At 63.3% G+C, this 57671-nt stretch carries 45 protein-coding genes and 1 tRNA gene (1 of these 46 only partly in view); 26 read left to right on the forward strand and 20 right to left on the reverse strand.

What is annotated here, in order from left to right; genetic code table 11:
* Nucleotides 1–46 precede the first annotated feature (46 nt).
* Together DT069_RS01730 and DT069_RS24485 are read left to right on the forward strand one after the other, a co-directional pair.
* The gene (locus tag DT069_RS01730) at nt 47–1105 is read left to right on the forward strand and encodes an aldo/keto reductase (RefSeq protein WP_119458527.1); all 1059 of its coding nucleotides are present in this window, start codon (nt 47–49) and stop codon (nt 1103–1105) included.
* Nucleotides 1106–1272: 167 nt separating this feature from the next.
* Nucleotides 1273–2157 (forward strand): choice-of-anchor E domain-containing protein, encoded by an 885-nt coding sequence (locus DT069_RS24485; RefSeq protein ID WP_162912914.1) that lies wholly within the window; start codon nt 1273–1275, stop codon nt 2155–2157.
* 181 nt (nt 2158–2338) lie between these two features.
* On the opposite strand, the gene DT069_RS01740 is transcribed toward DT069_RS24485, so the two are convergent.
* Nucleotides 2339–2533, reverse strand: coding sequence for a hypothetical protein (locus DT069_RS01740; RefSeq protein WP_119458528.1), 195 nt, complete (start codon nt 2531–2533; stop codon nt 2339–2341).
* Nucleotides 2534–2790: 257 nt separating this feature from the next.
* Entirely contained in the window at nt 2791–3042 is a 252-nt protein-coding gene (locus DT069_RS01745; protein WP_119458529.1) for a cold-shock protein, read from the reverse strand.
* 244 nt (nt 3043–3286) lie between these two features.
* Here DT069_RS01745 and DT069_RS01750 point away from each other — a divergent pair, with 244 nt between their 5' ends.
* From DT069_RS01750 to DT069_RS01805, 13 genes are all read left to right on the forward strand, one after another.
* Nucleotides 3287–3886, forward strand: coding sequence for a DUF6655 family protein (locus DT069_RS01750; RefSeq protein WP_162912915.1), 600 nt, complete (start codon nt 3287–3289; stop codon nt 3884–3886).
* Nucleotides 3887–4129: 243 nt separating this feature from the next.
* On the forward strand, nt 4130–4315 hold the full coding sequence (locus DT069_RS01755; protein ID WP_162912916.1) for a hypothetical protein: 186 nt from the start codon (nt 4130–4132) through the stop codon (nt 4313–4315).
* Between the two features lie 53 nt (nt 4316–4368).
* A complete protein-coding gene (locus DT069_RS01760; protein ID WP_162912917.1) occupies nt 4369–4767 on the forward strand; it encodes a hypothetical protein in 399 nt (132 codons plus the stop codon).
* 532 nt (nt 4768–5299) lie between these two features.
* Entirely contained in the window at nt 5300–6484 is a 1185-nt protein-coding gene (locus DT069_RS01765; protein ID WP_119458533.1) for a tyrosine-type recombinase/integrase, read from the forward strand.
* 105 nt (nt 6485–6589) lie between these two features.
* Nucleotides 6590–7237 (forward strand): hypothetical protein, encoded by a 648-nt coding sequence (locus DT069_RS01770; RefSeq protein WP_119458534.1) that lies wholly within the window; start codon nt 6590–6592, stop codon nt 7235–7237.
* A gap of 119 nt (nt 7238–7356) precedes the next feature.
* On the forward strand, nt 7357–7650 hold the full coding sequence (locus tag DT069_RS01775; protein ID WP_425449932.1) for a helix-turn-helix transcriptional regulator: 294 nt from the start codon (nt 7357–7359) through the stop codon (nt 7648–7650).
* A gap of 287 nt (nt 7651–7937) precedes the next feature.
* A complete protein-coding gene (locus DT069_RS01780; protein WP_119458535.1) occupies nt 7938–9023 on the forward strand; it encodes a CHC2 zinc finger domain-containing protein in 1086 nt (361 codons plus the stop codon).
* Entirely contained in the window at nt 9013–10545 is a 1533-nt protein-coding gene (locus DT069_RS01785; RefSeq protein ID WP_119458536.1) for a YfjI family protein, read from the forward strand. The genes DT069_RS01780 and DT069_RS01785 overlap by 11 nt, the downstream gene beginning before the upstream one ends.
* Before the next feature lie 239 nt (nt 10546–10784).
* Nucleotides 10785–11114 (forward strand): Rossmann-fold NAD(P)-binding domain-containing protein, encoded by a 330-nt coding sequence (locus DT069_RS01790; RefSeq protein WP_162912918.1) that lies wholly within the window; start codon nt 10785–10787, stop codon nt 11112–11114.
* A complete protein-coding gene (locus tag DT069_RS24490; protein WP_162912919.1) occupies nt 11111–11314 on the forward strand; it encodes a hypothetical protein in 204 nt (67 codons plus the stop codon). Before DT069_RS01790 ends, DT069_RS24490 begins: the two co-directional genes overlap by 4 nt.
* Before the next feature lie 361 nt (nt 11315–11675).
* On the forward strand, nt 11676–13733 hold the full coding sequence (locus tag DT069_RS01795; RefSeq protein ID WP_119458538.1) for an ATP-dependent nuclease: 2058 nt from the start codon (nt 11676–11678) through the stop codon (nt 13731–13733).
* The gene (locus DT069_RS01800; protein WP_119458539.1) at nt 13726–15465 is read left to right on the forward strand and encodes a UvrD-helicase domain-containing protein; all 1740 of its coding nucleotides are present in this window, start codon (nt 13726–13728) and stop codon (nt 15463–15465) included. Before DT069_RS01795 ends, DT069_RS01800 begins: the two co-directional genes overlap by 8 nt.
* 271 nt (nt 15466–15736) lie before the next feature.
* Complete coding sequence (locus DT069_RS01805) at nt 15737–16210, forward strand: hypothetical protein (protein ID WP_119458540.1); 474 nt, start codon at nt 15737–15739, stop codon at nt 16208–16210.
* 556 nt (nt 16211–16766) lie between these two features.
* Here DT069_RS01805 and DT069_RS01810 read toward each other — a convergent pair.
* Nucleotides 16767–20579: a hypothetical protein gene (locus DT069_RS01810; protein ID WP_119458541.1), complete on the reverse strand. Its 3813-nt coding sequence runs from the start codon at nt 20577–20579 to the stop codon at nt 16767–16769.
* A gap of 477 nt (nt 20580–21056) precedes the next feature.
* Nucleotides 21057–21710, reverse strand: a complete 654-nt coding sequence (locus DT069_RS01815) for a type VI secretion system-associated protein TagO (RefSeq protein WP_119458542.1) — start codon at nt 21708–21710, stop codon at nt 21057–21059.
* Nucleotides 21711–22891: 1181 nt separating this feature from the next.
* Here DT069_RS01815 and DT069_RS01820 point away from each other — a divergent pair.
* A complete protein-coding gene (locus tag DT069_RS01820) occupies nt 22892–26494 on the forward strand; it encodes a class I SAM-dependent DNA methyltransferase (protein WP_425449933.1) in 3603 nt (1200 codons plus the stop codon).
* Nucleotides 26495–27155: 661 nt separating this feature from the next.
* Here DT069_RS01820 and DT069_RS01825 read toward each other — a convergent pair.
* A tRNA-Asn gene (locus DT069_RS01825) sits at nt 27156–27231 on the reverse strand.
* A gap of 612 nt (nt 27232–27843) precedes the next feature.
* On the opposite strand from DT069_RS01825, the gene DT069_RS01830 reads away from it, so the two are divergent.
* Nucleotides 27844–28611 (forward strand): phosphocholine cytidylyltransferase family protein, encoded by a 768-nt coding sequence (locus tag DT069_RS01830; protein WP_119458544.1) that lies wholly within the window; start codon nt 27844–27846, stop codon nt 28609–28611.
* A 34-nt stretch (nt 28612–28645) separates the two neighbouring features.
* On the opposite strand, the gene DT069_RS01835 is transcribed toward DT069_RS01830, so the two are convergent.
* From DT069_RS01835 to DT069_RS01870, 8 genes are all read right to left on the reverse strand, one after another.
* Nucleotides 28646–29443 carry a nucleotidyltransferase family protein gene (locus tag DT069_RS01835; protein ID WP_119458545.1) on the reverse strand — a complete coding sequence of 266 codons (798 nt, stop codon included), beginning with the start codon at nt 29441–29443 and terminating at the stop codon, nt 28646–28648.
* On the reverse strand, nt 29440–30621 hold the full coding sequence (locus tag DT069_RS01840; protein WP_425449934.1) for a GNAT family N-acetyltransferase: 1182 nt from the start codon (nt 30619–30621) through the stop codon (nt 29440–29442). The genes DT069_RS01835 and DT069_RS01840 overlap by 4 nt, the downstream gene beginning before the upstream one ends.
* Nucleotides 30621–31388: a sterol desaturase family protein gene (locus tag DT069_RS01845; RefSeq protein ID WP_119458876.1), complete on the reverse strand. Its 768-nt coding sequence runs from the start codon at nt 31386–31388 to the stop codon at nt 30621–30623. Before DT069_RS01845 ends, DT069_RS01840 begins: the two co-directional genes overlap by 1 nt.
* 244 nt (nt 31389–31632) lie before the next feature.
* Nucleotides 31633–32916, reverse strand: a complete 1284-nt coding sequence (locus DT069_RS01850) for a CDP-alcohol phosphatidyltransferase family protein (RefSeq protein WP_119458546.1) — start codon at nt 32914–32916, stop codon at nt 31633–31635.
* 10 nt (nt 32917–32926) lie between these two features.
* Entirely contained in the window at nt 32927–34015 is a 1089-nt protein-coding gene (gene lptG, locus DT069_RS01855) for an LPS export ABC transporter permease LptG (RefSeq protein WP_119458547.1), read from the reverse strand.
* Entirely contained in the window at nt 34015–35205 is a 1191-nt protein-coding gene (locus DT069_RS01860; RefSeq protein ID WP_119458548.1) for an LptF/LptG family permease, read from the reverse strand. Before DT069_RS01860 ends, lptG begins: the two co-directional genes overlap by 1 nt.
* 36 nt (nt 35206–35241) lie before the next feature.
* Nucleotides 35242–35700 (reverse strand): HIT family protein, encoded by a 459-nt coding sequence (locus DT069_RS01865; RefSeq protein WP_119458549.1) that lies wholly within the window; start codon nt 35698–35700, stop codon nt 35242–35244.
* A gap of 86 nt (nt 35701–35786) precedes the next feature.
* Nucleotides 35787–36725 carry a metallophosphoesterase family protein gene (locus tag DT069_RS01870; RefSeq protein ID WP_119458550.1) on the reverse strand — a complete coding sequence of 313 codons (939 nt, stop codon included), beginning with the start codon at nt 36723–36725 and terminating at the stop codon, nt 35787–35789.
* Between the two features lie 157 nt (nt 36726–36882).
* Here DT069_RS01870 and DT069_RS01875 point away from each other — a divergent pair, with 157 nt between their 5' ends.
* The 3 genes from DT069_RS01875 to DT069_RS01885 are packed head-to-tail and all read left to right on the forward strand — an operon-like array spanning nt 36883 to nt 40055.
* On the forward strand, nt 36883–38127 hold the full coding sequence (locus DT069_RS01875; RefSeq protein ID WP_425449935.1) for a CDP-alcohol phosphatidyltransferase family protein: 1245 nt from the start codon (nt 36883–36885) through the stop codon (nt 38125–38127).
* Nucleotides 38124–39083 (forward strand): diacylglycerol/lipid kinase family protein, encoded by a 960-nt coding sequence (locus tag DT069_RS01880; protein WP_119458551.1) that lies wholly within the window; start codon nt 38124–38126, stop codon nt 39081–39083. The genes DT069_RS01875 and DT069_RS01880 overlap by 4 nt, the downstream gene beginning before the upstream one ends.
* A 6-nt stretch (nt 39084–39089) precedes the next feature.
* On the forward strand, nt 39090–40055 hold the full coding sequence (locus tag DT069_RS01885) for a hypothetical protein (protein ID WP_119458552.1): 966 nt from the start codon (nt 39090–39092) through the stop codon (nt 40053–40055).
* Between the two features lie 88 nt (nt 40056–40143).
* Here DT069_RS01885 and spt read toward each other — a convergent pair whose 3' ends face one another.
* The 5 genes from spt to DT069_RS01910 all read right to left on the reverse strand — a co-directional run bounded on the left by spt (nt 40144) and on the right by DT069_RS01910 (nt 46351).
* Entirely contained in the window at nt 40144–41361 is a 1218-nt protein-coding gene (spt, locus tag DT069_RS01890; protein WP_119458553.1) for a serine palmitoyltransferase, read from the reverse strand.
* A 4-nt stretch (nt 41362–41365) separates the two neighbouring features.
* Entirely contained in the window at nt 41366–41617 is a 252-nt protein-coding gene (locus DT069_RS01895; protein ID WP_119458554.1) for an acyl carrier protein, read from the reverse strand.
* A gap of 147 nt (nt 41618–41764) precedes the next feature.
* A complete protein-coding gene (locus DT069_RS01900) occupies nt 41765–42709 on the reverse strand; it encodes an NAD-dependent epimerase/dehydratase family protein (protein ID WP_119458555.1) in 945 nt (314 codons plus the stop codon).
* Nucleotides 42710–42711: 2 nt separating this feature from the next.
* Nucleotides 42712–44499 carry a fatty acyl-AMP ligase gene (locus DT069_RS01905; RefSeq protein ID WP_119458556.1) on the reverse strand — a complete coding sequence of 596 codons (1788 nt, stop codon included), beginning with the start codon at nt 44497–44499 and terminating at the stop codon, nt 42712–42714.
* 136 nt (nt 44500–44635) lie between these two features.
* Nucleotides 44636–46351 carry an ABC transporter ATP-binding protein gene (locus DT069_RS01910; RefSeq protein ID WP_425449936.1) on the reverse strand — a complete coding sequence of 572 codons (1716 nt, stop codon included), beginning with the start codon at nt 46349–46351 and terminating at the stop codon, nt 44636–44638.
* Nucleotides 46352–46738: 387 nt separating this feature from the next.
* Between DT069_RS01910 and DT069_RS01915 the strand changes: the two genes are divergently transcribed.
* The 5 genes from DT069_RS01915 (at nt 46739) to neuC (ending at nt 53776) form a co-directional block, all read left to right on the forward strand.
* A complete protein-coding gene (locus DT069_RS01915) occupies nt 46739–49519 on the forward strand; it encodes an AMP-binding protein (RefSeq protein WP_162912920.1) in 2781 nt (926 codons plus the stop codon).
* A 123-nt stretch (nt 49520–49642) separates the two neighbouring features.
* A complete protein-coding gene (locus DT069_RS01920) occupies nt 49643–50776 on the forward strand; it encodes a mitochondrial fission ELM1 family protein (RefSeq protein ID WP_119458558.1) in 1134 nt (377 codons plus the stop codon).
* Complete coding sequence (locus DT069_RS01925; protein WP_119458559.1) at nt 50758–51474, forward strand: acylneuraminate cytidylyltransferase family protein; 717 nt, start codon at nt 50758–50760, stop codon at nt 51472–51474. The genes DT069_RS01920 and DT069_RS01925 overlap by 19 nt, the downstream gene beginning before the upstream one ends.
* Nucleotides 51475–51578: 104 nt before the next feature.
* A complete protein-coding gene (locus DT069_RS01930; protein ID WP_119458560.1) occupies nt 51579–52622 on the forward strand; it encodes an N-acetylneuraminate synthase family protein in 1044 nt (347 codons plus the stop codon).
* The gene (gene neuC, locus DT069_RS01935) at nt 52622–53776 is read left to right on the forward strand and encodes a UDP-N-acetylglucosamine 2-epimerase (RefSeq protein WP_119458561.1); all 1155 of its coding nucleotides are present in this window, start codon (nt 52622–52624) and stop codon (nt 53774–53776) included. Before DT069_RS01930 ends, neuC begins: the two co-directional genes overlap by 1 nt.
* Here neuC and DT069_RS01940 read toward each other — a convergent pair.
* Nucleotides 53766–54974 (reverse strand): glycosyltransferase, encoded by a 1209-nt coding sequence (locus DT069_RS01940; protein ID WP_425449937.1) that lies wholly within the window; start codon nt 54972–54974, stop codon nt 53766–53768. The two genes, neuC and DT069_RS01940, sit on opposite strands and share 11 nt — an antisense overlap.
* 156 nt (nt 54975–55130) lie before the next feature.
* On the opposite strand from DT069_RS01940, the gene DT069_RS01945 reads away from it, so the two are divergent.
* A complete protein-coding gene (locus tag DT069_RS01945; RefSeq protein WP_119458563.1) occupies nt 55131–56504 on the forward strand; it encodes a surface carbohydrate biosynthesis protein in 1374 nt (457 codons plus the stop codon).
* Nucleotides 56505–56513: 9 nt separating this feature from the next.
* On the opposite strand, the gene DT069_RS01950 is transcribed toward DT069_RS01945, so the two are convergent.
* Nucleotides 56514–57671: the 3' portion of an aminotransferase gene (locus DT069_RS01950; RefSeq protein ID WP_119458879.1), read on the reverse strand. 243 nt of this gene lie beyond the right edge of the window; only the last 1158 of its 1401 coding nucleotides appear in the window; its start codon lies off the right edge, out of view — the gene reads right to left on this strand; its stop codon occupies nt 56514–56516.

The raw sequence follows: 57671 nt of genomic DNA on the forward strand, positions 1-57671 counted from the left end.
ACGGGCGGCAAGCCCATCGCCCAGAGATGTAAGGAGCGTCCAAGGAATGAGCAAACACCGAATCGATTTCAAAAAGGACATGAACCGGCGGTCGGTCCTGACCGCAGCTGGACTGACTGCGGGCGCATTGGCGGCCGCATCGGTGCTTCCGCGCGGCGTCGCGTTCGCGCAGTCCTCGGCGGTCGGCGCGCCGATCATGCACGCGATCCCCAAGACCGGTGAAATGGTGCCGGCCATCGGTCTCGGCACCTTTGAAACCTTCGATGTGACCCCCGGCCAGCCGCGTGATCATATTCGCGAGGTTCTGAGCCGCTTCCACAGCGCCGGTGGCCGTGTCGTCGACACGTCGCCGCTTTACGGCATGTCGGAAGTCAATGTCGGTGACTTCGCCACCGACCTTGGAATCGTTGGCGATTTGTTCATAACCAACAAAATCTGGACGACCGGCGAATGGCTATCGGACAACAGCCACTCCGAGGCGCAGTTCCGGCGTTCAGCCGAGCGGCTCTGGCGCGATCGCTTGGACGTGTTGCAAGTCCACAGCCTAGAGAACTACGACCAAGTGCTCCATCTCCTGAAACAATGGAAGGAGGAGGGCAGGGTCCGTTACGTGGGCGTGACCCAATGGAGCCCAGAATATTACGATACTCTGGAACGCCTCGTGCGCACCGCGAATCTGGACTTCATACAGGTCAACTACAGCATCTTCTCGCGCCGGTGCGAGGAACGGCTTCTACCCGCCTGTGTCGACAACGGCGTCGCCGTTCAGACCAGCATGCCATTCGAGAAGGCCCGCCTCTTCACCTGTGTCGAGGGCCGGACCGTGCCCGAGTTCGCCCATGAGTTCGGCGCCGACAGCTGGGCGCGGTTCTTCCTGAAGTTCGTGATCTCCCATCCGGCAGTTACGGCAGCGATCCCCGCGACAAGCAATCCGGACCACATGACCGACAATATGGGCGCACTCTATGGCGAACTGCCGGACGAGGCCATGCGGGCGCGCATGATCCGACATATGGAAGCCATCGACGGTTTCGAGGCGACGCTTCGTCAAGCGCCTTATCCGGGCAAGGACTATGGTGGCGTCGTCACTTGGCCGTTCGGGTAAGCAAGGGCGCCGGCCGAAAACACGACTGCTTCGGACGCCTTGGGCGTCCGAAGCAGTGGGAACGGCTAGGAGAAACGATGTAACCCATGCGACCCGCTTTTTGCAGAACCTTGCCGCGCCTCGGACAGAGTCGGTGTCGGAACTTTTTACAGTTCGCCGCCGCTCGGGTGGCATCGGCGCTCGAAAGCCGCGCTTTCCTCCCTTTGGCGTCATTCTTGCATTTGTCAGAGGCGCTTATGCAAATGTGGGGGGCACCAAAGATGACGACGCATTTCCGACGTAACGCCGCCATCGCAGCGGTGATCGCTGTCGCCGCGATGGCGGGTCCGGGGGCTGCGGAAGCCGGCGTGATCACGCAGACGTTCGATTATAATTTCGGTAACGACCATCGCACGATCACTGTCGGCCCGAACGGCTCGACGAGTGCGTTCAATCAGCAGATCACGCGCAGCTTCGCGTTCGACATGTTCGACGCGTCGCTGGGCACGCTGGAGGCCGTTTCTTTTTCGTTCAGCGCCGGCGGCACCCGGATCGGCGGCATCACGCACAATGCCGGCGGGGCGGGCACGATCACCGTCAACATCACCAATCGTTTCGGCTTCACCTTCGGCGGCGGCCTGGCAGAGGGCTCCAATGCCGTCGGCTTCCAACAAACGCACAATGCCTGGAATCTGGACTCTGGGCTCTACCGAGGCTTTTCTGGCAACTTCAGCGGCTCGAGCGCACTGAACCAGACATTCGTCTACGATGATGCGCAGCTCGCCAGCTTCATCGGCGACGGCACGCTCGATCTGGATGTTTACTCCCGCAATGTTTTCGAAAGCCTGAGCGTGAGCGGCGACGGCCTGATCGCCACGGCGATCATCGGCAGCTGCGATCCGAACTGCGGCAATTTCGCCTGGTCCGGGCCGATCACCGGCACGGCCACGCTGAGCTACACCTATATCGATCCGCCGGCAGCGGACGTCCCCGAGCCTGGCATGCTCGCTCTCCTAGGCGCCGGCCTCGCGGGCCTCGGCCTGATTTCCGGTCGGCGCAAGCGGATATCATAAGGACGAGCATCTCGGGTCCCCGCCGCTGCTCGCCAGCGGCGGGAACCTTGAACCCGTCCCACATGTGTTCGGCCTTCCTGCCGCGACCGTTTGGAAACCAAGCGTCGGAAAGGAATTTTGGGATCATCACGGCTACCGGGACAAGCTGCTGCCGGGGACGGTTCAGATTAGCCACGGCCAATCAGCCGACCACCGCCCGACTGAACGACTCGACATGATCCGTCCCCGGCAGGATCTCCGCCCCATCCAGGAACCACCGGTCCGCCGCCGGCTCATAGGATAGCCGGTTGGCGCGGCAGAGCAGCTCATAGAGTTCCCAGAGGTTCAGGCGGGGCGCACCCGCGGCGGACGTGACTGACGGGTCAATGGCCGCCACTGATAACGTCGCCACTAAACAGCGCGCCATACCGCCAAGCGTTGGTCGCCGGCGCGAATGCCCGCGGCTTAGACATCCGCTTCCGAAGTTCTCTGCGTGTCCATGGGGGCATTAGGAGAACATACCCCGCCGGAGTAAATGGCGGCGGCTCCGGTGGGCCGGGAGGGGTCAACCCTAGCCCGGCCTACGCATGACAGCTCCTCATGTCAGTGCCGCCATGGGAGCGGAGCCAAGGCCTCGGAGGAGCCTTATCCGCCTCAGGCCGCGCGAAGATTCGTGGCCGAGGTCTTGCCGCGCTCGGTCTGCGTATCGAAGCTGACCTTTTGGCCCTCGTTGAGGGTGCTCATTCCGGCCTGTTCCACCGCAGAGATGTGGACGAACACGTCTTGCCCGCCACCCTCAGGCGCTATAAAGCCGTAGCCCTTCTGGCCGTTGAACCATTTCACTGTGCCAATCGCCACGATAACCTCCTCCGCACAGATTGCGTTGCCAGTGACACTTTCGGTCATTAACACCTGCGCGGGCGCTGCGTTCCGGCCGTTGCCACCCCGCCTGCCAAGGGTCACGCCGGGCGATGGCTCACTACGATGTTCCGGGGCTGCAGGTCGCTCGTTCTCCCGGTGGCGGCTCCTTTGTTGCCGCCGGTTCGGTGTCACGAGAGCCGGGATATTGGCGCATTCTCACAGAGCGGGATTCGCGGCAGGGGAACAAAACAACATCAGCGGCGTCTAACGCGGGCAAGGGAGAAGCATCTTGCTCCGTACTCCGTTCCTGTTGCTGCCAATCCTCGCCCCGATAACTGCCGGCTGCTCGGGCACACGGCGTACCGAACCGTCCCGGACGGCAACGGAGCAGCTCTTGATCTCGGCGGCCGTCGATCATGCTCTCGATGGGCTGGATCTCGGCATCCCGCAAGGGACGAAGCTCTGGGTCGATGCAAGGTACTTCGAGAGCATCGACCGGGACTACGCGGTCGGTGCGATCCGGAATCATCTGCTGCGAGAGGGCGGGCGGCTGGTTAACGGCAGGGCCGAGGCCGATGCCGTGGTCGAGATCCGGTCGGGCGCGCTTTCCACCGACAGGAATGAGATGTTCGTCGGAATTCCAAGCGTCGATCTCCCGATCCCCCTGGTGGAGAACGCGAGCACGCCCGAACTTGGCATCTTGAAGAAGAACGATGAGACCGGGGTCGCCAAGATCGGCATGACGATCTACGAGATGAAGACCGGCGCGCTGGCCCCATACTCGCCGGCCGCGCCGGCCTACGGCTTCTCCGACCGCACGCGCTGGGTCGTGCTCTCGCTCATCAGCTGGACCAACACGGACGTTATGCCCGAGGACGTCGAGAAATAGCGGATCATCCGCCTGGACGGACCGAGAAAGCGGACGATGCGACCTGGAAGCGGATCTTGCGGGTGATCGAGGCGCTGCGGGCGGAGAAGCCGGCGCCTGGACCCAAACGGCATTAGGTCACGGCGCCGCGGCAGTGACGGCAAAATACCCCCGCATAGCGGCTGGGACGCAACCCAGATGCCTTCGCCGCGTTAGATACTCTCTGAGCCTGCGTGCGCTCGAATGCAGAACGAGGGAAAGGCGATGCGGTTTGGACGTTCGTCGGTAAGGATTGCGGCGCGGTTCGCAGCGCAAGTCGCGCTCGGCCTCGCGGCGCTGACCGTGACCGGTTGCGCGACGGAACCACGCACCTGCTACGAGGTCGTGGAGCATCCGGAGTTCGGGCGCCAGCTTCGACCCATGCCCTGCCCGCAGGCGGCGGAGCTGTAGCTCGTGTGAGGCTGGGCCTGCACAGCGCCATGGCAGTGGCGGACGGAGCGCCGATGCCGGCAGAAACCCCCAGGAACTTTTTCGACGCGTCCTTAAAACCCGCGGTGGAGGAATGGCGGCGCGACAGGCTGTCCCGCCAGAAGGCACTCCAGGCGCTCGCACAGGCCGATGTGATGGCCGAGCGGATGTTCCGCCATCTTCAGCGTCATGACCCGGCCAGGCTCGCGGGAATCGCGAGCGCGACGGCGTATCGGAACGAGGTGCGCGCGCGGCACCTGACGCTCGGCCTCGCCTGGGACGCGCACGACCGGGGCGCCGTTGGCGTTGGCCGGTACGGAAGCGGTGAGCAGATGACCCTCGTCGAGGACGACGGAACGAGGCATCCGCTCGCGCTCGTCCTGGATCAAGTCTTGACCGCCTGGGAGATGGAACTGTCCAAGACCGGGCTGTAGGCGCCACCGAGCGCCCGCCTGAACGTGTTAGTCAGGTCCGTCATCTGCAACGGCGCGAGCTTTTTACCGTCGAGACGCCAGCGATCCATCTCCGGCTCAGAGGTCAGCCGCCCGCCCCCATAGACCTATTGGCACTATTGGCACGGGCTATCAGGCGCGAAACGATGGCTTCGGTCTACCCCGACAGCATGGCGAGAGGGAACGGGAAATGCCGCCGAAATCGGCCCCGCTGTTACCCATGTGTCACCCGGAAGCAAAAAGGGGCTAGGCCTATCTGACCCAACCCCTCGCTTTGATTGGCTCCCCGGGCCGGACTCGAACCAGCGACACGGTGGTTAACAGCCACTGTTCATCGTACGCCGCCGATGCTCCCCTGTTCTTTGCATCCCCGTATCATCTTGAATTTTCTTGATATTGGTTTGTTCGTTTACGCCATGACTCGCCGGTGTTACTCTCTCTCCTGGTGACTTAGTGGTGACTTGAGCCGTCGAGACCGGATCGAGCGCCATCACAGCCGGTAGGGGGGCTGGCAATGAAGCTGACAAAATCCCGCATTCAGGCGCTCGCCTATGAAGGCGACGGCAAAAGCCGTGATGTCCGATGGGATGACACGCAACCCGGCTTTGGGGTCCGCGTCTATCCATCCGGTCGGAAAGCCTTTGTCCTGTCCTATCGCGTTCACGGTCGAAAGCGTCTTATGGCTCTGGGCGACTTCGGCCCGTTGACCTTGGAGAAGGCGCGCGAGTGGGCGCGGAAATACATCGTCCAAGTCGAAGAGGGGAAAGACCCGCTCGACGAGAAGCGCAAGGCGGCGGTCCGGAAGACGCTCGACGATCTGATTAAGAAATACATATCCGATCACGCCAAGGTTCATAAGAAGACCTGGGCCAAGGATGAGCGCCGCCTGAACAACCATATTCCGGCCGATTGGCTTGGTCGCAAAGCGGCCTCGATTACCCGCGACGAGATAGCCGACCTCCACAAGAGGATAGGGAAGAGGGCGCCTTATGAGGCGAACCGACTCCTTGAAATCCTCCGGAAGATGTTCAAGCTCGCGCGAGTCTGGCACATCATAGACGAGACGGCGCCGAACCCCGCAACGGATATCACCCGGTTTCGAGAGAAGAAGCGCAAGCGGTGGGTTCTGCCCGAAGAGGTCCCAGCGCTGGCGGCGGCTATCGACGCGGAGCCGAACATCTACATTCGCGGGGCGCTATGGACCTATCTCCTTGTCGGCGTCCGCAAAACGGAGCTGCTTCAAGCGAAGCGAACTGACGTTGATTGGAACAGGGCACTTCTAAGGCTCCCCGATACCAAGGCGGGCGATGAGCAACATGCGCCGCTAAACGGCCCTACCGTCGCGCTGTTCCAGGCGCTCCCCGCGATCAAAGACAATCCTTACCTATTTCCGGGGGCCAAGAAGGGCAAGCATCTGGTGAACATCTGGAAGGCATGGGATCGCATCAGGCAAGCGGCGGGCGTCGAGGATGTCCGCCTGCACGACCTCCGGCGAACGGTCGGCTCGTGGATGACTCAGGCCAAGGTCGATCTCAACACCATCAAGGATGCACTACGCCACGCCAACATCTCGACCACGCTGACCTATGCGCGCCTCGGGGCCGATCCGGCGCGTGAGGCGATCGAGGAACATGGACAGCGCATCTTGGCGGCAGCGAAGAAAGCAGAGGCGGCCGAGGTGGTCAGGTTGAGAGGTTGAGGGCTTGGGGCGGCTAGGTGTCGCGGCCGAGTGCCGGGTCCCTAACACCCGGCCTGCCGCCCCGACGTTCTTCTGTAGGGTTGGCGCCGGTAGGGGCGATGCTGGATGTACTATTCCGAAAAAGTCCTTGAGCAGATCATAGAGGCCGGCGGCGGCTTGCGGTCCGACGCCGGTCCGGCTGCGCTGAAAAGGGATCTCGAACACGCGGCCTTCTGCTACGATTGGCGGACAGCGGCTCAGAGTTTTCCTGCCAACGAAGCCCGCGAAGAGATGTTGGCTTCGATCGAGGATGCCACGCGGCGGGTCCTAAAGCTATTCGCTGGCAGTAGGGATGCTGGGCCCGACGCCGAGCCCCGGATTCCCAACCACGTTTTAATCGCCTTATCCAGGTTCGCCGGGACGATCGGGGACAGCCTGACATTCAATCCTGATCCAGTCCTGGGCGCGGCGAGAGATCTAATACGGGCGGCGGCCGGTTTCCGCGATTGTGCGAATCGCGCGAGGCTGTACCTCCAGCACGATGTGCATGGCGATCCCAAGGTGAATGCTGCCGGGCCGTCAGCTCAATCGCATCTCATCGGCGCAGATTTGCCCGAAATCTATGAGCGCCACTTCGGCCGGCCGTTTCAGGCCAAAGGGGCGCAGTCCATGGACTTTGTCGTCCACTGCCTCAAACCGCTCGGTGTCGAGATGAGGCGCGATGCTATCACGCAGACGATCAAGCGGTTCCGAAGGAGGAAGGGGGACACGTAGGGTCAACGGGACTGGTGCCGTCCCCCAATCCTGAGTGCAATTAATCACCTCCAGCCGACGCATCCCCGCGTTGGTCGCCGCCAGATAGGCGGTCCGTAGGCGCCAAGCAGGCGCCTTCGATGGAGGTGCAATTGCCTGATCTCAACTCGTCTACGGCGCCAGTGGCCGATAGTGTATCGCCCGCTGGTAACGATCCCCTGTACGACGAAGATGCGGCCGGCCGCTACCTTGGTGGCGAGGATCGGCCCGTCTCCGCTCGCTCGATGCAGCGTTGGCGCCTTGAGGGCATCGGTCCAGCTTACGTCAAGATCGGGCGTCTGGTCCGCTATCGCCGTTCGGCCCTGGATACCTTCCTTGCCGCGGGGGAGCGCCGCTCCACTTCGGACACGGGAGGAGGCGATGCCGCGGCTTGAAGTACGAGGCCCGGCAGGGGCAAGCAGCCGGGCCTCCGAAGAACTCGCTAACGCGGGCGCTGTTGGTGCCCGGAGAGCAGGCTCCACAGCACCCAGAAGCGAGATTTTCGCCGCGCGCTGGCTGACCCGCCGCGCCGATCTGCTGCGTCACGTCGCCACCGTCGTTGCCGCTCTGGCGGGATTGGGGGTGCGGCCGTGACCGATCGGACCATCAGCACCATGCTGCTCCGGGAGCTGATCGCGGCCTCGCAGGAGGCCGCGGCCCGGCGGCGGAAGGGATTGCCACTATGAACGCGCCGCGGTTCACGGAAGCCTTCCTGGACGACGTGCGGGCACGGACATCGCTGGTCGAGTTGATCGGCGGGCACGTTCGGTTGATGCGGCGTGGGCGGGATCACGTCGGGGCCTGCCCGTTCCACGACGAGCGCACGCCGTCCTTCACCGTCAGCGAAGAAAAGGGCTTCTTCCATTGCTTCGGCTGCGGGGCGCACGGCGACGCCATCGCCTTCCTGCAACGGCTCGGCGGGCTTCGGTTCCCGGGTGCGCTCGAGGCCCTGGCGAGCCGCGCCGGGCTGCTGCCCGGTCGAGACGATGCGGCGGGCGCCCCGAGGCCGGCGATTGAACGGCCATCGCCACGGGATCTCGAGGACCGGAGACGCGACCTGATCGCATGGTCCCGGCGAATCTGGCGCGAGGCGACGGCGCTGCCGGGAACACTCGGGGAGGTCTACCTACGCCACCGGGGCATCGCCTCGCCCGAGCTGCTGGCCGTGCCGACGCTGCGCTACGCCGCGGCGTTGGAGCACAGGGAGACGGGGCTTATGCTTCCGACCCTTGTCGGGGCCGTGCAGGGCGCGGACGGGTCAATCACCGGAATCCACCGCACGTTTCTCACGTCCGACGGCCGAGGCAAGGCCGGCGTGTCCTCCCCCAAGAAGATGGGCGGCATTTGCTGGGGCGGCGCGGTGCGCTTCGCCAAGGCGGGCGAGCGGTTGGCTATCGGTGAGGGCATCGAAACGACCCTCTCCGTGGTCCAGTCCGTGCCCGGCCTGCCGGGGTGGGCGGCGCTCAGTCTCGGTAACATCGCCGGGGCGGGCTTCGGTCCAGGCAAGCCCCATCCCCGCCTGCCGGGACGCGTCCTGCCGGCCGAGGAGCCGGACATGGGCCGCCCAGGCATTCGGTTTCCGGATGTCGTGCGCGAGGTCGTCATCTGCGCCGACGCCGACAGCCGCGACCCGGAGAGCGCCGAGGCGCTGTTGATCCGCGCCGGCCGCCGCTTCATGGCCGAAGGCCGCATCGTCCGCATGGCGCGGCCGCCTCTCGGGAGCGACTTCAACGACATTCTGCGTGGAGTTCCGAGCGATGAACATTGATGCAGCGACGCGCATCCGCAACGCGGTGGATGGCGCCGAAGTGTTCACGGGATGCTGGCCGGAGCCGGACCTTTCGGTCGTGAACGGAAGCCGGCGGACGGCGCCGCGACCGCCGGTTGGCGTCTTCGGCCCCTTCTGGTCCGGCTGGATGGCGGCAACCGCCGAAGGTGCGGGGTGCCCGGTTGATTACGTGCTCGGCTCGCTTCTCGCGGGAGCGTCCGCGTTGATCGGCAACGCCCGCTGGGTTTCACCGTGGCAGAAGTGGAGCGAGCCGCCCGTACTCTGGATCGCGCTGGTCGGCCGCCCGTCTTCGGCGAAGTCGCCGGGGCAGGCGGCCGTCATCGACCATTTGAGGGCGCTGGAGAGCGATCTGGCGGCGGATCACCCTGAGCGGTTGCGACGATGGCAAACGGACAAGGAGATCGCCCACACCCTTCACGAGCGGTGGAAATCAGAGGTCAAGGAGGCGACCAAGAACGGTTGGTCCGCACCGCAACTCCCGGCAGAAGCGGTGGAGCCGGTCGAGCCGGCCCGGCCGCGGCTGCGGACCAGCGACGTGACGCCGGAGGCTCTCGCCAATCTCCACTCCGTCAACCCGAAGGGCTTGCTGCTCACGCGGGACGAGTTGGCCGGCTGGCTCGATTCCTTCGGGCGGTACTCGAACGGGGGCGACCGGGCCTTGTGGATCGAGGCGTTCGGCGGCCGCTCCTTCACCGTTGACCGGGTGAAGACGGGGCGGGAACCGATCACCATTCCCCATCTGTCGGTTTGCGTCCTTGGCGGCATCCAGCCCGACCGGCTCGCCTCGACCTTGATGGCCGGTGATGACGACGGGCTGGCGTCCCGGTTTCTGCTGATCTGGCCCGAGCCCATTCCGCCCCGGCGGCCCTCGCAAGTATCCGACGACGTTGCGGCGATGGCCGCGTTTCGCCGTCTTCTCGCCCTTCGGATGGGGACCGATGACCAAGGAAATCCCCGGCCGATCACGTTGCCTCTGGCCGAAGACGGCTTAGCCGTTCTCGATGGCTGGCGGCAAGAGCACGCCGAGTCCGAGGCGGCCACGAGCGGGTTGCTCACGAGCCATTGGGGCAAGCTCCCCGGAATCGTCCTCCGGTTGTCGCTTGTTCTCGAATACCTCTGGTGGGCCGCTGCTCCCGACCGGGGCGAGCCGGAGTCGGTCGGCAAAGCGGCCCTCATCGGGGCTGTAGCGCTGGTCGAAGACTACTTCAAGCCGATGGCGGAGCGGGCCTATGGGGACGCAGCGCTGCCGGAGGACGAGCGTAACGCCGCCACCCTGGCCCGGTGGATCAGAAGAGAGCGCCCCGCTCTGTTGAATGCGCGAGACCTCCGCCGCCGGGTCAGACTCCCCGGCCTGCGGTCCGCCGATAAGATCCGGGCCGCAATCACTCACCTCGAAGATGCCGACTGGTTGATTGCCGCGCCCGCCCGCGAAGGCGGATCGTGCGGCCGGCAGAGAGAGGATTACCGGGTCAATCCGAAGCTGAGGGAGGTGGCGTTATGAGCAAGTGGCTCCAGGCGTTTCATGAGGCCGCCCCCTTTTCCGACCCCGTGCCGATAGTGGCAATAGGTGCCAATAGCCCCGTTTCGACCCTAACGGCAGCTAATGGCACTAACGACACAGGGGGAGAAACAGCACCGGAGGCCGCTGCTTCGGACCCGACCGGCGATTGCGAGGAACGCGCGGCGATTATCGAGCACGACGGCCGAATCCCGTGCGAGTGGGCGGAGGGCTATGCGTGCTTGTGCGCCATGCCCTGCCCGACCGGGATCACGCAATCGGATTGGGAATCGCTGGTCGATGCCTGCGGCCGGCTGCTGGACCGCTGGGGCGGGCGGCTCTCGGAGTTGGGGTGGACGACGGCGGACCTGTTCGGCATGGACGCGCGGGCGCCTATGGCGCGGCTGGATCATGCCGGGCTCGTCCGGTTCTTGATCGGGCGCGACGTTGTCGAGGTATCGGCCGATGCCGTGAAGCTGCGGACGAGGAACGGCGGAAAGCAAAGACTTCGGCGCGGTCGGGCCGGCGCGCCCGGCCAAGTTCCGCTCTGGCAGCTGGACGGGGCATTGTGAGCTCAAGGGACCGAAAGCGCCGCGAGCGGGAGCGACGGCGGAACGGCGTGCAGTTCGTGCTGCCGATCGCCTTCTACGAGGACGCAATCGCCGCCTTAATCGACCGCGGCGAACTTCTGGAAGAGGAAGTCAAGGATCGGCGGGCCGTGCGTCTCGCTCTGGAAGACCTGTTCAACGACTGGGCGCTGCGCGGGCAGTGATCAAGTGTGTTGCTATTACGCCATGCGCGCCGTGACGATTCAATTGTTGCAGCCGAGCTGAGTCTACAGAGTCTTTCAACAGAAGCGACTCTGAGCGGTCATTCTACAACTGACTTTGCGGTCCAAAAACGCCTTCTTCCCGGTTCAGCCTGACAAGCAAGCGGACGAAGGACCCAAAGCCTCCATCGGCCTGAATAAGGCCGAGCGACGCTTCGTCGATACTCGCCTCGACAGCGGCTGAGTCGGAGAGGAGCGGTTTCACTACGTGCCTCCGCGTCGGCAAGGCACCCGCACAATTCGTAAAATCTTCACCAAAACTATTTTAGATTGTAGCGTGCGTCTGGGGACGAACGGGGGCGCGATGCATATCAAGCGTGTTGATGTTAAGAACTTTCGGCTGTTGAAGGATGTCTCGCTTCTTCTGGAACCCAGAACTACTTTGGTCGTCGGCCGCAACAACAGTGGCAAGACCTCGCTCACAGAGCTCTTCCGTCGGCTGTTGGTCGATCAGAAGCCGACCTTCAGGCTGGAAGACTTCTCGCTCTCCGCTCATGACGGGTTTTGGAAGGCCGCGCAGCTTCTGAAAGAGGGTAAGAGACAGAACGAGGTCCGAAGTGTCCTTCCAGTCATCGAGGTGCAACTGACGCTCGCCTACGACAAGGAGGCGCAGAATCTAGGTGCGTTGAGCGCTTGCATAATCGATCTCGATCCGGACTGCTGCGAAGCGGCGGTCGTGGTGTGCTTCGCCCCGAGTGACGGCAAGTTGACAGCGCTGCTTGGCGGTATCGGCGAGGACGGCGCGACGCCGCTCGAGCGAAAAAATAGCTTCTTCCGAGTCATCAAAGATCGGATCTCGTCGACCTACACGCTCACTATTCACGCGGCCGATCCAAACGACCCGACTAATCGTAAGGCCATGGACTTGTCGCAGCTGGCCGCGATTGTCCGCGGTGATTTGATCACCGCCCAGCGCGGTCTAGACGATACCACCAATCGCGACCGCGATGTGCTGGGCAAGGTCCTGCAAGTCCTCTTCGCGACTGCGGTCGCCGATTCGGCCGACCCGAAGGACAAGAGCACTGCCGAACAGCTGAAGCAGGCCGTAGAGGGAATCCAGCGCGAACTGCATGAGAACATCAGCCAGCACGTGACGGGGCTGCTGCCAACCTTCAAGCTCTTTGGTTATCCGGGCCTTTCAGACCCGGGCCTGGTCACAGAGACCACGTTCAACGTCGAACGCCTGCTGCAGAGCCACACGAAGGTTCGCTACACGGGCGTGAACGGCCTTACACTTCCGGAAGCCTATAATGGCCTCGGCGCACGGAACCTCATATACATTCTGCTACAGCTCCTGGGCTTCTTCCGCACCTTCAAAGCCCGTGCCGCCGCCGCGGGCGTGCACCTCGTCTTCATCGAGGAGCCTGAGGCACACCTGCACCCGCAGATGCAGGAGGTGTTCATTAGTCAAATCGAGAAGATCGTAGATGTTTTCGTAAAGGAGATGAATGACGGCGTCCCTTGGCCGGTTCAGTTCGTAATCTCCACCCATTCGCCCCACATGGCCAACGCGGCGCCCTTCACGGCCATTCGCTACTTCTTGGCCGCGCCGGATCCGGAAGCGACGGGGCTCCGCACGGCGCAGGTCAAGGATCTGCGTGACGGCCTAGGCGGTGAGCCGGAGGCTGACCGCAATTTCTTGCACCAATATCTGACCCTCACGCGCTGTGATCTTTTCTTCGCCGATAAGGCGGTGCTGATCGAGGGGACGACCGAGCGGCTGTTGCTGCCCGAAATGATCAAGAAGGTGGATGCCGAGGACGCGACGGCGCCAAACCTTGCCAGCCAGTATCTGACCGTGATGGAGGTCGGTGGGGCCTATGCCCATCGGTTCTTTAAGCTGCTCGACTTCTTGGAACTGCCTGCGCTGATTATCACCGATATCGATCCGCTAAACGCGACGGGGGACGGTTGCCGAGTCTCGGAAGGCGTGGCGACCAGCAACGCCTGTATCACGGACTGGTTTGGGGGCGCTGCGGTCGAGCCGGCGGCCTTGGTTGCAAAGTCCGAGGCCGAGCGCATCAAAGGTATCCGTCGATTGGCTTTTCAGATCCCGGAGGCGGATGGAGCGCCTTGCGGCCGGAGCTTTGAGGACGCCTTCATGCTCGCCAACAAGATCCTCTTCGGGTTGGATGCCGTCCCAGATGGCGAGCTTGAGGAGAAGGCTGAGGCGCTCGCCAAGACCAAAAAGAAGTCCGCCTTCGCACTGGAACACGCCATCGACAAGACCGACTGGACGCCGCCGAAGTACATCGCCGAGGCGCTGCTGTGGCTCGCCAAGGATTTAGCTGTACCACCGCCGGCACCGGTCAACTTCATGGTCGAAGCGGTGGCCGTGGTGGAGATTGGCGCCGATGGCTGAGCCAGATCCCGCAAACCCCGCAGAGATCGCCTCCAAGGTTGCACTCGACAAGCTGCACGCCTGCATCGACGCTGGCGGATGCTTCGTACTGGAAGCCGGCGCGGGAGCTGGCAAAACCTACTCGCTCATCGACGCCTTGCAGCGGCTGCTGGCAGAACGCGGCGCGAAACTCATCCGCGATCATCAGCAGATCGCCTGCATTACTTACACCAATGTCGCCAAGGATGAGATCGAAGCGCGCACCGACCGCCATCTCGCGATCCACTCGGACACGATACACGGTTTCTGCTGGTCCATTCTGAAGGACTTCCAGCCGCACTTGCGTTCCTTATTGCCCAGCATCGAAAAGTGGCCAGAAGCGATCGGGGAGGCTGGGGGTCTGAAGGGGCAATGGGTCGAGTACGACCTCGGCTTTCTGAGGGTGGACGACGCGGTCGCCTCTCTCCGCCATGACGATGTTCTGGCCCTGATGGTGGCCTGCTTGGCCGAGCCGAAGTTCCGGCGCGTTCTCACGTCGCGGTACCCAATCCTGTTCATCGATGAATACCAAGACACCGACGCAGGGTTCGTCGAGGCCCTGAAGTCCCATTTTCTTGACACTGGTGAGGGGCCGCTCATCGGGCTCTTTGGAGACGAATGGCAGAAAATCTACGGCGATGGTTGCGGCAAGGTCGCTCATCCACGGCTAACAGTGATCGGGAAACAGGCGAACTTCCGCTCGACGCAGGCCATCGTCGACCCATTGAACCGTATGCGTCCGGACCTGATCCAAATGGTGAGGGATCCGAAAGCGCCAGGCGAGGCAATCGTCTTCCACACCAATGCATGGAAGGGACAGCGCCAGGGCGGCTCGCATTGGAAGGGCGACGTAAGTCCAGACGCCGCGCACGCCTACCTGGAACACACGAAGGCCGAACTAGGGAAGTCGGGTTGGAACTTTGATCCTGCTCACGCCAAGATCCTAATGCTCACCCACAACATCCTGGCCAAGGAGCAGGGCTACGCGAGTATCGCCGCTGCCTTCCGTAACAACGACGCCTTCATCAAGAAGGAAGATCCCCACATCGCCTACCTAGTGGATATCATTGAGCCGGCCTGCGCGGCCTTTGTGGCCAAGCGCTACGGCGCGATGTTCGAGGCCTTGGGGACAGGCGCTCCGCCGATCGCCTCGCACGGCGCCAAGCTTGCTTGGGCCAAGACCATAGCCCGGCTTCTCGACCTTCGTGAGATCGGCGATGTCGGCCAGGTGCTCGACCACCTCCGAGCGTGCGGCCATCTTCGCTTGCCAGAAAAGGTCGAGGACCGGGAGCGGGACTTCGCCAAGCTCCCCCCGGAGCCTCAGGAGGGTGAGGTCTCGTGGGTGTCACGGCTGCGCAAGTTGCGCGCCGTACCGTACGGCGAAATTATCGCACTCGACCGCTACATTGACGGTCTCACACCGTTCGCGACCAAGCACGGTGTCAAGGGCGCAGAGTTCGAGAATGTGCTGGTCGTGGTCGGCCGGGGGTGGAACCAGTACAACTTTGAGCAGATGCTCTGTTGGTTCGAAAATGGCATCCCTGCCGACAAGCAGGACGCGTTCGTTCGCAACCGAAATCTGTTCTACGTCGCCTGTTCGCGGCCGAGGCGCCGCTTGGCGGTGCTCTTCACGCAGGAGTTGAGCCAGCCAGCACTCACGACGCTGACGAAATGGTTCGGTGCCGACGCAATCCGGCCGCTGCCTGACATCTAGGGCGTAAGGGCTAAAGTCCCTCTGCGGGGCGATACCCGTGTCGGCCTCTGGCACAAAGCACACCTCCATCAAACTGACCCAGTACCCCGGTGTCACGCGGGACAGCTCTATTTGTCGACCGTGGTAGAATCGGCACATGGGTGCCTTAGCCGACCGTCCTACTGATGAACCGAGCTGCGCGGTCATGGACCGCAGATCCGTGGCTATCGGATTGCAAACGGGCTGACGCGAGGAACACGAACGATGACTGCAGAAGTAGCAAAGACTAGCGATGAGTCGTGGATCGAAACCCGGTGAACGCCGGGGCGGCCGCAAGCCGGGGACGCCGAACAAGGCGACGTTCGCGAGCCGAACTCGCATCGAGCAGGAAGCGGACCCGATCGGGTTTCTGACGCGGATCATGCGGGGCGAGCCGGTCGAGACCGCGCCGACAAAGGACGCCGACCAGCAGGTAAAGGCATATCCGACGACGGACCAGCGAATCGCGGCGGCGAAGATCCTGGCCGACAAGCTTGTGCCGAACGCCAAGGACCGGCCGATCGAGCTGCCGCTGCTTGGGATCAAGACGCCCGACGATGTCCTGGCAGCCATCTCGACGGCGCTGCAAGCGATGGGCGAAGGGACGATCACGCCGGCGGAAGCGTCCACCGTCATCGGCGCGCTGGAGCTGAAGCGGCGGGCCATCGAGACGGTGGAGATCGAGCGGCGCTTGGGCGAGCTGGAACGGACAGGAAGCGGGCCATGAGAGTCATTCCGCGGCCCTGGAGCAGCTGGAAGGGCGGGACGACGACAAGCCGGAGAAGCTGTGTGGAGCAATGCTGACCCGTCGGCAGGTCGTGGACTGATGCGGGCGGTGGACGGCTGGACCCGCGGGCTGCCATGTGAGCAAAAAGGTGGGCCATTCGGCATGAGGGCTTTGCAGCGGCGGTTGGACAAGGTCGAGCGGCGGCGTTCGTCCACGTGTCCAGACGGAGCAGTCATTCTCTGCGAAGAAGGCGAAAGCGAGGAGGCGGCGTTTGCCCGTCATTTTGGCTCGGGAGGTCCGCCCGAAGGCGCCCGCGTGGTCTTGATCAGAATCGTTAGTGATGCAGGCGAGTCTGACCGGGAGGAGGCATGAGCGCGGTCATTCGGCGCATCGAGAAGCTGGAGCGGGCCATCGCGCCCGCTCAGATGTACTTCATGGAGGAATCCCATGAGGCATCACTTGGATCGATCTGCCAACCGGCTTCATCCCTTCCTCGCTGCTGTAGAGGGACATAACGAAACCGACTCCCCAGCCTTCGGCCGCAGTGGGGTGCGGCTCAACTTGGCTTCGGTTTAGACACATCAAGCACGAACACGTCGATCCGGTTTCGCAACCCCTCCGAAAGATCCGCACAAAGCATCTGCTCGAGCTCCCGTGGCGTCTGCGGCATCGGTCGGCCGTCGGCATGCCGACGGAGGCTCTTTCCCGGGATGGGTCCAAACCACAGAACGAGATAAATTCCGCGACCGCGCGCGTTGACGTATCGGGTGTAGCGTTCATCGAGTTGGGCGGCGGCAGCGCTCCAGACCTCCTTGTGCCATTGACCCTTCACCTCTACTGGCAGATCGTGTATTTCGCCGTTGCGCACAAGCGAAGCGACAATGTCCGCTCGCTTGTCATCTGGCATTCGGCATTCGGGCCGAAGTTGGACCTCGACCGGTTCGAACTTGGGCCGGATACGGTCGAGAATGCGGTCGCGGCAGTCGTTTTCGCCGTGCGGCACTTCTCCATTCCAGAACGGAACCCATCCGTTCGTGTCTCCGTCTCGGACCTCCTCTTGCAGCCATTGCAGCGCGTCCATCGTCATTGCTTGGAGGTCGGCAACGGACTTGGGAGCGCCTCCCGCCATGACCGCTCGAACCGCTTCAAAATCTGGGACCTCCGCGGCGGCATCGCGCTGTCGCCGAAGCCAACCTGCCCGCAGGTGGCGCAGTTCGTCGTGATGATGATGCAGGGTGGGATCCCCGATTAGCGCGTCGAGCACTTCGCCGACCGATGATTCGTCAGACGCCCCGATCTCCTGCACGCGTTGTCGTAAGAACTCGTGCGCATGCCACGGGTTCATGTCACCAACCCATCCGCTGCGGGGAGGATCAGCCGCCGGCCACTTCGCGGCAAACGTCTCAAGCAGGAAGCGATTCTGGCCGAGGCCTAGCCGGGGCCAAGATAGAGGGTCCTCTCGGCGGCGGTGGATAATGTCGGGGTACGTGATTCCCCGAAATAGGCACAGCCGGCTGCGTGCTTCCTCTGCAAATGCCTGAACAATCGATCGATGCGTCTCAAAGTCCAGAAGGAAGACAGCGGGTATCCAAAGAGCGCGAGCCTCCGGGTCCGTCATTTCGAGCGCCCCGCGGTGTTCGGCCTCGTCAAGAAGAGCGCATTGGCGACGGACAAGATCAGTCACCGCGGTACGACCGCCGAATAGGATCGCAGCGGTCATGAGCTCGCGCCGGACATTCGCATCAGCATCTGGGACTGTCTCAAGCCATTCGAGCGCTAATCGGCCCGCGCAGGACGCGAAACGATCATCCCCTGTTAACAAATGCAGGGCACCGATATGTCTACGCCCAGCAGCAAGTTGGGGCTCGAAGAGACGGCGCGCAAATCGTTCGACTCGCTCTTTGTTGGCGAAAATCACTGTTTCAAGGGCCTCGCGCGTCTCCCCTTCCTTTTCAAATGCGTCGTCGAAGAAAGTCGAGGCGCGAGCGGCCTCGAGAACGGACAAGGGCATCTCTTCAACGCGTTCACCAGCTCTAACCTGCGCCAGGATTCCCGCGCACATTACTCGCTCAAAAGACCAGTGTTTTCCTTCGCTCTTGGCCTGTGCGACTTGCTCGAGGGTCGGCAAATCGTCCCGGCGAAGCGCAGTCCGCAGACCGGAGGTCGCACTACTGACACCGTTGTGCCCTAAGAGATCCGAGAGACGATCTTCGGGGGTTTCTCCCGAAATCTCGATGGAATGACCCAGATAGGCCTGAGCGATCTCGATTAGCCATCCGACATGTGAGCCAGATTCAATATCGGTGCGGACCGCGTTGAACGCTTGACATCGCGCGCGTTTCTTTGCCTCGGCTTCTCGTTTCGATTTCCGCTCGCTCGCCTTAAATCGCAACTCTGCGTAGGATGGCTTGTGTGGGCGCGTAATCTCCGCCCATTTTTCTGCAAGTTCTGGAAGCGCCTCACCGTGCCGTTTCGCAACGGCCTGTACCTCGTCATTCTGGGCTCCCCACCGCGCAAGATCCGCCCAAAGGGCGACGCTTTCTGTTGAAGGTCCCGAATCCGCGGCCACGTTCATGTGATGCACTATGTCGGCCGTGGAGAGCTGAAGTCCGTCCAACTTCTCGGTGATGCGCCAAAGCGCCATCCACGAGTTCTCCTCGAAATCCGGATCTCGAAGGCCGTGCGCTTGAATCGCGCGCCGAAGATTGTCGTTCCTTTTCAGGGCTGCTGATGCCGCTTCGCTTTTGGAGCCGCGACCTTGGACGATGTGCGTTTTGCGAATCCACTGCCATACCTGATCTGCGGTTGGCGACTCCCCACCTTCACGGAAGCGACGCTCCACCAGCCGGATAACAGCCGGGGAGAGTGCCTGAATGCATCCGCAGTCATATCGCCGTCGCCCGGTGCACATGAACACCATGCGTTCAGATAGTCTGTCCAAAACGGGCTCGAGTGATAATACCGGCAATCTCTCGACAAAGCCGTAATCGAGTCTCGAAAGATGGGCATGCCTGTCGCCGCTGTTGATAAGCATTGCGTCGGCGATCACATCGGCAATGAGACAGGGCGTGAGAGCCTTGCTCCCCCGATCTACGACAATTTTCAGAGAGAGGCGGGCGGCATCTTCGGTTCGGCGTCGTCGCAGGCGTTCCAAGAGACCAGACCAGCCGATTCCAGGCAGATGGTCGAGAACCTCCAAGGCATCCGACCGCTCGCCATATGGGCGGTTCTCGTCCTCTCCTATCTCAAGCAGATCGGAGACCAACGTCTCTGCAAACTTTGATCCTCGCATCGCGGCCAAAAGCAACGTGCTGAGGTGATAGTTGCGGTTGCGATCGGTCAGAACAGCCATGACCTCATCGCGTATCGCTGGATCGAGGAAGCCCGCAATCATAGGCCGTGTCCATCCTTCGGCCGCCCGGAAATACGGGTCATCTTCTGCAAGTCCTCGCAGCCGCCTCAGGAGCCGACGCTTTTCGGTAATCGAGAAGCCTGAAGGATCTCCGTAGCGGAGGACACCGTAGGGATCGCGATCGATCGCCTGCCGGCGGAAGTCGGTGGGGCCAAGTGCCCCGAGCCATGCATGCAAGCCTCTGAGATCCGTGCGAACGGAGCCATCGGGTGCCACGGTCATGGTAATCCGCCGAACCGACAACTCTTGATCATACAATCGCCTAGCCAGCCACCGTGCACCCAGGTACTCGGCGACCATTCTATGTGACGGTGCGAGGCGCGTTCCTCCCTCGCTTTTGAAGAGGCGCGTATTGATCGCGGCTTGGTGCGATTCCAAATCGTCGCCATCGAAGGAGAGGAGGCTCGGAAATCTCGGCGCGTCGTCCCGCACGGAGTCCACTCCGTCCAAGCCGCTCAAAAGAATGGAAGCGAAGATCCCTCCCGCAGAGTCGATCAGACGCTGCTTGTCGATACCGCCTGACGTTTTTCGCCGCTCGTTCGTCTCCCGAGTGGCGTTCTGAGTCGCGCGCTCGAACAGTTCAACTCGCGTATTCGGCCAAGCCCCTCCTTTCACCGACGAGACCAGGAGCCGAAGGCTTTCCGGGTTGCTAAGCATATCTCCAAGGTCGCGGCGTTCGGTCTCGACGACAAACTTCCGCGCATCGACATCTGATTCGAACGAATCGATGAGCGCGACCAACTCTTCGGACGAGAAAGGAGCGAAACGCGTCTCAACGGGATCTTCTCCGTAGATCTCCTGGAGCAGCGCCTTGTTGCGCGCGCCTTCCCATTCGGCTGCGCGACACGTAATGAGGGTTCGCGGGCAACCGAGTTTGCGAAGTCGCCGAAGCACTACATCGACGCCATCGCCCCAGCGCTTTCCGGCGATCTCATCGAGGCCGTCCACGATCACCAACCGGTCTTTTGCTAGCTCAGCGTTCCGCGGCCCCCATGACGCAAATCCGGAAGCCGTGAAACGTTGCGCGTTACACGCCTGTTCTAGGGCTTTGGAGAAGGCTGTTTTGCCTCCGCCAGGCTCGGCGAGGAGAACGACAACTCGGCCCTGAAGCGGTGCGTCTAAATCCCGGATGATCTCCTCGGTCTGCGTTCTGCAGGCAATTAATCGGCGCGAAACGTACCTTGACATGAAGACTCGGCCTGAAAAAATTTGTTTAAGCTGGCCACATCGGCTTGAACTGATTCTTACTGCGACAGCAACTCCCTCCCTTCGGAAAGAGCAACTCCGGCTTAATTTATGAGGTGCTGCTCTAACAGCACAGGCCTAGTTCACTGTGTTTTCCCGCTACGAGTAAGTGCTGCACGAGAAATCAGAAAATGCTGTAAGATCAAATGGTTCGTTTCTGACATATGTCGTATTCGTCCCGTCGGGCCTTCACGGCGACCAGTTGCAGGCTTGGGCAAGCGGACCAATCTCATCACGCAATCCCGAGATCGTGAACGAGACTGTCGCAGGATTTTCGCCGTAGGGTGTGAGCCGAACCAGTAGAGTATCCTTTCCGAACAAGCGTCTGATAAAGGGTATGGACTGCTGACCACGCCACAGACCAATGGAATTGTGGTTTGTGGAGATATTCCAGCGGTCGTTGCGGGCTGGCTCGCGATCTATTCGATACTCGACCAGCATATCGCCGGACCCGAGGAAGTGATCATAGCTTACGATGGTGGCGGTGGTGTTCTCTTTGCAGCGAACCCAGAACGTGGGTCGGACCGTATCGTAGCGGCTGATCCGCACGGGCTCGTCTGATTCGACGTACATATACACACTCTTGCTATCATCGAATTTTGACTCGTCTATTTTGACGCGCCATTTCGAGGCGGTGATCCGCGACGTTACCTCGGGTGTAAAGTCGAGTTGGTGAGCCATGCCGTCGTAACATTCCAGCCGCTGAACATCACTCGCCATTTCGGCGCACCGGGCTATCCCCTTCCTGATTTCATCCATGCCGCTAGCGAATGCGCCTGTGGTAAAGAAGGTAAATAAAAATGCCGAACACAGGATTCCCAATGCGCCACCCCTGATAGTCATAGACACATCCCCCCTTGACTTAGAACATTGAGCTACTTCATCAGAAGAACTCAGCCTAATTTACGGGGCTCTACCGAGCAGACAACCCTTTCGCGATTAGGTCCATCACGCTCTTATGGCCCTCGGAGCTGCACTGCATCGCCGGCTGAAACGATTGCTCGGTCGCGCTGATTGGGCGATCGCCAAGTTCGGGGGCAAGCGGGTCGGAATTTCTCCGCCGCGGGCAGGCGGTGGCTCCGGCGGTCGGAGCGGGGGTAACCCAACTCCGACCTACGCACGCCGTCCCCTCGTTTCAGTGACGGCGTGGGAGCGGAGCCAAGCGGCTCCGGTGCAAGAGGAGGGGTAAACCCTGCCTCTCCTACGCACCCCGGTCCCTTGTGTCAGTGCCGCGGTGGGAGCGGAGCCGCCAGCGGTCCCGGTGGACAACAAGGGGTTAACCCTACGAAGCCCTACGCACCGCCGCCCTCTGGTGTACAGGCGACGGAGGGTGCGGAGCCGCCGGAGCTCCGATGGACGGAGGAGGGGTTAACCCTCACTCAGCCTACGCACGACCGGCCCTCCGGTATACGGGCCGACGTGGGAGCGGAGCCGATCGGAAGGATAGAGCGTCGCCACGTTCAGTGCAATTCCACAGGGCATACTAGAGGGGAGCACCATGCTCGGCAGCGTGGCGTAGATAAACCTCCATCCCGTCTTCACTGTCTTCCAATGGATGGGAAATGTGAGGCCCGATTTCATCCCGCGCAATTCGGTGATACCGATGGTTCCGCTGCCCTTCGGCATCGGCATGCTGCGATGATTGCCGGGCCTACGCTCGGCCTGTACGGAAATCCCCCGATTTCGCCTCGTCGGAAGCGAGGCATTGCGCCGCTTTCCGAGCCCCGCCGGAACTGTACGACAAACAGCGAAGGCTGGGCTCGATGGCTTGGTCAAAATTTTCGGCTACACTCGCGAAGTTCACGCCCGCTCGGCCTAAGAGTGCCCAGGAGCGGCATCGAAATAGTGCAAAAAGCCCATTTTATAAAATCAGTTTTTACAAGTAAATTTCTATAAGCCCGCAGTAAGCCCCCGCGCCTATGCTGCTAAAAGTGGAACCTTGTCGGTCAAGGAAATCGTTTTACGTTCCCGCGGATGCCAGCTAGTTTTGCGCCATGGGGGATGGCCTGACTGACACAGATAAATTGGAAGCCCTGATAGCCGAGGCCAAAGCTTCGGGCGGATCGGAGCTGGCCAACTACCAGCTGTTCGTGCTCGGTCTGTGCGAGGCGCTCGGCCTCGACCGTCCTGCCATGGCTCAGGAGCAGAACGACCGGAACGACTACGTGTTCGAACGGCGGGTGGACTTCAAGCACCCGGACGGTTCGCGCACTGCCGGACGGATCGACTGCTATCGTCGCGGTTGCTTCATCCTCGAAGCCAAGCAGTCCGGCAAGCGGCAAGTTGCCAAGGTCGATCCGGCCCATTTCGACCTCATCCCGGAAGATGCCGCGCAGCGAAAGCCCGGTCAGGCGAAGCGTGGCACACGTGGCTGGGACCAGGTCATGCTCGCCGCTCGCAAGCAGGCGGAGGACTACGCCCGTGCACTGCCGGTCGAGCACGGCTATCCGCCCTTCCTGCTGGTGGTGGATGTTGGGCATGTCATTGAGGTCTACGCCGATTTCTCGGGACAGGGGAAGAATTACGCGCATTTCCCCGACCGGCAGTCCTACCGGATCGGCATGGACGATCTGCGCGACGAGAAGGTTCAGGCGCGGCTTCGCGCGATCTGGACCGACCCGCTGTCGCTCGACCCCACGCGCATTGCGGCGGAGGTGACGCGCGACATCGCGGAGCGTTTGGCTAAGATCGCAAAGCGGCTGGAAAGCAAGCACGACGCGAAAGACGTGGCAGAGTTCCTGATGCGCTGCCTGTTCACAATGTTCGCGGAGGACGTGAATCTCATCCCGGAGAAGGGGTTTCACAAGCTGCTGGGTCAGATGAAGGATACACCCGAGCATTTCGTGGCGGCGCTGGAGAGCCTATGGGCCGTGATGGACGGTGGCGGCTACGCGCCGCACCTCAACGCCAACCTGAAGAAATTCAACGGTTCGCTGTTCAAGAAGCGCGCTGCCCTTCCGCTCGACCGGGACGACATCAACGAGCTTTGGATCGCGGCGGGCAAGGACTGGTCCGATGTTGAGCCTGCCATCTTTGGCACGCTGTTGGAGCGGGCGCTCGACCCGCGTGAGCGGTCGAAGTTCGGCGCCCACTACACGCCGCGCGCCTATGTCGAGCGCTTGGTAGTTCCGACCATCATCGAGCCGCTGCGGGCCGATTGGGAGCTGGTTCAGGGACAGGTGAAGGAGCTACGCGACAGGGGCGACCATGCCAGGGCCTTGGCGGCGGTAAAGGCGTACCACCACAAACTCTGCACCACGCGCGTGCTGGATCCCGCCTGTGGCACCGGCAACTTCCTCTATGTCAGCCTCGAACTGATAAAGCGGCTCGAAGGCGAGGTGCTGGAGGCGCTGGACGATCTCGGCGAGGATCAGGCGCGCTTCGCCATGGAGGGCGAGACGGTCAGCCCGCGCCAGTTCTACGGGCTGGAGCTGAACCCGCGCGCCGTGGCCATCGCCGATCTCGTGCTGTGGATCGGCTTCCTGAAATGGCAGCTCAAGACGGCGGGCCTCACGTCCATTACCGAGCCGATTCTTCACGCCTACGGCACGATCAGGCAGCAGGACGCGGTCATTGCCTACGACCGGGAGGAGCCTTTGCGGGACGCGGACGGCAAGCCTATGTCACGCTGGGATGGCGTGACAAAGAAGCTGCACCCGATCACGGGCGAGGAAATCCCGGACCCGGACGCTACAGTCGAGCTTTACACCTACGTGAACCCCAAGCGTGCACCCTGGCCGGAGGTCGAGTTCATCGTTGGCAATCCTCCCTTTATCGGCGGCAAGGACATGCGCGCCGAGTTAGGTGACGGGTATGCGGAAGCCTGCTGGGCGGCTCGACCGCATATTCCGGGCGGCGCGGACTTTGTGGTGCACTTTTGGGATGAGGCGGCGACCCGGCTGCTGCGCAAGTCGACAAAGGGGCAGGCGAATCCGCTGAGGCGCTTTGGCTTCATCACCACCAATTCCATTACCCAGACCTTCTCCAGGCGTGTCACCGAGCGCCACATGACCGCCAAGGAGCCTCTGTCGCTCGTCTTCGCGCTCCCGAACCACCCATGGATGAAGGCATCCGACAAGGCCGCTGTGCGCATCGCGATGACTGTGGCGGAGAAGGGTGAGCACGACGGCGTGCTGGCGGAGGTCGTGTCAGAGGTTGGACTGAATACAGATACGCCGCAGGTTGGTTTGGAGATCCGAGAGGGGTCGCTGCGTGCCAACTTAACTGTTGGGGCCGATCTCTCGGTGGCTAAGTTACTGATCGCCAATTCGTATATGGCCCACAAGGGTATGATGCCCTACGGTAAGGGCTTCTGGATTAGCCCCAAACTCGCGGCAGAGTTTCGGAGGGAAGGAAACAAAGAACAGCCCCACCGCATTCGTCCCTACTTGAATGGTGCTGATCTAACGCGGCGACCCCGCGGTGTCTTTGCCATCGATTTCCTCGGACTTTCGATGGAGGAGGCGCGAAGTTCATTTCCGCGCGCGTACTCGTACCTTTACGAACACGTGAGGCCGGAACGGCTGACCAATAACCGCAAGGTACGCCGGGAGAAGTGGTGGTTATTTGCAGAACCAGCTCTGGACCTACGCGACGCGGTACGAGGTATCCCGCAGTTCATAGCAACAACTGAAACTGCGAAACACAGAACGTTCTCGTTTGTATCTTCCGGCGTACTCGCAGACCAAAAGGTACGGGTCATTTCGTCCGACAGAGCAGAAGTTCTGGCAATTCTTTCCGCTCGCCTGCACGTCATTTTCGCCATTGCGAAGGGCGGTAGGCAGGGCGCGGGAGATGATCCTGTCTATCAACATACGCAGACGTTTGGACCGTTTCCGCTTCCTAAGGCTGCCGAGTGTCGGTTGCCCTCCCATAGTCCCCTCAGTGCCCAGCAGGAGCGGCTACGCGAACTCGGCGAGCGGCTCGACGGATTCCGCAAGGAGCGGCTAGCGGAGCACTCGTTCCTGACGATGACTGGCCTCTATAACGCGCTGGAGCGGCTGCGCGAGTTGGAGAACGGTTGCGACGTGCCGCCACTGACCGATGCCGAACGCAGCGTGCATCAGGCGGGCCTGATCTCGATCCTAAAGGAAATTCACGACGACATCGACCGGGCCGTGCTCACAGCGTATGGGTGGGCGGACCTGATCCCGGAACTCGTAGGCAAGCCCGGCGCCACCCTCCCGTCGCCGCACAAGACTGAAGCGCAGGAACAAGCCGAGGAGGAGTTGCTGACCCGGCTGGTCGCGCTCAATCAGGAGCGGGCGGCGGAGGAGAAGCGTGGCCTCGTACGCTGGCTCCGCCCCGACTACCAGATACCGAAACTAGGTGTGAAATTGCCGAAGTCCGAGGCTGAGCATGTTGGTGTGCTCGACATCGAACTGCCCGACATAGCCGAGCGCCCGAAATGGCCTGCGGACGGGCTGGAGCAGATCAGGCTAGTGCGCGACCTTCTCGCCAAGGCTCCAGCGCCGACACCGCCCGAGGCTATCGCCAGCGTGTTCGATGGCAGGAATACCGCGAGGCGCCGCGACCGCATTGCCGAGGTTCTGGAGACGCTCGTCGCCACCGGCCTTGCGCGGACGAGTGAGCAGGACAGTCAACGGCGATATTTCCTGCCGAGATAGACACTGGCGAAGCGGGTCCTGGACATGCAGAGCGCGTCGGAACAGTTCCGAAGCGAAGGCGGTGACAGGCGCAAGGGCCTGGTGGAGAGGGCGCATCGGGAGGCGAATTGGCTGGGCGAGCAGTTGCCGGTCCTGGCGGACAGGTCCAAGCCGTTCTTACGCCTGCACGACCGGCGATGGTAGCCGGCGTGGCGTGAGCGGGCGGTCGGCGGTAGCAAGGAAAGCGGCTCGAAGGCCCTAAAGCGTGAGTAGCGCTATTGCGGCTCCGATAGCCGTGCTCCATAGCCACTTCCAGTGCGCGAGATAGAACGAACTTCTTAACCGGGCCAGCTTGTAGACTAGCCAGGACCGCAGCCCGTGGCGGTCAACTGTGTAGGTGCCATCTCATGGGGCTTGGCTGGCCCGCGTCTTGCTGCCGTCCTCTCGGAATGTGATATCGACACCTAGTAGAAGCGAGCCCGCCACTTGCGGGCGCGATAAACCAAGCCGGTCAACTCAGGGGAGGGCGTCGCTCCTGGCGTTGTAGGGCTGTGTGAGCGGTCAGCGTCGGTCCGGTCTGGCGTGGAGCGTCAAGGGCGGCTTCCCGGCTCCCATGGTGACTTATTGGTGACTTGGATGGGAACAAGGGGCGGGTCCCCAAACCCTAACCCCTTGTTCCAACTGGCTCCCCGGGCCGGACTCGAACCAGCGACACGGTGGTTAACAGCCACCTGCTCTACCGACTGAGCTACCGGGGATCAGAGCGCCGGCATCTGGGCCGGCGGGCGCGTTTATAGCAAACCCGCGCCCGACCTGCAAAACCTCTTTCCTTGGAGAATGCTGTTTTCAGGGGCTTCGATGATCGACCGAGCCCCTAGCGCAAGCCCCGCAAGCTCCCGGGAGGCACATCGCGCGGCTTTTAGATAGTCCGCGCTCAGCGGATGAAAACCCCCGAGGGACATCCCGCGCGGCTCAGGTCGCCGAGAGACCTCAAGGATCAGCCGGCCCACCGGATGAGGCGGACTCAGGCAGGCGCGACTTGCGCCGCCGTCATCCTCTCCCAACATATCCGACGGCGCCGGAGATTGGCTTCCGCCCGCAATTTCTGTCGAGGCAAGAAGGATCCGGCCGCCGCTTAATCTGGCAGTAACCTTCACGCCGGCATCTTGGTCCGGCTCTCGGCTGACAGAGGCCCGGGAGGGGCTGCCTCACGCAATCATTGATGGTTGACTAACACAAGGTACTTCCACATCTTCTCGCGGTTTAAGCCCACCCAGTCACCCTTGATCGGAGGAGCGACAAGGCCGGAGTCCTCCCGGATTCTCCGAGCTTTGGCCCGAAATGCGGAACTATCGGAGCCTTGAAGAAGAATGAAAGCTTTGATTCTCAGCGCCGGTCAGGGCTCGCGTCTGCTGCCACTGACGGAAAGCCGCCCGAAATGCCTGTTGCCGCTGGAAACCCAGAGTCTGATCGAGTGGCAGATTCAGGAGCTGACCCGCTGCGGCGTAAATGAAATCGTCGTCGTCGTCGGCTTTCGCGCAGCCGCCGTCGAGGAGATGCTCGCCGGGCTTTGCCGGCCCGGGCTGTCGATTCGGACGATTTTCAACCCGTTCTTCAATGTTGCCGACAACCTCGGCAGCTGCTGGCTGGCGCGCCACGAGATGAATCGGGACTTCGTGATTCTAAACGGCGACACGGTGTTCGAGGCGGCGATTCTTCAACGCCTTCTGAACAGCCCGCCGGCACCGGTGACGGTTACCATCGATCACAAGGCGCGCTATGATTCCGACGATATGAAGGTGGTGCTCGATGGCACCCGTCTCGTCGAGATCGGCAAGACTCTGCCGCTCGACGCGGTGGATGGCGAATCGATCGGGATGCTCCTGTTTCGCGGCGACGGTCCCCGGCTCTTCGCCGAGGCGCTCGATCAGGCGATGCGAACGCCCGAGGGTCTGAAATGGTGGTATTTGAAGGTGATCGGACTGCTGGCGCAGGGCGGTCACGTCAACACCGTCTCGATCGAGGGACTGGAGTGGGGCGAGGTCGATTATCCGGCCGATCTGGGCCGGGCGCAGGAGATGGTTGCCCGTTGGATCGCGGATAATAGCACCCGCCCGGCCGTGGCCTCCGGCCGATAGAGCTCGATCCGCATCGAACCGCCAGGGACGGCTCCTACGAGCGGCCCCGCAGAATCGTCTCCGCAAGCGCGAGATCGGCGGGCTTGTCGACGTCGATTGCGGCCTCCGCAAAAGGCATGTCGACGGCCCGTATCTTTGCCCCGGCTATATCGGACAACCGCCGCAGCGCGGCATCGAGGCTCAAGCGGCCGAGCAGGAACCGGGCAAGGGTGACCGGTCCGATGGTCGAGATCAGCCGCCATGGCTTCTTGCGATGCCGTTCCATCCCGGACCAGAAGGCGACCGCCTTGGCCGCGATCGGCGTTCGCAGCGCGAACAGGTTGCAGCCGCTATAGCCCTCGCCGGAGAAACGGTAGAATGTTCGAATCGCATCGGGGTAGGCGCGGCGGATCAGCGTTCCGCGAGCCAGAGCGAGAGCGACATCGGCCTCCCGAGGCGCGGCGGTGCAGAAATGATCGACCATGGCCGTCGTCAGTAGCGGGTGGTCGGCCGTGGTGACGAGAAGCGGTCCCGGCTGTTCCATCGCTGCAAGCACGCTGAGGACGCTTCGGCTCGGCGTGCTGTCGCTGCGCAGGACGGTGACTCGGCCCTCCGCGACAAGGGCGGCGATCTCGGGAACCGTTGCGGCGAGGGTCGGGTCTTCGAGGCTGAGCGTGATTCGTTCGATCCACCGGCTGGCAAGCAGCGTTCGGAGCACCCGCAGAAGCATCGGAACGCCGTCCACCGCGACGAAGGCCTTATGCGGCTGCCCGGCAAAGCGGGCGACGGGATCCTCGGGGCCGCGGCTGCCCGCGAGGACGAGGGCAGTGAACGGTTGCGCGTCGCTGCTCAAGTCAGGGCCTTCTCGTAGATCCGATAGGTCTTGTATTGCTGTCCTCCGATACTCTCGATGATCCGCCGCATCGGCATGTTGTCCTCGAGGATCCAGGACAGCTCCGCATGCCGCATGCCCGCCTTCCTGAAGCTCTTGCGCAACGTCTCGAGGACGAGCAGGGTGAGCGCAGAGCCGAGAGGCGAGCGGTGATATTGCTTGCGCACTCCCATCAAGACGACCCGGCAGGTTTGCAGCCGCGACATCTTGAGGCGCCATAGCAGCTTCGCCCATCCGAACGGTAGCAGCCGCCCGTCGAGATCGGCGATCGCCTCATAGAGATTAGGCAGGCCGACAATCATGGCGGCGGGCGAGCAATCAACCTCGGCGATCCAGACGAAATCCTGGCGGATCAACGGCTTGATACTGTCAGCGGTGTGGGCGACTTCCGCTTCCGTCAGCGGCACGAAGCCCCAATTCTCCGACCAGGCATCGTTGAAGATGTCCAAAATCACGGCAAGATCAGCCCTATAGCGGGACATGTCCACCATCCGGACCGTCACGCGACTGTTCGCCTTGGTGCGGTCAAGGAAACGTTGGCTGCCGATCGGCGGCGCGTGGAGAATGTCATAATCATAGGCGATCAGGTCTTTCGCCTTGGTGTAACCCTGTGCCGCGAGCCGCTCCCCGGCGTAAGGCGGATCGAAGCTCATCATCATCATCGGACGCACGTCGAATCCGTCGACAAGGAGGCCGCACTCCTCGTTGGTGGAGAGGCTGAAGGGGCCGAGGATTCGTCTCATGCCCCGTGCCCTCAGCCAATCCTCCGCCGTCATCGTCAATGCACGAAAGACGTCCGGGTCGTCCTCCGCGTCGAGCAGTCCGAAATGGCCGGTGTCGTTCTGATATTGCGCCAGATAGACATCGTCGACCTGCGCGCTGATCCGCCCGACCACCTGCACGCCGCGGTAGGCTAGCCAGTACTGCCCCTTGGCGTGGTGAAAGTAAGGATTCTTGTCGAACCGAAGGGTCGTGCGGCGCTCCATGAGGAGGGGGCGGACATAACCCGCTTCACCGCCATAGAGCCGGTTCGGCAGTCGGATGAATTCGTCCAGCGCACGATTGTCGGACACGGGTCGGACCCGTACCGGCTCCACCGCCGGGTTGGAGCGCCCTGATGGCGCGTCGAGAGCAACCATCAGCCGGTTCGATCAAGCCGTTCGCCGTCGGCGGCCGTCGAGCCGTCGTTGCGAAGCCCCGCCATGCGGACGCGTTGCGGAGTTTCATCGTTCCGCATCTCGGTCGAGAACGCAGCCACCCATGGGTAGCGCTCGGCCTCCGCCGCGGTATAGCCGAGATTGAAGACCGTCGGGCTCCGCGGCACGTCCTTCGATTTCTCGTACAAGGTACCGAACAGGCGATCCCAGCCGAAGTTCGTGATCCCGAAATTCCCCGTCTCGTTGTGGAAGTGATGGGCAAGATGCAGCCGTTTGATCCGCTGCAGGAAGCGCGATTTCGGCATGTGGTTCAGATGCTGGACACAGTGGCAGAACTCATAGAACAGCGTTGCGACGATACCGCTGGTGAATGCGGCGGCGGCGCCCGCCAGTCCGCCGACCAGCCAGCCTACAGGGATTGTGATGAAGGCGATGGTCGGTAGCGTCGTATGGAGCGCGCCGAACAGAACCCTCAGATCGTGCGGATCCCGATGGTGGTCGAAATGAATCCGCTTCCAGGTGGAGGCGGTCAAGCGCGACTTGTAGAGATAACTGCCGTGGAGCACGAAGCGGTGCAGCAGATACCAGGTCAGCGGGTAGATCAGCCCGGCGAGGATCGCCGCGACGAGCGGCGGCAGAACCGCCCCCGCCGACCAAATGGCGACGCCGGTGCCGAGAACGGAGAGTGTCAGATAGGCTAGGACCGCCGGATAGGTGAGATACACCCTGAATAACTCGGCGAATGTCATCTTCCCGAGATCGTGCGTCCGGCCCTTCCAGGAACCACCGATGTTATGTAACAAGACAGCCTCTCGAACGCCGCCGGTCAGACGCCGCGGCAACATGATTGAACCAATCGCCCGGCAGGCCCCCGTTAACGCCAGCAATCTAGTGGCGTGCGGGGCTTGGCGCAAGACTGCTGGAAGCTGTCCCGAGATAGCGGCCGGTTAGCTCCACCGCCACCGCGACGGGCAACATTGTCGACCGGTCGGTTCAGCCGCCGGAGGAGCCGCCCGCCGGTGCCGCCCGCGGCCGCTCGATCGCCACGATCCAGGCCGTCCGGCCGGCATGCCAGACGACCGTCACGATCTGCCAGAAGACGATGAAGTAGAACGCCTCGAGAGCATAGCCGGTGAGAACGCCGACGGTGAAGATCGGCAGGTTGATGTTGCGTCGCGAGATGAAGGTGCGGACCCGGGCATCGAGGGCGCCATGGGCATGGAGACCGCGCTTGAACCGCGCCCGGTAAATCATCAGGACGAGCCGGTCCAGGATATAGAAGACCGTCATCCAGATCGCCGCGGCGAACACAGCGGATCCTGCGTCGCCGCCGCTGAGTCCCCAGGCCCAGGCAAGATACCAGAGCGGCGGGTGCACGATATCGAGCCCGTGATCGAGGATATTGCCAAGCGCCGAATCCGAAAAGGTGAGGCGCGCGAGCTTTCCATCCACCGAGTCGAGGACGCTCATGACATAGGCAAAGACGAGTCCCGGCAGGAACCAGCCGGCGGCGAAGAGCGGAACCGCCGCGAATGTCAGAATGATGCTGACGACGGTGACCCAGTTCGGGTGGATGCGGGCGCGGGCGAGCGGGCGGAGCAACTGCCAGACCAGCGGCGGATAGACGTATTTCGTGAAGAAATCCGTGGAGCCCTTGTAGTTCGCGTCGAACAGGAAGCGTTCGACGCGCGCGCGGGACGCCTCGTCGGCCACGTAGAACAGGTAGAAGGGGAGCGTCCGCCGCAGGACGCGGATGAAGCCGGGGAAGGCCTCCGGCCGAACCTCTTCGAGCCGGCCCGTGCGCAGGCCGTCGTCCACCAACGCCGCAAGTGAGCCGGCATCCTTGCGGAGCCCGTCTCCGGCCCCAGGCGCAAGGCGCAGCAGGACGACTTGGTTGGTGCCCTTGCTATCCATTCCGGCTTCGGGATCGGATCTTGCGGCGCAAGAGCCCGGCTGGTCGGCCATGAACTCATAAAGGCGCGGATCGACCAGCGTGTCCGCGCTCATCGCCAGGACGGCCGTGTCGTGGGTGGAATTTGCGAAGGTCAGAAGCCGCTCGGCGGCGCTGCCCGCGCCCCGCGCCCAGGTCAACGGCAGATCGGCGCTCATGTCCCTGGGCAACAGGGGGGCAGCCCGGCTCGACGGGCCCAAATCGATGCAAATCTCCGTCAAACGCGGCGACAGACGTTTCAGGGCGCGCAGATGACGCTCCAACAGCGTCATGCCGAAGACCCGGATCGTCTCCTGTAGCGGCACGGCGTCGATCCATACCCTCATGACCAAACCCTCATCGGTATCCCTCGATCCGGATCAGGGCCAGTGTCCCGATGCTGGCGAACAGCACGCTGGGAGCCCAAGCGGCCAAGGCCGGTGGAATGGCCCCGGCCTCACCGAGAGCGAGGACGAGACCGTCGGTGACGAAATACAGAAAGCCCAGCCCGACCCCGACGGCAAGGCCCATGCCGACGCCCCGGTGGCGTTGCAGCCCCTGGGCAACCGGAGCCGCAAGCAGCACCATCAGCATCGAGGCGACCGGCAGGGCGACGCGTTTGTGCAGCCACGTCTCGTAGAAATAGAGAGGGCGGTTGCCGACATCCGGGTTGGTGACGAAGGCGATCAGTTCCCGAAGCGAGAGCGTGCTCGGTGGTGCGGACAGATCGGCGAAATGATTGGGCGTTAAGCTGCTTTCCCAACGCAGCGTCGGGAAACGTTTGAACTCGCCGCCTGTGCCTGCCATCACGGCAAGGCGCTCGACATCGGCCAGCTGCCACTCCCCATCATCGTAGGTCGCCGTGACCGCGGTCACGCGATCGACAAGATTTCCGCCAGCGTCGCGTTGGAAAAGGGTGACGCCCCACAGTTTCCGCCCCTGATCGGCGACGCCGGAAACGCGAACGAGCGTTTGGCCGTCCTTGGTCCAGAAACCCGACGCCTGACTGTCCTCCGGGATGTCCCCCCGCGCTTCGGCCTCCGCATCCCACTGTGAGAGGGTCCGCGAAGTCTGAGGCGCGACCTGATCACTCAAAAGGAAATGGATGCCGGCGATGACGGTCACAGCGGGCAGGAAGGCGAACAGCGTCCGGTAAAACGAAAGGCCAGAGGCTTTCAGTGCCAGAATTTCGTTACTCTGCGAGAGTTTAGCCAGCGAGAGCAGCGATGCCATGAGGATGGAGAAGGGCAACAGGAACGTGATCAGTTCCGGTAGCCGCAGCACCGCGTAACGGGCGAGGACGAAGGGACTGTCACCATGACGGCGAATGATGTCCTCGGCGTTGTTCAACAGGTCCAGAAGCTGCAGCAATGCGACGAACGCCACCAGCATCACGACGAGGTGGCTGAGGAAGATGCGTGTGACGTAGCGGGTCAGTGTCGGCATCACGCTGTCCTGCGCAGACGCAGCAGCATGTTTCGAAGGCCCTGGGTGATGTCTTCCAAGACATCGGCGACGAGCCGGAACGGATTATGGTCGGGCCGGATGGTCGCGGCATAGAACGCCCATCCGCTCAACGCAGCGAATACCCCGAAGGGTAGCCATAGTCCGCCCCAGGGCGATACGCGCCCGAGATCCGCCAGACTTTCTCCGAACTGCAGAAGGTGATGATAGATGATGACAACAAGGAGCCCGACGGCGAGGCTGACCCCACGCCGCGACCGGCGCGATCCGAGCCCCAACGGAATCGCCAGAAAAGGTAGGAAAAGCAGCGAGGTGATGCGGACCAGCCGGGCATGCAATTCAGACCTGACCTTATTCTCCGTGGTGCCTGGGGGCGGATGATCCCGGACGTCCCACAACTCGAACAGCGTCAACTCCCGTTCCCCTTCGCCCCGGGCGCGAAACGCCTCGGAACCGAACGCCAGGTCGAGTGGCAGGTTGAACTGGTCGAAACTGAGCGCGACGGCCTTCTCCTCGACTTCGCCCGCATCGACGAGCACGCCGTTCTCAAGGCTCAAGATCAGCTTCGCCTCGCCCGGAGAGCGGAATAGCCGACCCTCGCCGGCCGTCGTCGTCACCGATCCGCCGCCGGGCTTTTCCTCATGCACGAAGATGCCCTTCAGGTTGCGGCCGGCGTCGGAGATATCGTCGATCATGATGGTTGTGCCGCCGAGGCCGGTGAAGAAGGCGCCACGCTCCAGCGCCGCATCCCAGACGCTGTTGGTTATGGAGTAGACCAGCGCGCGATAGGCATAGCGGGTGTAGGGCTGGAGAAAGCCGATGATGATCGAGCTGCAGACCACGAGCACGACCGCAAGCCCCATGATCGGCAGTAATAACCGCTGCAGGCCGATGCCGATGGAATGAATCGCCTCCAGCTCGCTACTGGCGCTCATGCGCATGGTGGCCAGCAGAACGCCGACGAAGAATGCTGCGGGTAGCGCGATTCCGAGATAATGCGGGATCAGGTTGGCCACCATCTTCAGGATCAGAAACAGAGGTCCCCCCTGATTCACGAGAAGATCGAGCAACCGCACGAGCCGTTCCATAAGCAGGGCGGCCAGCGCGATCGCGACCGTTGCCCCCAACGGCCACAGCGTCTTGCGCAGAATATAAAGGTCGATCGTCTTCATGACCTTAGGCGGTCGCCCGGAGGAGGCGGGCGATCCTCATGCGCGCTCGCCCGGCCAGCGATCCCGCAGGAAAGCGACGAGCCGATCGCGCAACCCGTCATCGAGAGTCACTGCTTGCCCCAGATCAGGCACGCGCGGCCATCCGGGATCAGGGAATCGCACGCCGGCGAATTCCTTCTCTTCGGCATATCGCGGCAGGACATGGAAATGAACGTCGGGATCGACCATCATCAGCATGAGATAATTGATCTTGTCGAAGCCGAAGGCGCTTCCCAGAACGCCCTCGATGTCTGCGGTCACCTGTTTCAGCTCCTGGAAGGCGTCGCCGCTGATCGCGGAAAAGTGGGCCGCCGGTTCCTTGCAGACAAGGACCAGTGCGCCGAGTGTCGGCTGTTGCGGGCGCAGCAGGGCCGTCCAGCAGCCATAATCGGCGATCACGGTCGCCGGATAGCCGAAGGTTTTCATTGTGTCGTTGACGGTTGGCTGCTGCTTCATGGCTTTTTGCTCCGGAATTGCGAGGCCCGGCAACGGTTTCGGGCGGACCCTAACACAGGATCGGCGCCGATAGGGCGCCACCTGCGTCAGCCGGGTATCGTCAGCGTGAATTGCCCTTCGGTGATGAAACGATCGAGGTCATCCGTGACGCCGCGAACCTCGACGCCCAGTCGCCACGCGGCGCCAATTTGCTCGATTCGGTATAGATGGTAGCGTGAGCGCCCCTTGCCGATGTCCGGTCTTGCCGAGGCAGACGGCACGCCGATCACTGGAGCGGAGCCTTTGGGCCGCGGGATCTTGGCGAGGGCGGACCGATGGGTATGGCCGTGAAGGATGAGTTCGGCGCCGGCGCGCGCGATGACGGCGCAGAAATCGGCACTGTCCAACAGTTGCTTGCGACGCTTCGCCCGCCCGCCGAGCGGCGGGTGATGAATGAGAACCACGCGGAACAGCTTCCGCTGCCCGAGTTCGGTCAGCCGATCGGCAAGAGCGGCAAGCTGGGCGGCGCCGCAGCGGCCGGCCGCGCTGAAGACAGGTGTCGGGCAAGCCGAGGAAACACCGACGATGGCGATCGGCCCGCGTAGCCGCACGAAGGGGAAATCTTCGGTCGAGGACACGGGGGTCTCCACCGGGGCGTCTTCGGCCGGGAGATTGGCGGCCACGCCAGACATGAACGGCGTCCATTTCCCGAGCGCCGACTCCCACGGCACGCCGACATAGGCGTCATGGTTTCCAGGCACGACGGTGACGACGGATGGTTCTCCCAGGCCGTTCAGCCACTCCCGAGCCCTGGTGAACTCCTCCGGCAGGGCGATGTTGGTGATATCCCCGGTGATCGCAATATGATCGGGGGCCGCCGACCGCAGATCGGCAGCCAGGGTCGGCAGGACCGGACCGTCATGGATCGCCTTGCGATGCGACCGCCAGGAGAGATATCCGAGGGCCCGTTTGCCGGCCAGGGCGCGAAAGCCCGGAACCGGCATCGACCCTAGGTGCGGATCGGAAAGATGGGCGAGGGTGAACATTTTGCGTTAAGGATCGATCCGCTATATATGCCCCGTTCATGTCGCTTGCCACCCGACAGGTCAAGTTTTCTTTCCCGAGACCTTGCTTCCGGTCCGCCAAGCGGCCGAATCGGTGTTGTGCGGGCGATGAACAAAACGACTTTAGCGAGCCTGTGGGTTGAGATCTCAGAATAGTAAGTCAAACATCGAAGCGGGCGCGAACCCGGCCGAACCGAAGCTGGCGGCGACGATCCTCGGGGATTGTACCGTATCCCTCTGGGGGTTAACGGCAACCGAACGGCTGAAGCGGAGTTTCGTGCGCGCCGGCGTGGCGGATTGCCGGTCGGATGGCGATCCGTTGCCTCAATCCGGTGAGGTCGTTCTGGTCCGCGCGGACTATCTGTTCGAGGAGCGATTGATCCGCGATTTGGTGGCCCGGCCGGGGGTAATCCTTGCGATCGATCGGCGGACCGAGACCGGCGGATCGGCGCGTGTGGCGGTCGCCGCGCATGTCGACGCGGCTCGTGCCGAACAGGTCGCGGCCGCCCTCCGCGACGGACCGCTCGGCGGCCAAAATGTCGCCGGTCTGGCTGTCCTTGGTCCGGACGAGGTCGGGTCGGCCTATAATCATGCGCTGCGAAAGCGGAGCTCGCCCTATGTCCTGTCGCTGACCGACGAACCGCGCGCGGCGATCGAACATCGGATGTTCCATGGCGCCTATAAGGGCGTCACGGACTTCGTCACGAAATGGCTTTGGCCGGCACCGGCGCTCGTCGTGACCCGATTGGCGGCGAAGCTGGGCTATTCGCCCAATTTCATTACCGCAATCAGTCTTTTCCTGGTCTTCGCGGCCATGGGGCTGTTTGCCCAGGGGGAGTTTCTGGCCGGCCTCGTGAGCGCGTGGCTGATGACGTTTCTGGATACGGTCGATGGGAAGTTGGCCCGCGTGACGCTGACTTCGACACCGATGGGCAACGTATTCGACCACGGCATCGACCTCATCCACCCGCCGTTCTGGTATGTGGCGTGGTGGTACGGGTTGGTGGGGCCCTTGGGTTCGACGATCGATGGGGAACTCGCGGCGTATCTTGCTCCGGCGCTATGGATCATCGTGGTCGGCTATGTCGTGGGTCGCCTGATGGAGGGGCTGTTCATCTGGTTATTCCGGATCGAGATCCACGCATGGCGCCCGATCGATTCCGCCTTTCGGCTGTTCACCGCGCGACGCAATCCCAACCTGGCATTGCTCACGGTCGGCACGCTGTGCGGACGCCCCGACCTCGGATTTCTCGCGGTTGCCGTTTGGACCGTTCTCTCCCTCCTGTTCCACGGCGTCCGGATCTGTCAGGCGGCGTGGCTGCGCCGGTCCGGCGTGACGCTGCAGTCCTGGCTCTCGGAGGCCGATCGGCGCAAAACCGCATGACCCGGATCGGTGTGATCAGCAACCCGGGGAGCGGAAGGAATCGCCGGGGCATGGAGGGGCTTCGCGCGGTGCTGTCCCGGCATCCCGAGGTGCTGCATGCCGAACTCGACAAGATCACGGACATTGGGCCGATTCTCGGCGATTTCGCCCGCCGTGGAATCGAGCTCGTGGTGATAAGCGGCGGCGATGGCACCGTTCAGGCGGTCATCACCGAGCTGCTCAATGGCGGTGCCTTCGATCGCTTGCCGCTCATCTCGATCCTGCCGAGCGGCATGACGAACCTGATCGCGCGCGATGTCGGGCTGACGGGACACCGGGAGCGCGCTCTGGAGAGGCTGATCGAACGCGTCGGCGGGCGTGGATCGGGCGGGACACGGCTGACTCGTTCGATCCTCTCCATGACGATCGGCGAAGATACTCCGCCTGTTCACGGCTTGCTCTTCGGCACCGGGGCGTTCTATCGGGGGACGCTGCTCGCGCGCGAGAAGATCCATCCCTTGGGAATCGAACAGTCGGCGGCGGCCGGGCTGACGGTGGGGCTGTTTTGTCTGCGCCTGCTGTTCGGGCGGAGCCATGCCGACCCGCTGCTCAAGGGCGATGTGGCGGCCCTCCGGATCGACGGGAATCAGGAGGTCGAAGGCAAGCATTTCCTCCTGCTCGCCACCACGCTCGATCGCCTGCTCCTCGGGATCATGCCGTTCTGGGGAGGCGGGGAGGGCGCGGTTCGCTATACTGCTGTCACGTTTCCGCCAAAGCGGTTGGGACGAGCGCTGCTGCCGGTCCTGCGTGGCCGGCCGCGTCGCTGGATGCCGGGGCTCGGTTATCGAAGCGGCATAGGCCGCCGGGTAGAGTTCCGGACGGACTGCCCGGTCGTGCTCGATGGAGAGTTCTACACGGTCGATCCGGGAGCGGTGGTGGTTCTTGAATCGATCCATCGGATCACGTTTCTGCGCTGAGGGACGATGCGCGCGGCCACGCAACTTGTCGAGGACTGGATCGCGGAGGAGACGCAGCGCCCGATCGACCCCTCGATCCTGACGGTCGTCGAGGCGATCCGCCGCCGCCACGGCTCCAGCGTGGCGGCTGTGCTGTTCTACGGCTCCTGCCTGCGGCAGAGCCGAAGCGCCGATGCGCCTCAAGAGGCGATCCTGGATTTCTATCTTCTGGTGGATCGTTATCGCGACGCCTATGGCCAGTGGCTGCCGGCGCTCGCGAATGCGCTTCTGCCCCCAAACGTGTTCTACGTCGAAGTGCCAGTTGGAAATCGCGTGCTGCGCGCAAAATACGCGATCATGTCGCTACGGCAATTCCGGCAGGGGACGTCTCGCCGAAGCTTTCAATCCTCGCTGTGGGCGCGCTTTGCCCAGCCGGCGCGATTGGCCTATGCGCGGGATCCGGGCGCCCGAGCGGCGGCTGTCGAGGCTCTTGCGGCGGCCGTGATCACGATGGTGGGGCGCGCGGTTCCGCTCCTCGGGCGCGACTTCAGCGCGGCCGATCTGTGGATGCGCGGTTTCCAGGAAACCTACAAGGCGGAGCTGCGACCGGAAGGGCCGGACCGGGCGCGGCTGATCTACGAGCGCGATGCCGAACGCTATGACCGTCTGACGCCCTGGGCGCTGACGGCGGGAGGCTATGGCTGGACGGCGCGCCCCGATGGCGGCCTGCAGCTCGACCCGGACCTCTCCGCGGCAGGTCGACGGCGGCTGCGCCGTTTGTGGCGCGTCCGGCGCACCGTCGGCAAGCTGCTGAACCTGCTTCGGCTCATCAAGGGGATCTTCACCTTCGACGGCGGTATGGACTACATCCTCTGGAAGATCGAACGGCACTCCGGGGTGCGGGCGACGGCGACGCCATGGCAGCGGCGTCATCCGCTCCTCTCGTCGCCGATGCTGGCTTGGCGGCTCTACCGGAAGGGAGCCTTTCGCTGACGCATGTCAGCGGGAAGAAACAAATGGAAAGGGCTGCCGTTCCGATCGGAAACGGCAGCCCTGATCATGGGCCTATCCGTCGAGAAGCTTAGCCGAAGGCGACCTTCGCCGGCGTCTCGAGGAGGCCTGTATTGAACGCGATCTCCGTGAGCGTTTCGGTGATCGTCTCCAGCTGCTCGCGGCTGTGGGCCGCGCACACGCTGCACCGGAGCAAGGCCGAATTGTTCGGCGTCGCCGGCGGGAGCGCCAAGTTCACATAGATACCGGCCTCGAGCAGGGCATGCCACATCTCGATCGCCTGTTCGGGGCTCGGCAAGTGGACCGCCACGACCGGACCCTTCTGCACGCCCAGTTCGAACCCGTTTCGCGCCAGACCGTCATACAAAGTGTCGACATTGGTCCAGAGCTTGGTCCGAAGCTCTGGCCGCGCCCGCATCACCTTGAGCGCCGCGAGCACCGAGGCGACGATCGACGGCGGCAGCGAGGCGGTGAACATATAGGGGCGGCAAGCGACCCGGAGCACGTCGAAATCGGGATGGCTCGACACGCAGAAGCCGCCGATGGCGCCGAGGCTCTTGCTGAAGGTTCCGACGACGAAGTCGACGTCCGATTGAACGTCGGCCTCTTCGACGAGACCGCGGCCCGTCGCGCCCAGCACGCCCATGGAATGGGCCTCGTCGACCACGAGATAGGCGCCATGCTTACGCTTCACTGCGGCGATCTCCGCCAGAGGCGCCTGGTCGCCCAGCATGCTGTAGATGCCTTCGACGATGATGATCTTGTTGCCGTCGGTGCCGGCCAGGCGCTGCAGGCGCTTGTCCAGATCCCTTGCATCATTGTGCTTGAACCGGATCACCGTGGCGCTGCCGAGCCGGCAGGCGTCGTAGATGCTCGCATGGCAATCGGCGTCGATGATCAGATAGTCCTGCGGTCCGGCAAGGGTCGAAATGATGCCGAGATTCGCCTGATAACCAGTGGTGAAGACCATCGCGTGGTCATAACCGTAGAATTCGGCGAGCCCGCGCTCCAGATCGGTGTGGCCCGCGTATGAACCATTGGCGATGCGCGAGCCGGTCGTGCCCGTTCCAAAGGCCGCGAGCGCGGCATGCGCCGCGTCGATGCTGTCCGCATCGAAGGTCAGGCCGAGATAGTTGTTGGTGCCGGCGAGAATGGTCCGCCGTCCGCCGATCATGGCCTCGGTCGGCGACAGCACCCGATCCATCCGAATGCCGAAAGGGTCCGCGCCGCAGGACTTTACCGAGGCGTGGGAGCGGATGAGTGGCTTAAATCGATCAAACAGGCTCATGATATCAGGCGTCCTCTCTAATCTTCTGAATCGTCGCGGTGAGGTCGCCCACCGTTTGGATTTCTGGAACTAGGTTCAACGGGATCGAAATATCGAACTTCTCCTCCAGCTCCATCATCAGGTCCATGACCGCGAGAGAATCGAGATTAAGGTCGCGCGTGATATCCGTCTCCGTCGTGATGGGAGCGGCGCTCTTCCTATAAGAATCCAGCATCCTGGAAATTTCGTTAAACGTCTCGTCTCTAACGCTTGCCATAGCCGTCTCTGCCGAAGCCGGTATTCCGAACCCGGACGCCTGCCTGACCGGACTTCTGCGCGAGGACCTCGCCGTTCCGGCTGTCGCTAATGTAGATATTTGCTATGTAATGGGAAGCGTTGTGAAATAACAAATTGTAACGTTATGTTACAGCCAGCCCTGCTGCCGATACCAGCCGATTGTACCGGCAAAACCCTGCTTTAGGGAGACGGCAGGACTCCAGCCGGTACGGTTACCGAATACTTGATCATGGCAGACCCAGTCGCTATGACAAATCTCCCGAACCTTGTCGGCGGTCAGGATCGGCACCCGGCCCGACAGTCGGGCGAGGAGGCCGTTTGTCGCCGCCACCGCATGCAGCAACGGTCGCGGCACGCGGATGGTGCGCGGGGTCGTGCCGAGGTGAGCGGCGGCGGTCTCGATCAGCTCGCGCCAGGAATAGCCGCCGGGTCGACCATCGTCGATCTCGTGGGTGGCGCCGACCTCTCCGGCCTGAGACAGCAGCACCGCAACGGCCGAACTCAGATCCTGCACGTGCAGCAGCGAGAGCCTGGCCTTATCGGAGCCGAGCAAGGGTGCGACGCCCTTGGCTACTGCACGGAAGAAGGCGAGGGTTTCCCGATCACCAGGGCCGTAGATCGCGGGCGGGCGGATGATCGTCCAGGCCAGGTCCGCGATCTCGGCCAGGGCCGTCTCGCCGGCCCGCTTGCTTGCGGCATAGGACGATAGCGTCGGCTCGCGCGCTGCCAGAGTGGAGATCAGGATGAAGCGGGGCGGGGACGGCTGTCCGGCCGCCACCTTCGCGAGTCGTGCGACGCCCGCCGCATTCGTCGCAAAGAAGTCGGCGCGGCTCCGTGCCTTGATCAACCCCGCCGCATGGACGACCGCGTCGACATCTTCCACCAGTTCCCGAAGGCTCCCCTCGTCGTCGAGGGCGCCGATCACGGCCTCGACGGGCATTCTGCCGAAATGGGGATGCACAGGCAATTGGCGGGCCAAGATCCGAACGGTCCATCCGTCGGCACCCAGTCGTTGAACCAGGTGGCCGCCGATGAACCCGGTGGCCCCTGTTACTGCGACCGTGCGCGTCATGGTCAGTTTCCGGCGGTTGCGGACGGAATGGCGCGATCAGGGTCCGGAAGCGCGTCGTCCTCGGCGTCCGGCACCGGATAGACGCCGTTCAGGAAATTTTCCTTGGCCCGCGAGCGACTCAGCTTGCCCGACGATGTCTGGGGCAGGCTGTGCGGCGGAATCAGGACAACCCGGCACTCGACCGCGGCCGTGCGCTGTAGCGTACCCTGGATTTCCTGCCGCAGGTTAGCCCGCGCGGCGGCGTCGGTCAGCCGGCATTGGACGAGGAGAACAACCTCCTCCCGACTGTCCGCGTTCGTGCCCTCTATCGAGAACGCGGCCGCGTCGCCTCTGCGTAGGCCGGGGAGGGTTTCGGCCGCCCATTCCAGGTCTTGAGGCCAGATGTTGCGGCCATTAATGATGATCAGGTCCTTGCTCCGACCGGTGATGACCAGCGCACCATCGATCATGTAGCCGAGATCGCCCGTATTGAGCCAGCCGTCCGCGCCGAGCACCTCCGCGGTCGCAGCCGGATTATCGAAATAGCCGGCCATGACGCTTGGCCCCTTGACGAAAATCCGACCCAGACGCCGGTCCGGCAGCACCTGACCCGTTTCGTCACGAATCTCGGCCTTGTGGTCGGGGAGGGGGCGCCCGCAAATGACGAAGGTGCGAGCATTTTCCCTATCGGCGGCAATAGGCTCCGCGCGATGGTCGTCGGCGAGACGCCGGCGATCGATCGAGTCGACCTGAATGCCCTGATCGACGGGCGAGAAGCTGACCGCAAGCGTCGTTTCCGCCATTCCATAGCTCGGCGTGAACGCGGTCCGGCGGAAACCGTGCGGCTCGAAGGCGTCCGCGAAGGCGCTCAGAATTTGCGGCTGGATCATATCGCCGCCGATGCCGGCGGCCCGCCAGGGGGCAAGATCCAGGGAGACCCCACTGCCGTCGCGCAGCCGGCGCGCGCACAGGTCATAGCCGAAGCTCGGGCTATAGGACAAGGTGCCGCCGTTCCGGGACAGCAGGGACAACCACATCAGCGGACGACGGGCAAAGTCCCGCGTGGCGAGATAATCCACGGACATCTGCGTCGTCAGCGGGGTCAGCATGAATCCGACGAGGCCCATGTCGTGATAGAGCGGAAGCCACGACGTGCCGCGGTCGCCAGGGCGGACGTCGAGCCCGTGATGCACGATCGCGTGGCAGTTGCTCATCAGCGCGCGCTGCGGAACGTCCACGCCAAGCGGGAAGCGGGTGCTTCCCGAGGAATATTGCAGATAGCTTCGGTCATCAGGCCCGAATGGGCGAAGGTCCACGCGGTCCTGGGGCAGGTCGTAGAAATCAGCCGCCCCTCCAATCAGGCCGACATCAAGATCGGCCGCCGCCTCCTGCAGATATTTCAGGAATCCTTCCGGCGCCATGGCCGCAACGGCGCCGGAACCGGAAAGCTGGCGGCGCAGCGTGGCGACATAGGCGTCGCGCCCACCCAGGCCGGCTGGCAGCGCGACTGGTACCGGCAGAATGCTCGCATACTGGCAGGCCAGGAACAGGACCATGAAATCCGGATCGGTATCGGCGATCAGCAGCAGCCGGGCGCCGCGCGGCAGGCCGGCACGGATCAACCCGCGCGCCGTGGCAACGGCGCGCTCGCGCAGCTCCGCATAGGGCAGCGTCGCGACGAGATCGCCGCGCGCGGCGTAGAAATTGAGACCGGCCTTGCCACGAGCAGCGTAGTCGAGGGCCTCTGGCAGGCTGCTGAAGTCGGCGCGTCGGAGCGGCAGGGTCTCGCTGGTCGTCGGAGTAGGGTCCATGGGCTCGTCAGTCGGTTTTTGTCGTCGCGTCTTCAGGCGCAACCGGAGAACGGGAGCGCGGCGGGCATTCTCGCGCCTCTTAGCAAATAAGACATTTACCGACAAGCTGATCGGGTAAGTTGATCGGGGGTGTCGCTCAGGAGAAGAGACTCTCCCCCGACGCTCCCTGCAACTCGGTGATGCGCCCTTGGTGAAGGTGATAGACGCGATCAGCCGCCCGGACCCAGGCTGGCTGGTGCGAAATCGCCAGGATCGTCAGGCCAATGCGGGCGGAGAATTCCTTCAAATTACGGCAAATTGCGGCTTCCGTTTCTGGATCAAGGGCACTCGTCGCCTCATCGAGAATCAGCAGAGTCGGTTCGTGGATGAGCGCGCGGGCGACGGCGATCCGCTGACGCTGGCCGCCCGACAGCAGCGTTCCCCGCTCGCCTACCACGCTGTCCATGCCATCCGGCAACTGCTGAATGAAGCCCCAGGCGCCAGCCGCCTCGAGGGCTGCCTCGACGTCCTGGCGCGAAAACTCGGCCTCGCCCAGAGTGACGTTGGCCATGATGCTGTCGTGGAACAGGATGACCTCCTGCGGAACATAGCCGACCATGTTCCGCCAAGCGAAGATGTCGGCCTCTGCAAGGGGCGTGTCGTCGATCCGGATCTCGCCGGATTCCGGCTGGTACAGGCCGAGGAGCAGGTCCGCGATCGTTGTCTTTCCCCCACCGGAGGACCCGGTAACGGCCGTGATCTTTCCCGCGGGGATGCTGAGGGAAACGCGATCCAGGACCTGCTTGCTGCCGAAGGCGAACGAGACGTCCTCGAAGACGCAGCTGCGCTCGAGCGTCGGAACGGTCGTGCCGTAGAAGACTTCCTTCTCCTTCTCCGCCTCCTGGATCGTGTCGTGCATGGCCCAATAGGCGCTCTCCGACAGATTTGCGATCTGATAGGCCTGCTGCCCCTTTCCGATGATCGCGACCGTGCGGACGAGGAGATAGCCCATCACGACAAGCTGAGCCAAAGGCATCGCGAGATAGGTAACGGCGGAGAAAAACGCGATCGCCAGGAAGACTGCGAGGATCGGTTCCTGCAGATTGCGGGTCGCCTGGCGGCTGAATACCTGACGGCGCAGCGCATCGTTCAGATCGCGGGCGTCGGCGGCGAAGAGCTTTCCCAGCCGGACATGTCGGGCCATCGCCTTCAGCGGCTTGATTCCAACCAGCGTGTCGCTCAGCCGAGTGACTAGAGTCTGGGTGCGCCTGGTCTGTTGCCGGCCAGCCTTCCGCGACATGCGGACCAGACGGTTCAACGACAGGACGATCACCACGCCAATCAGCAGGGAAAGGACACTGAGCTGCCACGAGACGAGCAGGGCGAGAAACAGATAGATCACGGCTTGAATGATGAGTGTGATCAGGGTGGCGACGGACAGATAAGCCTCCGATGCCCGTGCCGCCTCGCTGCTGATCGCGTTGGCGAAACGGCCGATCGGCTGTCGCGCGAAATAGCCCCAGCGGACGTCCAGCAGGGTTCGGACCAGTGAGAGGCGAAGTCCGGTCGCAACTTCGGCGACGGTATACCCGACGTAATTCATCGCGATGAGCGTCAGTCCCGCCTTCAACCAGAGCCCGCCGACCACGATCATCAGCAGCATGCCGAGGTCGGCCGACAACCCGAGCGCATCGAGGCCGTCGATGATGACCCGGTTGATCGCCGAATCGCCTCCCTGAGCCTCACCGGTCGAGATTGCCAGCACCGGTAGGAGGCTGGCGAGGCCGACGCCTTCAGCGATGCCAGCGAGCAGCAGGCACAGAACGACGGTCGCCTGGCGCGAGATCGAGGTGGCGAAGAAGATTCGGAACACGCCGAAGGGTCGGTGCGGGCGGCGCGATTTGGAAGATGAGGTAGTGGTCATTCGCGACGAAGAGCCCGTGCGCGGCGGAGCGCAGTCGCTGGAGAGTGGGAGAAATCCGGCGCCGAGCGGCACTTCGCCGCACGGCCCGGTTGTATGTATCGTTCCAAAGCAGCCCTCCGCGGACGTCCTCTGCACCGAACAAACCGACGCGCACAATGTGCGTCCGCCCGCGGTATCGGATAGAGCGGTATCGGATAGAATCGGCTTTTTCTATGGCGCATTCCCGGGAGCGTCAAGAGTATGGTTTACGCTGTGGTTCTCCGCGACCGGGATTGGGCTGTCCACGACAACCGATTGAATCCTCGTTCACGGCTCCAATATCCAAGGCAGTCCAGGATGACCGCTGAGGAGATGGTCATGCCGTCCGAGACGATCCTTCCCGGTGCATCCGCCGACGGAACGCGATCGGACGATGCGCAACGCCGCGAGCAGCGGACGCTGAAATCCTTCGTCGACGCATTCTCCGATCATGCCGATCGACCGGCCCTGATCGCGCTCCGCGACGGCACCCAGGGAAGCACACCGGAGAGCGTACAGGAGACCTGGAGCTTCGGCGACCTGCAGCGGACAATCGGGCAGCTTGCCGCCGGACTGAACCGCGCCGGCCTTGGCGCGGGAGAGACGGTGGCGCTGCTGGCCCCGAATCGGCCGGAATGGGTCGTTGCCTATTTCGCGATCGTGTTGGCCGGTGGCATTGCCGTTCCCATCGATCCGTTGATGAGCGACGGCGATCTTGCCCGTGTCCTGCGGCACAGCGGTTGCCGCCGCATCTTCACAACCTCCGGCCACGTCTCCCGCCTTCGAAGCGTCGAAGAGGGGCAGTCGTTGCATATCCTGTTGCTCGACGAGGAACCGGGCGAGGCGCCGGGGCTCGCCGGTTGGCGGCGTCTGCTCGCCGCGGAGCCTGCCGGCCTCCCGGATCTTCAGCCGGATCGGTCTGCCTCGCTGCTTTACACCTCGGGCACGACGGGGGCGCCGAAGGGCGTTCCCCTGTCGCATGCGAACCTGCTCGCGAACGTCGAGGCCTTGGTGATCGAACGGCTGGCACGACCGGAGGATCGTGTGCTGCTGCCCCTGCCGCTGCACCATGTCTATCCTTTCACGGTCGGCTTGCTGACACCGCTCGCGATCGGCGCTGCCGTGGTGATGCCGGCCGGAATGACCGGGCCGCAGATCCTTCAGGCGCTGCGGGTGTCCGAGGCGACTATCATGATCGCCGTGCCGCGCCTGCTGTCGGCGGTCCTGACCGGGATCGAGGCGAAGGCGGCAGGCCGCGGCGGCGTGCAGGCCCGTCTGTTCCGGGGGCTGCTCGCGCTCTCCCGATCGCTGCATCGATGGTTCGGCTGGCGCCTGGGGCGGCGGCTCTTCCGCCGCCTGCATGCCGAGCTCAGCCCGAATCTTCATCTTCTGGCGTCGGGTGGCGCCCGGCTCGATCCGGAGGTAGAGGCGACGCTCGGCGCGCTCGGTTGGGAGGTGCTGACCGGCTATGGCCTGACGGAGACGGCCCCCATCCTGACGTTCAACCCACCCGGACGCGCCCGTGTCGGCAGCGCCGGCCTGCCGGTTCCCGGCGTGGAGCTTCGGATCGACCCGGTGGAAGGAAGTGCGCCAGGACAATCCGATGGCGAGGTTGTGGTGCGCGGTCCGAACGTGTTCGCAGGCTATTACGACAATCCGACGGCGACGGAGGCCGCCTTCACCCGGGACGGCTGGTTCCGCACGGGCGATCTCGGCTATCGCGACCGCGACGGGTATCTCTACCTGGTCGGCCGCGTCAAGGAAGTCCTGGTTCTGGCAAGCGGGAAGAACATCCTCCCGGACGAAATCGAGAAGGCCTATCTCGAGAGCCCGTACCTGAAGGACATCGGCATTCTCGAGCGGAAAGGGCAACTGGCCGCGCTGATCGTTCCGGATATGGATGCGGTTCGGGCGCGCGGGGCCGGCGGGCTCGAAACATTGCTGCGCGACGAAATCGAGGCGATCTCGTCGCGACTGCCGTCCTATCAGCGGCTGTCGGGCTATGCCGTCACCACCGAGCCTCTGCCGCGGACGCCGATCGGCAAGCTGCGCCGGCACCTTCTGCCGGAGATGTTCGACGAAGCCGCCAAGGGGCGCCGGGCGCCCGCGTCGACGGAGTTGTCGGAAGCCGACAAGTCGCTGCTCCAGTCGCCCCTCGGCAAGGCCGTGTGGGACTGGCTGGGGACGCGGTTTCCGGATCGCACGCTGACCCTCGATACCAGCCCCCAGCTCGATCTGGGCATGGATTCACTGGAATGGGTGAGCCTCGGCCTCGAAATGCAGGGGCGGTTCGGCATCGAGTTGACGGAGGATGCAATTGCCCGCGTGGTCACGCTGCGCGACCTGCTGCAGGAGATTCAGAACGCCAAGACTATTTCTCCCGGCGATGCGGCCGCCGGCGACACACCCCCGCTGACGCCTCAACAGGCGCGCTGGTTGGAACCGCTGGGTCCCGTGTTATCGCTGCTCAGTTTCCTCATCTACGGGCTGAACTGGGCCGTCATGCGGGTTCTGTTCCGCCTTCGGGTCCATGGGACCGATCGGCTGCCGCAGGCGGGAGCTGTCCTGTTCACTCCCAATCATGCCAGCTATCTCGACCCCCTGGTCCTGGCGGCGGCGTTGCCCTGGCGATTGCTTGGCCGGACCTACTGGGCCGGCGCCGTAGAGGTGATGTTTCCCAATCCGATCATGCGGTTCTTCAGTCGCATCACCCACGTCTTTCCGGTGGATGCCTATCGCGGCGCCAATAGGAGCCTGACCTACGGCGTGCGAGTCCTCTCGGACGGAAAATGCCTCGTCTGGTTTCCCGAGGGGCGGCGAAGCCCGAAGGGGGAACTGTTGCCGTTCCTGCCGGGTGTCGGCGTCATCGCGGAGAAGACGAAGCCGCAGATCATCCCCGTCTGGATCGATGGCACGTTCGAGGCCTTGCCCGTAAACCGCCGCCTGCCGCGGCTGCGACCTGTCCGAGTCAGCTTCGGCCGGCCTCTAACGCTGGATGGATTGGCCGGCGAGGGGACGGGGAAGGACGAGGCAAGCCGTGTTGCGAACGCTCTGCATGCGGTGGTGGGGGCGCTCGGCGGCAAGACGGGTAGGGAGTAATCTATCCGTGCGGCCGGCCGCCTCCACGCAAACCCGAACCGGTCTGGATCGGAAGCCGGTCGGAAAGCTATAACCACACACGCCCCTAACACTCTCGTGACTTTTAAAAAGCATTATGGCGGGATGAAACCGACCACGGACCAGAATGCGAGACATGACACGGGCTGCGAGGCGCCGCGTGTCTGGGTCCTGACCGGCGGCAAGGCTGGCGACAATGCGCAGTGCGTCGCCGTTGCGCAGGCACTGAACTGGCCCTTCACGGTAAAGCGCCTGAAATACACAGGGCTCTACCGGCTGTGGAACACGATCTTGGGTGCGTCCCTGATCAGTCTCGATCGTCAGCACAGCGATCCGCTGGCGCCGCCCTGGCCGGACTTGGTGATCGCGGCGGGACGACGCAGTGTCCCCGTGGCGCGCTGGATCCGCCGGCAGGCGGGGGGGCGGACGCGCCTGGTTCAGATCGGCCGGCCGCGGGCGCCTTATCGATTGTTCGACCTGATCGTGACAACGCCCCAGTACGGGTTGCCGGAGCGTGACAATATTCTGCATCTCCTCACGCCCGTGACGTCGCCGCGGCCGGCGGAAGCGGCGGAACGGCTATTCGGCGAAGCGAAGCTGCAGCCGGTGCCGAGGCCCTGGATAGCGGTTTTGGTCGGTGGCGATGCACGGCCTTACCAATTCGACCCGGACAGCGCCAGTCGGCTGGGTTCTGCCGCCAGCGATATCGCGGCCCGGCACGGCGGCAGCCTGCTTGTCAGCACGAGTCGTCGCACATCGACAGAAAGCGCCGATGCGCTCGCCGCTGCGTTGCACGTTCCGCATTATTTCCACCGCTTCGGGGAACCGCAGAACCCCTATACCGCCTTTCTGGCGTTGGCCGACGCGTTCATCGTCACTGCGGATAGTGCGTCGATGCTGGCTGATGTCTGCGCGACGGGCAGGCCTGTATTTCTCTTCGATGTGCCGTGCAACCTGGATGTCAGGGCACGCGGGACGCAAATAGCGATGAGACTGCTCGGATCCTGGCGCGAGCGGTTGCAGGATTGGGGCGTCTGCTGTGGACTTCGTGAGCTCGGAAGAATGCATGCGCGGCTTCTGGCAAGCGGACGCCTGCGGCGGCTTGAGGCCGGTGCGGCCGACATCGACCTCAGCAAGAATGACTTGCCGCCGATCTGCAGCTTAGCGCCGGTGGTGGACCGGGTTCGCGCGCTGCTTGCCGCCGAGGAAAGGGAACGGCAATGGCCTGGCAGGGGCTGAGCGTTCTGGCGGTGATTCCCGCGCGCGGCGGCAGTAAGGGCATTCCCCGCAAGAACCTGTGTCAAGTTGGTGGGGTATCGCTGGTTGGTCGGGCTGCCCAGCTCGCAGCGGCGCTTCCTTGGATCGATCAGGCGGTGCTGTCGACCGACGATCCGGAGATCGCCGACGAAGGCCGCCGGCACGGCGTGGATGCGCCGTTCCTGCGCCCAGCCGAGCTGGCCAGCGACATGGCGACCGGCGCCAGCGCCTGGCGGCACGCGTGGCTCGCCAGCGAGGCGTATTATGGGCGCCGCTTCGAGCTGTCGGTGCTGCTGCAGCCGACCAGTCCGCTGCGGCGCCCCGAAGAGGTCGAGCGGACACTGGCGGCAATGGTGGAGGGAGGACATCAGGCGGCAACCACGATCAGTAAGGTGCCTGGGCATTTCGCGCCGCAGAAGCTGTTGACCTTGGATGCCGCGGGGCGGGTCGCCTTCCATCACCCGGAGGGCAGCCGCCATTCGAACCGCCAGTCGATTCCGGATTACTACTACCGCAACGGCCTGTGTTACGCGGTGCGGCGTGAAACCCTCGTGGATCGCGGATTGATCGTCGAGGAAGACTGCCTGGGGGTTGTCATCGACCACTACGTCGCCAATATCGATGAGCCGATTGAACTCGTCATCGCCGAGTGCCTGATGTGCTGCGGCGACGATTCGTGAACGGCCGCGACCCTTTTTGACGGAATCCATGTTAGGCTGTATTTGAGTGGCTGCCCGCTCGGCCGGCTGCTTGTGTCGAACCTGCATCGACCTAGGTTGAACGCATGGCGACTTGGTTGCACGACCCTGCTCCGGGTCGTCCTTGCACGATCATAGGTGAGGTGGCGCAGGCGCATGACGGCAGCCTGGGCATGGCGCATGCCTTCATCGATGCCATCGCCGATGCCGGCGGCGACGCGGTCAAGTTCCAGACCCATTTCGCCGACGCCGAAAGCACGCCCGGCGAGCCCTGGCGCAAGCGCTTCAGTCCGCAGGACGAGACCCGCTACGACTATTGGCGCCGTATGGAGTTCACAGAGGCGCAGTGGGTCGGTCTGAAGCGGCATGCTGACGAGCGCGGCCTGCTTTTCCTGTCCTCACCCTTCTCGCAGCGAGCATTCGAGCTCCTGGCGCGCATTGGCGTCGCTGGCTGGAAAATTGCGTCTGGCGAGGTCAGCAATCCGCAGATACTGCGACAGGCCGCGCGGACCGGCCAGCCGGTGATGCTCTCTACGGGCATGAGCGATCTTGCCGAGATCGATCGGGCGGTTGCCGTGGTCCGCGAAAGCGGCGCGCCGCTCGCCGTCATGCAATGCAGCTCGATCTATCCCTGTCCGCCGGAGGCGGTCGGGCTGAACGCGCTGCAGCTTTTTCGGGAGCGCTACGAGACGGCGGTCGGCCTTTCGGATCATTCGGCCAAGATCTATGCCGGGCTCGCCGCCGCGACCCTCGGTGTCGACGTGATCGAGGTGCATGTGACGCTCAGCCGCGAGATGTTCGGGCCCGACGTCGTCGCGTCCTTGACCACGGGCGAATTCGGGCAGCTGGTGGAAGGCGTCCGCTTCATCGAGGGGATACGGGCGAATCCGGTGGACCGGACCGCGGTGACGGCCAGCGCCGCGCCGCTGCGCGATATCTTCATGAAGAGCGTCGTGGCCGAACGAGACCTGCCGGCGGGCACGGTTCTGGCTCCTGAACATCTTGCTCTGAAGAAGCCGGGCACCGGCATTCCCCCGAGTGAATTGGATGGTCTGATCGGCCGGCGATTGCGTCGCGCCTTGGCGCGCGATGCACTCTTGTCCCTCGACGACCTCGAGCCGGTGGCCTGATGCCTCGTAAAGTCTGTGTGGTCGTCACCGCGCGAGCGAGCTACGCACGCATTCGTTCGGCGCTGGAGGCGATCCGACAGCATCCCGATCTGGAGCTGCAGCTCGTGGTGGCGGCTTCGGCCCTGCTCGACCGTTACGGCAACGCGGTGCAGGTGATCGAGCGCGAAGGCTTTCGGATCGATCGCAAGGTCTACATGATCGTCGAGGGGGAGAATCTGGTCACCTCTGCGAAGTCGACCGGCTTCGGCATGGCCGAGCTGGCGACCATTTTCGACGATCTGCATCCGGATGCGGTGGTGACCATCGCCGACCGTTTCGAGACCATGGCGACGGCGGTGGCGGCGTCCTACATGAACCTGCCGCTGATCCATGTGCAGGGCGGCGAGGTCACCGGCTCGATCGACGAGAAGGTCCGTCACGCCATCACCAAGATAGCCGACCTTCATTTCGTCGCGACCGAGAAGGCGGCGGAGCGGGTGATCCGGATGGGGGAGCGGCCGGATCGCGTGTTCGCCACGGGGTGTCCGTCCATCGACCTCGCCAAGGTGGCCATCGAACGGCCGGCGGCGGAGATTGATCTTTTCAGTGCTTACGGTGGCGTCGGCGCGCGTCTCGATCTGTCAAACGGCTATATCGTCGTTCTGCAGCACCCGGTCACAACCGAGTACAGCGAATCGCGCCGGCATATTGAGGAAACCCTGCATGCGGTCGCCGAGCTGGATCTGCCGACGCTCTGGTTCTGGCCGAACGTCGATGCCGGGTCGGACGGCACGTCCAAGGGCATCCGCGCCTTCCGCGAAACCCATACGCTGCCGCATGTGCATTTCTTCAAGAACCTGCCGCCGGACGACTTCATTCGTCTGCTCCATGGCAGCCGCTGCATCGTCGGCAATTCCAGCGTCTCAATTCGCGAATGCGCCTATCTGGGCGTGCCGGCGGTCAATATCGGCAGTCGCCAGGCGGGCCGCGATCGGGGCCGGAACGTGATCGACGTGGATTACGACCGGGGTGAGATCCGTTCCGCCATTCAACGGCACATCGCCGCGCCGCGGCCGCCGGCCGATCTGCTTTATGGCGACGGCCGGGCAGGAGAGCGTATGGCAGATCTGGTGGCGCGACTCCCGCTGTCGATCGCCAAGCAGCTTACTTATTAGGCGCATGTTCCCGAGAAGCTGCGCGCTGCAGGACAGCCAGCATGTCATTCACCGACGCATCGACGTTGAAGGCGTTGGCGCGCGCCAGCAGGCGCTCGCGATCCGGCGGGTTGTCCAGGACGGCGAGAACGGCTTTCGCGAGAGCGTCGGGATCACCGACGGGAACAAGCGGCCCATAGGCGCCGTTGCTGAGAATTTCGGCGGGTCCGCTGGGGCAATCCGTGCTGACGACCGGACAGCCGCAAGCCAGGGCCTGGATCAGGACGCTCGGCAGCCCCTCGAAGGCCGAGGAGAGCACGAAAGCCGACGCGCGCGCCATATAGGGAAAGGGGTTGGCGACAAAGCCGGGCATGTCGAGATCGCTCGCGATGCCGAGAGTCGTCGCCAACTCTTCCAGCCGTTGCCGCTCCGGCCCTTCACCGAGGATGAGGAGCCGCACCGGCCGGACGCGCCGAACCTGGGCGAAGGCGCGAAAGAGCGTGGGAAAGTCCTTTTGTGGCTTGAGCTTGCCCACACCGATCAGCGCCGGCGGCGCGCCCGGGGCGAACCAGGGATGGTCCAGCGGCTCTTGCGCCCGCGCCGGCAGGTCGGGCGTGACCACTGGATTGTAGACGGTGGTGATTCGCTGGCGCGGAATATGGGTCGCTTCGGACAGGTCGTCCGCCACGCCGTCGGAGACGGCGATGATCGCATCCGCCCGCGGGTAGAACCGGCGGACCAGCGGCGGCAGCTTGCGGACGCGCCGTTTGCGGGCGTTCCGCACATCCTGTGTGAATTGGCAGTGCTGACCGATAACGACGGGCGTGCCGGCGCTGGACAGGTCCGTTGCGCAGAGGGCGGCGATATTGCCATAGTCGAGCGCCGACAAGAGAACTGCCGGGCGCGCGGCGCGCAGATAGCGGGCGAGGCGTCCGACGCTCCCCATCACCCATGGCCCCTTGGGATCGAGCAGCACCGGCAGAAGGGCCTTCAAATCCCCAGGACGAGTCATCAATGCCGGGATGGCCTCGACCATGGTGATCGTCTTGAGATCGACGATCCGGACAGCGGGAGAAACTTCCTTGAGAAAGGGGCCCTTTGCGCGTCCCAAGACCAGATCGACTTTGTGGCCGCGTGCAGCGAGGGCGTTAGCCATGTCGGCCAGGGTCCGTTCGGCACCGCTTCCGGCAAGTGAACGGATAAACAGGGCAATGTGCATGAGAGCCTCTGATTTAGCCCCCATACAGCCTGTGATAAAAGCTTGCGGTCCGTGGGGCGTCAAGCAAAATGGCGAGCCATCATATAGGCGCGGCATTCCGCGAGCAGAAGCCGTCCTTTCGACCAGACGCATGCGAGGCGCTCGCCTCTTCGGCCGATGACAGAGCCGCCCACGATTATTCTGCCCGTTGAAATTCAAGTCCGGGAGCTTGACGCCAAGCTGCTGCTGACCTGTCTTGCCGCTGAACATGACTTCCGGGTCGTTGTCGGCTGCTCCGCCGCGGTCAATCAGCGGCTGCATGAAATGCCGCGCTCGCTCTATATCGGCAAGGGACTGAGCGAAGCGGACGCGCGCATGTTTCGGGACGCCCGCAGATTGGGCCATGCCGTGGCGGCCTGGGACGAGGAGGCTCTCGTCTATATGTCGCCTGCCTTCTATCTTCGCCGCAAGACGTCTGCAGCGGCCTTGGCGACCGTTCAGGCGCTCTTCGCCTGGGGCGAGGACAATGCGCAAATCTGGCGCGCCGCGCCGGGCTATGCCGGCCAGCCTTTGTTCGCGACCGGGAACCCGCGCGCCGATCTGATGCGGCCCGATCTGCGCGCCTATTACGAACTCGAGGTTGCGGATCTGCGCCGTCGGTTCGGCGACTTCATTCTGGTCAATTCGAATTTCGGGCAACTTAATCACTATCGGCCGGAGCTGACGCTGCATGCGGCCGATGCTCCGGTGAAACCCGTCGACGTTCCGGCGGAACGGCTGGGCACCTGGGGCGACCCGAATATGGTTGCTTACCGTCACGCCCTGTTCAGGGCGTTTCGCGAACTCGTGCCGCAACTTGCCCGGCGGATGCCCGCGCTCCGCATCGTCATCCGCCCCCATCCGTCGGAAGGCCACGCGCTCTGGCGGGAAGCCGCCGCCGGCTGCTCCAATGTCGAGGTCGTTGGCGAGGGCAATATTCTTCCCTGGCTGATGGCCGCCAACGCAGTCATTCACAATGGCTGCACGACAGGGGCGGAAGCCTTTCTGCTCGGGCGGCCGGCGATCGCCTACGAGCCGATCACGCATCCGGTTTACGACATCCGGCTGCCCAACGCGCTCAGCCATTCGGTATCGAATGTCGAGGATTTGATCTCGACCTTAACGCGCGTCATGAGCGAAGCCGTGTCCCGCGACGACACCAAACGGCAATTGGCGGACCGCTTTATCGCGTCGATGGAGGGACAGCTCGCCTCCGAGCGGGTCCTCGAGGCCATCAAGAACCTGCTCGCTCAGGGTGACCTCTTCGAGACACGGGGGCTGATCGACTGGTCGAAAGGCCAAATTGCGTCGCGTCGACGGCGCCTGAAAAAACTGATCAGGGCATGGAAGACCGGGGCTCCCCGCTCCGACTATGTCCGGCACCGTTTCCCCGACCTCGGCGTCGCCGAAATCGAGCAGAGGATTGCACGGCTACGGATGGTGACGGGGCGATTCGGCAGCCTGCGGATTCGGCAACGCACGCACAACGTCTTCGAGGTCACGCGCGGATAAGGGGCTGTCTCACCCCCGCCACAGCCCCTCCTTGACCAGCCGATCCATCACAGCGAGGGTCGAGGCGCGCAGGGTTTCGACGAGTTCGTCGATCTGCACCCGGGTGATGATCAGGGGCGGCGACATCACCACGAGATGCCCCATCGGCCGAACCAGAAGGCCGCGCGGCATCGTTTCGTTGATGATCCGCTGGCCGATGTCCCACTCCGCCGGCATCGGCTCCTTGGTCTTCTTGTCCGTCACATATTCGATGCAGACCATCAGATGGCTGCCGCGGACGTCGCCGACGATCGGCAGGTCGAGAAGACTCCGCAGCCGTTCGACGAAATAGGGGCCGATCTCACGAACATGGCCGCAGAGATCCTCCTTCTCGATGATCTCGAGGCTCTTCAACCCGGCGGCGCAGGCGACGGGGTGGGCCGAGTAGGTGAAGCCGTTCGCGAACATCTTGCCCTCGGCTTCGGGGCCGGTCAGGCGCCCATAGAGGCGGTCCGAGATCATCACGGCGCCCAGCGGCACATAGCCGGAGGTCAGCCCCTTCGCGCAGGTGATGATGTCCGGAACAAGATCGAACACCGGCTCCGACGCGAACACCTGGCCGAGCCGACCGAACCCGGTCACCACCTCGTCGGAGATATAGAGCACGTCGTACTTCCGGCAGACCTCGAGCGTTCGGCGATGATAGCCCTCCGGCGGGACGATCACCCCGCCCGAGGCGAGAATCGGCTCGGCGATGAAACAGGCGACGTTTTCGGGCCCGAGCTCCAGGATCTTGCTCTCGAGATCGGCCACCTTCGCGTCGCAGAACTCCGCCTCGGACATGCCGTCGGGGCGGCGGTAGGGGTTGGGTGCGGGGAGGTGGTGGACGATGTCGGTGACGAAGTTCAGATTGCCGCGGTCGCCGGGTTTTCCGGATACCGACGCCGTCAGGTACGTGCTGCCGTGATAGGCGTGCTCGCGGGTGATGATGTGCTTCTTCTCGGGCTGGCCGACGAAATTGAAATAGAACTGGACGAAGCGGATGGCGGAATCCACCGCGGTTGAGCCGCCGGTCGTGAAGAAGACATGGCGAAGGTCGCCGGGCGCATATTCGGCGAGCTTCGCGCCGAATTCGATCGAGGGCGGCGTCGAGATCATGCCAAAGGGCGAGAAATAGCACATCCGTCG

It is taken from the genome of Virgifigura deserti, from assembly GCA_003576685.1.
Taxonomy (GTDB): Bacteria; Pseudomonadota; Alphaproteobacteria; order Dongiales; family Dongiaceae; genus Virgifigura; species Virgifigura deserti.

Bases quoted from the DNA above. Each gene is read 5' to 3' on its own strand.
- DT069_RS01730 (WP_119458527.1), top strand. From the start codon at position 47: ATGAGCAAACACCGAATCGATTTCAAAAAGGACATGAACCGGCGGTCG.
- DT069_RS01745 (WP_119458529.1), bottom strand. From the start codon at position 3,042: ATGACCGAAAGTGTCACTGGCAACGCAATCTGTGCGGAGGAGGTTATC.
- DT069_RS01755 (WP_162912916.1), top strand. From the start codon at position 4,130: ATGCGGTTTGGACGTTCGTCGGTAAGGATTGCGGCGCGGTTCGCAGCG.
- DT069_RS01760 (WP_162912917.1), top strand. From the start codon at position 4,369: ATGCCGGCAGAAACCCCCAGGAACTTTTTCGACGCGTCCTTAAAACCC.
- DT069_RS01765 (WP_119458533.1), top strand. From the start codon at position 5,300: ATGAAGCTGACAAAATCCCGCATTCAGGCGCTCGCCTATGAAGGCGAC.
- DT069_RS01770 (WP_119458534.1), top strand. From the start codon at position 6,590: ATGTACTATTCCGAAAAAGTCCTTGAGCAGATCATAGAGGCCGGCGGC.
- DT069_RS01775 (WP_425449932.1), top strand. From the start codon at position 7,357: ATGGAGGTGCAATTGCCTGATCTCAACTCGTCTACGGCGCCAGTGGCC.
- DT069_RS01780 (WP_119458535.1), top strand. From the start codon at position 7,938: ATGAACGCGCCGCGGTTCACGGAAGCCTTCCTGGACGACGTGCGGGCA.
- DT069_RS01785 (WP_119458536.1), top strand. From the start codon at position 9,013: ATGAACATTGATGCAGCGACGCGCATCCGCAACGCGGTGGATGGCGCC.
- DT069_RS01795 (WP_119458538.1), top strand. From the start codon at position 11,676: ATGCATATCAAGCGTGTTGATGTTAAGAACTTTCGGCTGTTGAAGGAT.
- DT069_RS01800 (WP_119458539.1), top strand. From the start codon at position 13,726: ATGGCTGAGCCAGATCCCGCAAACCCCGCAGAGATCGCCTCCAAGGTT.
- DT069_RS01805 (WP_119458540.1), top strand. From the start codon at position 15,737: ATGAGTCGTGGATCGAAACCCGGTGAACGCCGGGGCGGCCGCAAGCCG.
- DT069_RS01815 (WP_119458542.1), bottom strand. From the start codon at position 21,710: ATGACTATCAGGGGTGGCGCATTGGGAATCCTGTGTTCGGCATTTTTA.
- DT069_RS01830 (WP_119458544.1), top strand. From the start codon at position 27,844: ATGAAAGCTTTGATTCTCAGCGCCGGTCAGGGCTCGCGTCTGCTGCCA.
- DT069_RS01840 (WP_425449934.1), bottom strand. From the start codon at position 30,621: ATGGTTGCTCTCGACGCGCCATCAGGGCGCTCCAACCCGGCGGTGGAG.
- DT069_RS01845 (WP_119458876.1), bottom strand. From the start codon at position 31,388: ATGACATTCGCCGAGTTATTCAGGGTGTATCTCACCTATCCGGCGGTC.
- DT069_RS01850 (WP_119458546.1), bottom strand. From the start codon at position 32,916: ATGAGGGTATGGATCGACGCCGTGCCGCTACAGGAGACGATCCGGGTC.
- lptG (WP_119458547.1), bottom strand. From the start codon at position 34,015: ATGCCGACACTGACCCGCTACGTCACACGCATCTTCCTCAGCCACCTC.
- DT069_RS01860 (WP_119458548.1), bottom strand. From the start codon at position 35,205: ATGAAGACGATCGACCTTTATATTCTGCGCAAGACGCTGTGGCCGTTG.
- DT069_RS01865 (WP_119458549.1), bottom strand. From the start codon at position 35,700: ATGAAGCAGCAGCCAACCGTCAACGACACAATGAAAACCTTCGGCTAT.
- DT069_RS01870 (WP_119458550.1), bottom strand. From the start codon at position 36,725: ATGTTCACCCTCGCCCATCTTTCCGATCCGCACCTAGGGTCGATGCCG.
- DT069_RS01880 (WP_119458551.1), top strand. From the start codon at position 38,124: ATGACCCGGATCGGTGTGATCAGCAACCCGGGGAGCGGAAGGAATCGC.
- DT069_RS01885 (WP_119458552.1), top strand. From the start codon at position 39,090: ATGCGCGCGGCCACGCAACTTGTCGAGGACTGGATCGCGGAGGAGACG.
- spt (WP_119458553.1), bottom strand. From the start codon at position 41,361: ATGAGCCTGTTTGATCGATTTAAGCCACTCATCCGCTCCCACGCCTCG.
- DT069_RS01895 (WP_119458554.1), bottom strand. From the start codon at position 41,617: ATGGCAAGCGTTAGAGACGAGACGTTTAACGAAATTTCCAGGATGCTG.
- DT069_RS01900 (WP_119458555.1), bottom strand. From the start codon at position 42,709: ATGACGCGCACGGTCGCAGTAACAGGGGCCACCGGGTTCATCGGCGGC.
- DT069_RS01905 (WP_119458556.1), bottom strand. From the start codon at position 44,499: ATGGACCCTACTCCGACGACCAGCGAGACCCTGCCGCTCCGACGCGCC.
- DT069_RS01915 (WP_162912920.1), top strand. From the start codon at position 46,739: ATGACCGCTGAGGAGATGGTCATGCCGTCCGAGACGATCCTTCCCGGT.
- DT069_RS01920 (WP_119458558.1), top strand. From the start codon at position 49,643: ATGAAACCGACCACGGACCAGAATGCGAGACATGACACGGGCTGCGAG.
- DT069_RS01925 (WP_119458559.1), top strand. From the start codon at position 50,758: ATGGCCTGGCAGGGGCTGAGCGTTCTGGCGGTGATTCCCGCGCGCGGC.
- DT069_RS01930 (WP_119458560.1), top strand. From the start codon at position 51,579: ATGGCGACTTGGTTGCACGACCCTGCTCCGGGTCGTCCTTGCACGATC.
- neuC (WP_119458561.1), top strand. From the start codon at position 52,622: ATGCCTCGTAAAGTCTGTGTGGTCGTCACCGCGCGAGCGAGCTACGCA.
- DT069_RS01940 (WP_425449937.1), bottom strand. From the start codon at position 54,974: ATGCACATTGCCCTGTTTATCCGTTCACTTGCCGGAAGCGGTGCCGAA.
- DT069_RS01945 (WP_119458563.1), top strand. From the start codon at position 55,131: ATGACAGAGCCGCCCACGATTATTCTGCCCGTTGAAATTCAAGTCCGG.